Raw genomic sequence first — 56260 nt, 5'->3', positions numbered from 1 at the left:
CAAAGTTCGCAAAGCTATATGGATAAAGCTTTGCGAACTTTGCGTTTTTATATTAACAATACTTAGAAAAAACCTTGCGTGCTTTGCGATTAAAAAAAAATCCACTCCGCAAAACGGAATGGATTTTCTATATAAATTGATTTCTTATTTAATTAAGAAAGAGCAGCTTTAACTTGGTCAGCAGCTTCTTGGAATTGAACTGCAGACAAGATTGGCATACCAGAGTTGTCAATTAATTCTTTTGCAATTTCAGCATTTGTTCCTTGCAAACGAACGATAATTGGCACTTTAATAGCATCTCCCATGTTTTTGTAAGCATCAACAACACCTTGAGCAACACGGTCACAACGAACGATTCCTCCAAAGATGTTAATTAAGATAGCTTTTACGTTTGGATCTTTCAAGATAATTCTGAAAGCAGTTTCAACACGTTTAGCATCAGCAGTTCCACCAACGTCAAGGAAGTTAGCAGGCTCAAAACCAGCGTATTTAATTAAATCCATAGTTGCCATTGCAAGACCAGCTCCGTTTACCATACATCCTACAGTACCGTCAAGGTCAACATAGTTAAGACCAACTTCTTTAGCTTCAACTTCGATTGGATTCTCCTCACGGATATCTCTCATTTCAGCATATTTAGGTTGTCTGTATAAAGCGTTATCGTCGATGTTAACTTTAGCATCAACAGCTAAGATTTTGTTATCAGAAGTTTTAAGAACTGGGTTGATTTCGAACATAGAAGCATCAGAACCAATGTAAGCATTGTATAATGCATCGATGAATTTCACCATTTCTTTGAAAGCATTTCCAGAAAGTCCTAAATTGAAAGCAATTCTTCTAGCTTGGAAACCTTGTAAACCTACAGAAGGATCAACTTCTTCAGTAAAAATTAAGTGTGGCGTGTGCTCAGCAACTTCTTCGATATCCATTCCACCTTCAGTAGAATACATAATCATGTTACGTCCTGTACCTCTATTCAATAAAACAGAAACATAAAATTCAGAAGTTTCGCTTTCACCTGGATAGTAAACATCTTCTGCAACTAATATTTTGTTTACTTTTTTACCTTCAGGCGGAGTCTGAGGTGTAATCAATTGCATTCCGATGATTTGTTCTGCTAACTCTTCAACTTGCTGTAAGTTTTTTGCCAGCTTAACTCCACCACCTTTTCCACGACCACCTGCGTGAATTTGTGCTTTAATTACATGCCATCCTGTTCCGGTTTCGGCAGTTAATTGTTTTGCAGCAGCTACAGCTTCAACCGCATTATTAGCCACAATTCCGCGTTGTACGCGTACTCCGTAACTCGCTAAAATTTCTTTTCCTTGATATTCGTGTATGTTCATAATATAGAATTTGTCTGGTCCTGAATTTATTTCAGAATAAAAGTGCGACAAAAGTAACAAAATACAACTTAATAGTAAAATCTTTTTCAATTAAATAATATTGGCGATTAAGTATTAAACGTTGATTATTTCGCAACGCAAACAAATCGTTAACGGAATAATTTGTTAATGTTAACACAAAACCATTAAAACGTTTGATATTTAACAAATAATTCATAGGTTTTACTAGCGCTGCGACGATTTTTCTTAATATATTTTATTCTCAATTATGATTTTGATAATTCGCAATGGTTTATATAACAATATTATCATTTAAGAACCCTTTTTCTAATATTACTACAAAAATGAAAGTGAATTGATAATTTCACTACATTATGTTTAACGAAATCTTTATTTTTGTAGAAAAAATATCAAGAATGAGAGTTAAAGAACAAGGGCTTTATTTGCCTGAATTTGAACACGACAATTGTGGTGCAGGATTTATTTGTAATTTGAATGGTATTAAATCTAACGACATCATTCACAAAGCATTGGACATCTTAATAAAATTAGAACATCGTGGTGCCGTTAGTTCTGATGGAAGAACTGGTGACGGAGCCGGAATTTTATTTGATATCCCGCATGCCTTCTTTAAGAAAGTATGTGACTTTGAAATCCCAGAAACGCGTGAGTATGCAGTAGGAATGGTTTTTTTACCAAAAAGCAAAAACCAAGTCTCTTTCTGTATGAATGCTTTCGAATCAACAATCAAAGATCAGAATTTGAAGATTTTAGGTTGGAGAGATGTACCTGTTGACGTTGAAAATCTAGGGCAGATTGCCGCAGAAAAAGAACCAACAGTTAAACAAGTTTTCGTTTCTAAAAACGGTCAGGAATTAACTGAACAAGAGTTTAATGCAAAACTTTTTGCAGCTAGAAAAATTGCTGAACATGCTATAAGAGGCTCTAAAACCTCAGAAAGCCACATGTTTTATTTTACTAGTTTATCGACAACTACTATTATATATAAAGGTCTGTTGATGCCGGAAGACATCAGCCGCTATTATATTGACTTGAAAGATCCAGACTTGGTGACGCGTCTTGCGCTTGTTCACCAACGTTTCTCTACAAATACATTCCCATCTTGGGACTTAGCACAGCCGTTTAGATACATGTGTCATAATGGTGAGATCAATACACTTCGTGGAAACGTAAGCCGTATGCGTGCTCGTGAAGAGCTTATGCAGAGCAAAGTTTTTGGCGATGATATCAAAAAATTATTCCCAATTATCTTAGAAGGAAAATCAGATTCTGCTTCTATGGATATGGTGGTTGAACTTTTATTAATGACTGGACGTTCTCTTCCAGAGGCAATGATGATGGTAGTTCCTGAAGCTTGGGAAAAACACCAGACAATGTCTGAAGAGAAAAGAGCTTTCTACGAGTACAATGCTTGTATCATGGAACCTTGGGATGGTCCTGCTTCTATTCCGTTTACAGATGGTAACGTGATTGGAGCTTTACTAGACAGAAATGGTTTACGTCCGTCTCGTTATACATTAACACATAGTGGTTTTGTAATTATGTCGTCTGAAATTGGTGTTCTTGACATCGATCCAGAAGATGTAATTCAGCACGGTCGTTTGGAGCCAGGAAAAATGTTCTTAGTTGATATGAATGAAGGGCGTATCATCGAAGACGAAGAAGTTAAAAAAGCGATAGTTACAAAACGTCCTTATAAAGAATGGGTTGATGCTAATCTATTGCCTTTAGCTAAAGTTCCTTACACCAACAATCCTACTCCTGTTGAAAAATTAGATTTCTTAACAAGACAGCGTTTATTTGGCTACACGATTGAAGATTTAAAAACAATCATCAATCCAATGGGTAGTGACGGAGCTGAAGCAATCAGTTCTATGGGTAACGATACACCTTTGGCCGTTTTATCAGACCAGCCACAGTTGTTGTACAATTACTTTAAACAATTATTTGCTCAGGTGACTAACCCGCCTTTGGATGGTATTCGTGAAGAAATCATTACCGATATTAGTTTAGCAATTGGTGGAGATTTTAATATTTTCGAAATCGAATCTAAACAATGTAAAAAACTAAAAATCCAAAATCCAGTCGTTTCTAATGAGGATTTGGATAAAATTAGAAATATTGATCACGCAGATTTCAAATCGGCTACCATTTCTACTTTATATAAAATAGAAAAAGGAGTTAACGGTTTAGAGCGTGCTCTTGAAAAATGTGTTCAAGCAACTTTTAAAGCGGTTGAAGAAGGATGTAACATCATTATCTTATCGGATAGAGGTGTTAGCGAAGAATTGGCCCCAATCCCTATGTTATTGGCTTGTTCTTACATTCACCACTCTTTGAACATTTTACAGGTTCGTTCTAAATTCGGAATTATCATCGAATCTGCAGAACCTCGCGAACCGCATCACTTTGCTTTATTATTCGGATACGGTGCAAGTGCGATTAACCCTTACATGGTAAATGAAATCATTCACGATCAAGTTGCTCAAGGTTTCATTACAAAAGTAAAAGCTGATTACGCAGTTGTAAATTACAACAAAGCGATCGCGAAAGGAATCGTAAAAATCATGAATAAAATTGGTATCTCTACTTTACATTCGTACAGAGCTGCTCAGATTTTTGAGATTTTAGGATTAAACAAGACATTTACGTCTAAATATTTCCCTTACACACCTTCTAGAATTGAAGGAATTGGTTTAATGGAAGTGGAGAAAGAAGTGAAGAAACGTTTTCAAAAAGCTTTCCCAAATTCAAAAATTGCAAACTTGCTTTCTCTTGAAATTGGAGGTATTTACAGATGGAGACGCGGTGGCGAAAAACACATGTTTAACCCAACTACGATTTCTAAATTACAACAAGCTGTTCGTTTAAACAGCCCAGAAAGTTATAAAGAATACTCTAATGCCGTTAACGAGCAAAGCTCAAACTTAATGACGATTAGAGGTTTATTTGAATTCAACAATCTTGACCCAATTTCTATTGATGAAGTAGAACCTTGGACAGAAATTGTAAAGAAATTCAAAACTGGAGCCATGTCTTATGGATCGATTTCGAGAGAAGCGCATGAGAATTTGGCAATTGCAATGAACAGAATTGGTGGAAAAAGTAACTCTGGAGAAGGTGGAGAAGATCCAAAACGTTTCCAGAAAGAAATTAACGGAGATTCTAGAAACTCTGCAATTAAACAAGTTGCTTCAGGACGTTTTGGTGTTTCGATCAACTATTTGACAAACGCTAAAGAAATCCAAATCAAAATGGCTCAGGGTGCAAAACCTGGAGAAGGTGGACAATTACCTGGAGAAAAAGTAGTGCCGTGGATTGCAGAAACGAGAAACTCTACGCCTTATGTAGGTTTGATTTCACCTCCGCCTCACCACGATATTTATTCTATTGAGGATTTATCTCAGTTGATTTATGATTTAAAGAATGCAAACCGTGAAGCTCGTGTAAACGTAAAATTAGTTTCTGAAGTTGGAGTTGGAACCATCGCTGCTGGTGTTGCCAAAGCAAAAGCAGACGTGATTTTAATTTCTGGTTATGACGGAGGAACGGGTGCTGCACCATTAACTTCATTACAACACACAGGTATTCCTTGGGAGCTTGGTTTAGCAGAAGCTCAACAAACTTTGATTCTAAATGACTTAAGAAGCCGTGTAGTTCTTGAATGTGACGGACAGTTGAAAACAGGTCGTGACGTGGCGATAGCTGCTTTACTTGGAGCTGAAGAATTCGGTTTTGCAACTGCACCGTTAGTAGCTTCTGGATGTATCATGATGAGAGCTTGTCACTTAAATACTTGCCCGGTTGGTATTGCAACTCAGGATCCAGAATTGAGAAAAAATTTCAAAGGAACTCCAGAGCACGTAATCAACTTCATGTATTTTATTGCTGAGGAATTGAGAGAGATTATGGCTCAATTAGGTTTCAGAACATTAAAAGAGATGGTAGGTCAGTCACAAAAATTAAATGTGAACAAAGCTATCAAACACTATAAAGCAAATGGTTTAGACTTGTCTTCAATTCTATACAAACCGGAAAAAGCGAAACATGTTCCAAATCACAATACTACAACTCAAGATCACGAACTTGAAAATGTATTAGATTTTGATATCATTAAAGAAGCGATTCCGTCTATTTATAGAAAAGAAAAAACAAGAGTTACCTTTAAGATTAAAAATACAGACCGTTCTGTAGGTGCGATTTTGAGTAACGAAATCTCAAAAATATACGGCGCACAAGGTTTACCTGATGACACTATTTTAGTTGATTTTGAAGGTTCTGCCGGACAAAGTTTTGGCGCTTTTGCAACAAACGGATTGTCGTTTAAAATTCACGGAAACTGTAATGATTATTTAGGAAAAGGGCTTTCTGGAGGAAAATTGATTATCAAGGTACCTCCTACTGCAACTTTCAAACCTGAAGAAAACATCATTATTGGAAACGTTGCCCTTTACGGAGCTATTACCGGAGAGGCTTATATTAATGGAATGGCCGGAGAGCGTTTCTGTGTTAGAAATTCTGGAGCAACTGCGGTTGTTGAAGGAATTGGAGATCACGGCTGCGAGTACATGACCGGTGGTACAGTGGTGGTTTTAGGAAAAACAGGAAGAAACTTCGCGGCTGGTATGAGCGGTGGTGTAGCTTATGTTTACGATCCGAACAAGAAATTTGATGCTACAGTTTGTAATATGGAAATGGTTGCCTTTGACCCAATGGAAGAAGAAGACGTTACCAAACTAAGAAAACTGATCAAAAACCATTCATTGTACACCAGCAGTCCATTAGCAAAAAGAATTTTAGCAGACTGGGAAAATGAACAAAAGCACTTCGTAAAAGTAATGCCGACTGATTACAAAAAAGCATTACAAAGAATTGCAGAAGAGAAAAAAATAGAAGAATTAATAGCGGGATAAATGATTGTAGATTTTAGAGTTCAGATTTTAGATTAAAACTTAACCGCAAAGCTTTGCGAACTTAAAACACTCAAAAAAGCAAAAAAGACCTTGCGTTCTTTGCGGTTAAAAAATTAGAACTTTGAAATTTATCATTTACATTTAATTAAAATGTCATGGGTAAAATAGGCGGATTTAAAGAATATAGCAGAGCCGACGAAAGTAATTTGGCAGTTGCAGAACGTGTTTCGAACTACAACGAATTTACTATTCCGTTAGCTAAAGATAAAATAAAAGAACAAGGTTCAAGATGTATGGATTGTGGTATTCCTTTTTGCCACAGTAGTTGTCCGTTAGGAAATTTAATTCCTGACTTCAACGACATGGTACATCAGGAAGAATGGCAGAGTGCGTTAGAGATTTTACAGTCTACTAATAACTTTCCAGAATTTACAGGTCGTTTATGCCCTGCTCCATGTGAGAAATCATGTGTATTAGGAATCATCAAAGATCCTGTAGCGATTGAAAACATCGAGAAAAACATCGTTGAAAGAGGTTTCGCTGAAGGATGGATCAAACCACAAACACCAAAAGCTAGAACTGGAAAAACAGTTGCCGTTATTGGTTCGGGACCTGCGGGTCTTGCAGCAGCGCAGCAATTAAACAGAGCGGGTCACACAGTTACTGTTTTTGAAAGAGACAATGCTATTGGAGGTTTATTGCGTTACGGAATTCCGAATTTCAAATTAGAAAAAGGAATCATCGACCGTCGTGTAGCTATTTTGGAAGCAGAAGGAATCACTTTTAAGGTAAATGTAAATGTTGGCGTTAACTTTAGCGTAAGCGAATTAAATGCTTTCGATTCTATCGTTTTATGCGGTGGAGCTACAGAAAGAAGAGGTTTACCAACAACTAAAGGTTCTGATAGCAAAGGAGTTGTTCAAGCAATGGATTTCTTGACACAGCAAACTAAAGTTGTTTTTGGAGAATCTATTCCAGATCAAGTAAAAGCTACTGGTAAAGATGTAATCGTTATTGGTGGTGGTGATACTGGTTCTGACTGTATTGGAACTTCTAACAGACACGGTGCAAAATCGGTTACTAACTTTGAGATTTTACCAAAACCTCCAGTTGGAAGAAGCGAATCAACACCTTGGCCTTTCTGGCCGTTACAGTTGAAAACGTCTTCTTCTCACGAAGAAGGATGCGACAGAAACTGGTTGATCAATACTAAAGAATTCATCGCTAACGAAAAAGGTGAATTAACTGGATTAAAAACAGTTGAAGTTCAATGGAAAATGACTCCAGGACAAAGACCAGAATTAATCGAAAAAGAAGGTTCTGAGAAAATCTGGCCTTGCGACTTAGCATTATTAGCTCTTGGATTTACAGGTCCGGAGAAAACATTAAGCGAGCAATTAGGAATCGAAACTGATATGAGAAGCAATTACAAAGCGCATAACTATCAGACAAACGTTCCTCATATCTTCACAGCTGGAGATATGCGCCGTGGGCAATCATTAATCGTGTGGGCTATTTCAGAAGGTCGCGAAGCTGCAAGAGAAGTAGATTTATTCCTTATGGGATCTACCAACTTGCCTACTAAAGGAAAAGGAGATCTTCCTAGCCTATAAGAACTATAAAAAACACAACACATACTATCTGCAAACCCTTGAATTATTATTCAGGGGTTTTCTTTTTTTTGCCACAAATTACACAAATTTTCACAAATTTTAATTTAGATTATCCATATCAAATATAACCCGTGGTTGAAACCACGGGGACGCAATATATTATTATTAATCCGAAACGCCTCCCATCATTTCAACCACAGAAACGCAATATTATGATTACACGCAAATCCGTAATGTTTACCTCATTTCAACCACGAAACGCAATGTATATATTACGTGCAATCCGTAACGTTCCCCGTGGTTGAAACCACGGGCTATGTTTTAGCATTTTGACAAAAACCAAATTTGTGAAAATTTGTGTAATTTGTGGTGAAAAGAATTTCAACATCATTCATAATTAGTGAAATTCGAGAAATTTGTGGCGAAAAAAACTTTGTACCTTTGAACCTCTGTCCCTTTGTTACTCATAAAACAGTTACAAATTTTCAAAAACAAGAACTTTTTGTTTAAAATTAAACAATTTGTTACAATTTGTTATTTTTCTACATTTTATTTGCTGATACACAAAAGAGTAATAACTTTGCTCAAAATAATTTGAAAAATGCAAGCAAAAGATTTACTGCAGTTAGCAGACCAATTTGGAAGTCCATTGTATGTTTACGATGCCGAAAAAATCCAATCTCAGTACAACAGGTTAACTAAAGCTTTCTCTAAGGTAGAAAACTTAAGAGTTAATTATGCCATGAAGGCATTATCTAACGTTGCGATTCTTCAGTTATTAAAGAACATGGGGTCTGGCTTAGATACTGTATCAATTCAGGAAGTTCAGTTAGGACTTCACGCTGGCTATGATCCTGACAAAATTTTCTTTACACCAAACGGCGTTTCTCTTGAAGAAATCGAAGAAGTTGCTGCAATGGGTGTACAAATCAATATCGACAATTTATCTATTCTGGAGCAATTCGGAACAAAACATCCACATATTCCAGTTTGTATTCGTATCAATCCGCACGTAATGGCGGGTGGAAATGCTAATATTTCTGTGGGACATATCGATAGTAAATTCGGTATTTCTGTACATCAAATTCCGCATATTTTGCGAATTGTGGAAAACACAAAAATGAGCATCGTTGGAATTCACATGCACACAGGATCAGATATTTTAGATATCGAAGTATTTTTGTATGCTGCTGAAATCTTGTTTGATACGGCAAAACATTTCAAAGATTTACAATTCTTAGATTTCGGAAGCGGATTCAAAGTACCTTACAAAAAAGACGATATCGAAACAGATATTGAAGAATTAGGTAAAAAATTATCTAAAAGATTCAACGCTTTCTGTTCAGAATACGGAAGAGATTTAACGTTGATTTTCGAACCAGGAAAATTCTTGGTGAGCGAAGCAGGTCATTTCTTAGTAAAAGTAAACGTAGTAAAACAAACAACTTCTACTGTTTTTGCTGGAGTTGACAGTGGTTTCAACCACTTAATTCGTCCGATGTTGTACGGATCTTCACACCATATCGAAAACATCTCAAACCCAAAAGGAAAAGAGCGTTTTTATTCTGTTGTGGGATACATTTGCGAAACAGATACTTTTGCCAACAACCGCAGAATTCAGGAAATTACTGAAGGAGATATTTTATCTTTCAGAAACGCTGGAGCATACTGTTTCTCAATGTCTTCGAACTACAACTCAAGATACAAACCAGCCGAAGTTCTTTGGATGAACGGACAAGGAATCTTGATTCGCCAAGCCGAAACTTTCGAAGATTTACTTAAAAATCAAATTCCGTTGCCACAAGAAATTGCTGCAACTGTTTAAAAATAGAAAAAAAAGAGAATATCACTTTAGTCCCGTTTCTTAATTGAGGCGGGATTTTTTTTGTTTATTTAATATTAAAAGCAATCAGATTTAATCAAATTACTCACTTCGATAAAGCAAAAAGAAGAAATATATTAATAAAAGTGTTAATTTTAACTTTACCAAAATAAATATAGACCTATATGAAAAAACAAATTGAGAACATTGCAACTCTTTTACCTGATTTTATAAAAAATGCATTTGATTATGTAAAAAATAACTTTACTGAAAATGGTCAAGAATTATTTGAAAATGCAAACGGTTCTGCTGCTCTCGTGATTAAAATTTTAGCACAACCGTTAATTGATAAATATTTTGAAAACAAAACAGATAAAAAATTAGAGAATTTTGGATTAGCAACTTATATTAAAGCAAGTCTAGTTCAAGCAAATGATTCAATAAACATAATTAAAGAAAATATAAATGATGATTTTTCCCCTAAAATAGTTTTTGATATTATAAATAACGCAATCCAAGAAGATATTGATTCATTTGATCCAACCCAAATAATCTTGATTTTCCAACCTCTTTATCATCCTGCAATTATCCTTATCAAAAATAATTATAAACGAATTTTACAAGATTTAGAAGTAGATTCGGCAAGCATTGAAAATTTTATTAAACACTTTAATGAAAACATAGAAGAAACTATTGTTAAAGAATTTGGCAATGATTATGATGAACATCTGAAGAAAATCGAATCATATAGAATAAAAGACAATGAAGCACATATTTTATTTGATACAATTCAAAATGGGAAAATAGGATTTAAAGATTCAGAAAATTTAAAATATGAAACGACATATGCTTCTTGGAAAAATGTTCGAAACTTTCGTAATAGTACAGATTTATTAATTGATGATGAGGAATATGAAAAATATGAAAGTAAATTAAGACCTATAGAAGACTTAATATCTGAGTATTTTAATCGTAATCCACAAAATAATCTCGATGATATTTTATTTATTGTGGCTGATTTTGGAAAAGGAAAATCAGTTTTCATGAAGCATTATGCTTCAGAAATTGCAAAACAATATTTAGGAAAATCAGAAGGTTATTTCCCTATTTACTTTAATTTACGTAACTACTCTAAGTATTCTTCAGTGGATTCAAAATTGGGGGTAATTGCTGATTTTTTAGAAACTAATTATAGTATTAAAATTGATGATGATTATTTCAAGAAAAAAAAATACATCTTTTTAATTGATTCTTTAGATGAGAGTGGCGAATTGAATAAGAGATCCATTGATAAGGTAATAAATTCAGTTAAAAGTATTCAGGGAATAAATAAGTCACTATATAAAACTAATCGCATAATCATTACTTCTCGACCTTTTGATGAAGGTTTTAGCAATCATTTACTGGATCATAATCCTTTTAATATTAAAAATAACGAAAAAAGAGATGTTCCTCAATATCTCAACATACATGGTTTTAAAAAAACACAATTTAACAATTGGCTTTTTGAAACATTAGAAAACTATAAAGACATTTTAAATCTCAACACTACTGGTATAGCAGAACTAATTGTTAATGCCATAAAACGAGGAGATCGAGCAGATATATATGAAGAATTATTAAAAAACGAAACATTATCAAGAAGTGAATTGCGAAGACCCATATTTGCTTACATGATATATCAACTTATAATCAATAAAGTAGATTTTATAGAAGTTGGAAAACTAGGAGTCTATCTTTCCTTTTTAAATTTACTGACAAAAGAAGCAAAACACATTCATGATTCTCAATACCAAGTTAACCTTTCTGAAGAACTTGAATTTAGAAATATACTTCATGCGACTTCGACTTTATGGGTATATCAAAAGCAACGAGGAAAACAAGGAATGCTAAAAAAAGCTGATATATGTCGTGTCTTAGACGGAAAGATTATAAGCGAAATAGATAATGAAGTAATAGAGAAGTTCAAAGGACAGGGATTTACGGAAATACAATTTCTCTCACATTCTTACTTTGGTGAGAATAATAATATTCTTCATTTTCAACATCAATCCTTTGCAGAGATTCTTTTAGCCGAATATTATTTAAAAGTATTTATCAAATATTCTCTTGATGAAGATGCGGATATTGAGGAAGCACGTGCAAAACTTGTCATTGGAGAACCAACAGAGCAAACAATTTTATTTTTAAAAGAATTATTAGATCTGTTAAGGGAAACTTCAATAATGTCAAAAGATATAGTTGTAATTGAAAAAAGAAAATTGCTCTTCCCTTTAATGGCATCTTTATCAATAAGAAAACATAATAAACTATTTTCTAATCACTTACATTTTTCATGGTTCAACAAATATAATTTAGGAGAAAATCAAGTTGAATACCCCAAAGAAGCTTTGGAAGAGTGGTGTATTACTACCAAAGAAATTGAAAAAATTATAAATTATGCATCACTAATACTTAATTCTAAAACATTTTATCTTCCAATTCAAGGAAATGCAAAAACAGCTTTGTATAATTCCGAAGTTTTTGAAGTTACAAACTATAGTAAAAATAATATTATGCAAGGATTTGACAAATGGATTTCTCTAATAGTTGGAAATCATTTATTTAATTCTTTTGAAGATAGGGAAAACCCTTTATTATTTAATCACAAGTATAAAATTAATTTTTACCAATTGTTTGATATGATTAGAAGTTGGAATTATGCATATCAAGAACCTTGTCCATTTTGGGGAACAGAACTCTTTCAAGGCATCGATATGAGTGAAAATGATAATCAGTTAAACCTATCTCATGGTGATTTTGATGGTATAAACTTTTCTTATTCGATTTTCAAAAACATTAGATCTTGGGGAGCAAACTGGAGTAGAGCTAATTTAGACTACTGCAGTTTTTACGATACTCAATTAATCACTTGCTGGTTCTTGGGTACAAAAATTAGAGAAATTAGAGATCTAAAAAATTTACAAATGATGAACTGTCAAGCTACCACAAGTGGTTTTATACTTCTTGATGGCTTAAGAACTGAAAATTTAGAAACAAAAATGAGCTATGATGATTTAAGTAAAAATCGCTACAATCCGTATATTGAATATTTTGACATACAAGAAGATCCTGCATTTGATACATGCAGAGGGTTCATGATTTATGGCTTAAAAAACTCTTTCTTTACAATACTTGCTTTAAAGAAAATGTTTAAATTTGATAACGATCATAGTAAAAAAGTTTTTTTTCAGCAAATTGACACCCTCAAAAAATATGAAGTGAAAAAGCGTAATAAAAAATTGTCAAATGAAATTAAAACATCGTAATACAAACATAAAACTCCTCAACGTAATATAAAATCAAAAAAACACACATAATTTTCCAAACCCGATAGCGCGGATTTCTAATCCGTGCCCGCAACGATGAGCACATTCTTCTTCATTGATTTTCTTTGTGGGCACGGATTACAAATCCGCGCTAACGATCTCCTTTGTCAAAATAACAATATTGTGGACAATTTGAATTTAAAATTCAAATAATTTATATCTTTCCTCACACTCAGAAAGCTATAAAATGAACTTTGAAGCAATTAATATACGCAGAATAGACCCAACAACAGGAAACTTCAAATTACATGAGGATTACATACTTTCATACGACCATTACGATGGCTGGTCATGTAGATTGTTGAGATTAGGAATTTATATTGATATCATTCTAGAATGTAAAGTCAATTTACGTTTTCATGATAAAAAAATGGAAAAATTTGAAAAACAATTTGAATGCGAAATACCTTCTCAAATTAAAAACATAGTTTTAGAAATACAAAAACTTGATCTTTTAGAATTAAAGCATTATTATTCTGATATATTTATGGAGGACCAAGGCTCGGAAGATTATGTTATTAATCACTTAGGTAAATCGCACAACATCACAATAGGAAATTTGTTAAAAAAACCGCACCCTGAAAACCCATCCGAAGAATTATTTTTTGCTCTAATCGAACTTTTCGAAAAATGGAGAGAAGACATTTATCAAGAATGTTTAAAGGAAATAACAATATCCGATCAAGCCGAAGCTAACGATAAACATGATGTTCGTAAGAAAAGAAGAAAATAAAATTTCAATAACAAAAATCTAAACATCCCGATAGCGCGTATTCTTCTTCATTAATTTTATTTGTGTATACGGATTACAAATCCGCGCTAGCGATTCTAATAAAGTTAAACTTCGCACTTATTTAAATAAGAAAAATCATATTTTTGTTTCAGAAAAATTTAAATACCTTTGAAATATGAGCACAACAACAAAACCAAGACATATCGGTAGAAATATCAGTCGAATTAGAGAGCTTAAAGGTATGAAGCAGGAAGCGCTTGCGATTGCAATTGGCGTAAGCCAGCAATCTGTTTCTAATTGGGAAGCGAGCGAAACGATTGAACAAGAAAAACTTATACAAATTGCAAAAGCACTTGGAGTTACAATTGAAGCAATTGAAAATTTTTCAGAAGAGTCTGTTTTTAATTTCTTTAATAACTTTTACGATAATAGTGCAAATAACGGAGCTCAAGGAAGTGGAAATACGAACAATTCTTGTACTTTCAATCCACTTGATAAAGTTGTAGAACTTTACGAACGTTTGGTTCAGGCTGAAAAAGACAAAAACGAATACTTAGAAAAATTATTAAACGGAAAATAATTTCTCAATAAATATAAATTTTATGAAAGCACAATTCTTCTTCGGTTTTGTGCTTTTTTTGTAAAATGCTTAATCTAATAACACAAGATTTCTATGAAGAAACTATTACTTATTGCTTTATTTATCTTCTTTACTGCTTGTAATTCCAATTCAAATAACAAGCCTAGTTTTAGTAACAAAAAAGACAATACTGAAATTAAAAAAGAAAATCAGCAATTAGATTCAGATGTTTTCCTCACAGATACTTTAACCATTAATAAGCATTATTACATTCAAAAATCAAGAAATAAATCTTTTTATTGTCTTACATCTATTAAAGGTGATACGATCATAAAACCCACCGATTACTATTTTGATGCCGAATATTTAGATATTAATGAAGATGGATATGCTGATATTCGTGTTTATGCTATTAGCAATATTCCAAATCAATGTGATAATTACTTGTATAACAAAGAACTTCAAAAATTCATTCTTATTGAGGACTGTGACCTTAATATACAAAAAATTAAAGGAGCTCCGTTTTATTATTCATACAATAAAGCAGGTTGCTCTGACTTAAACTGGGAAAGTCATTTAAGCAAAATTGAAAACTTTAGGCTAATAAATTACGGTTACATTTTAGGACACGGCTGTGACTTTGAGGTCGAAAAAAATCCTCAATCAATATCTATTTATAAAATAACTAGCTCAAAAACGATGAAATTGATTCAAGAGCTTCCTTATCTCAAAAATATTCCTAAAAATGAAGACAAATGGAGTTTTATAGAAAGGTATTGGCAAAAGAATTATAGGACATTTGAGAAATAAAACCCTATTTTAGCATCCCAAATCAATCCTAAAACAAATGAAATTTACAATTACCCTATCAACTCTACTCCTACTATTTACAACCAATTTATTCAGCCAAACCATCGCTGATTTAAAACTAAAACCAAAAGAAATTCCGAAAGGCGGTTATATGGTAAGCGACGGTAATCTCTGCATTACACCTCAAGCCTGTACTTTTTATAATGACATCGAAACGTACAGTAATATTGTTGGAACTGTAAAAAGTAAAGCAATTCAAAGCTTTAAAAGCAAAGCAGATCGCGGTTCTATTATGTATTTTGAATTTGAACACGTTTTTAAAGGCGACCGATTTCTACAAGGTTTATTGTGGGGAAAAGCGGGCGAACCAACCGATGAACATCCAGAAGAATATTTTGTAAAAGGAAAATTCCTGATTATTTGGAGTTTAAAGGCTGACAGTCCTTTAAGAGAAAAATCGGAAGCTAAAATTGAAGCACTTTTGCCGTAAGTTACAATACTGCAGCTCTTAAAATAAAACAACCATATAGTACTGTCTTTTATGCTGAAAAAAATTCTATCCTTTATTTTATTGACTTTTGTTGTAATTTGTTCTGCTCAGAATTTTCCTGAAAAAGAAAAAAAATACGATCAAGATATATTATCATTTTTAATGGATATTACGCAGAAAGACTCTATATCATTAGAAACTTTTCTGATGTACAGTAAACCTTTTTCTAAATGGGATGTCAGACCATTAGAAAGAGAAAAAGTCTGGTGCTTAGACACCGTTCATGGAGTCAGCGAAGTTCCTAACTTTTTCTTCGGAATATTTTGTCATATGTACAATGTTTCTGAAGCAGCTTCAAGAAAAATGCCTAATGATTTTATTCAAAAAGGAATCGACAGTAAATCTCATTTACAAAATTACCTTAATGAAAATTTGAAAAAGTTTGATCAGCTTTCCAAACTTATTTCTGGAAGTAAAAATGTTGTTTTTGTTTCTTATAATGATATTCAAAAAGCAGATAATTTGTATCAAGATAAAGACACTTATTGGAAATATAAGATCCCAAAAGACTCCCCTTTTCCAATTTCTAGTATGGTAGAATCAAATCTAAAAGAGAAGTTTTCAAAAGAGCAAATCAGAATTTTGGAACTTATCAAAGAGTTAGAAATCTACGCTGCATATAAAACAACAAAAGGCATTTTCTATTTAGCCGATGGCTTAACAGATAATTCTTATGGTTTTTACTTTAATTCAAAAGGAAATATGGAAACTGATAATTTTCTTTTTAGAATTATGAAATCCGAAAAAATAAATGAAAATTACTTTTATTACACGGCTAATTAAAAACTGCATTAGAACGTATTAAATTAAAACGATGACAATCGGAAAAGCTTTAGCTGTAAATCCTAATCCAATCTTCATTTTTAATTCGTAATTTCGAAATTAAAAAACTTAAAAAATGAAACCACAAATACGAATTCTGATTTATTCTGTTCTGTTCTTTATATACCTTACCTCAACACAATATTTACTTTCGCTGGGCGAAACCTTAAAGACAGAACCTTATAGAACTTTGGGCTGTGGTTTTGCGGTTTTAAATCTTATTTATGCCTTTTTAGGCTTAAAATGGAAACCGATTTTAAATATCGTCTCCTCGATTGGCATTGCTGCTTTGGCATTATTTCTTGCGCTGCAATTTGCCAATTTACATTTACTTGTAAAATATGATCCGTATCTGGTTAAAACGGCGATATTTGCTAATGCGCTTTTCTCGATTATCTTATGGGAAATCGTATATCAGATAAAAAAGAAAATCACGTAAATTTTGAAATTTTAATAAAAGAAAAAAAGCAAAAATGACATTAAAAGCTAGAATCTTCATTTATTTGACAATGCTTGTAGTGTATTTTTTTGTTGCTTCCTTTTTATTTGAACTTTCTGATAGATTAAATAGTGATTTCTATATTACCGTAAGTTTTGGATATGTATTCTTAAATATTATTTATTCTTGTTTTGTTTTGAAATGGACATTATTATTAAATAGTATTTGTTCATTCCTAATCGCATTTTTAAGTGTATTTTTAGCTATAAAAGCAGGATCAATGCTTTTGTTTACAACATTTAGCGAAAATGTCCAAACTGCAATCTTTACAAATGCACTCTGCTCGATTATTCTGTGGGAAATTGTATATCAGATCAAAATCAGAAAATCATGAAAATAAAATTTTATTCGCTTATAGTGTTGTTTATGCTGTTTGCTTGTCAAAATAAAACAGAACAAAAAATCGTAGAAAAGTCAAATAAAGCACAAGAAACTGCGCCTCAAAAAGCAATTGCTTTAAACGAAAAAACTGCAGAATTTGATTTTGAAAAATTTAGAATTGAGAAAGCGAAAGTAGGTCCAATTAAAATCGGAATGACGATTCATGAAGCAGAAAATTTCTTAAAGAATCTCAATAAAAGTGAAGCAGAAGCTTACGATTTTGGATTTGACGGTGGCGGAAAAGCCTATTTGTATTCTTTTGAAGTGAATTCATTCTCGCACTTATTCCCAAAATGGATTCTGATGAAATTCTAGCAATTGCAGTTTTAAGCAAAAAATTAAAGACCGCTAACGGATTAAATCCGAAATCTTCTGTACAAGAAATCCAAAAAAAATATCCTGGCATTAAAGTCAACCTTAATTTGATGATGGACTGGGAAGATCTGCACGACAAAAAAAACAACTTTGACTTTGTTTTTATGACTAATGAAGACAACAGGATTGGTGAATATACTGAAACACAAATACCTGCCTCACCAAAAAGAACTACCGCGAAAGCAGACTGGATTACGATTAGATAATATTTTCCCAAAAAAATATACTATGAAAAAACTTTTACTTGTTATTCCTTTTTTGTTTCTATTTCAGCTGTCATATGGTGACGTGGTGCCAGCAAATACACACAGAGTTCCTGTTTGTGTTAAAATAACAAATACACGAGATTTTCCTGATTTTGCTATTTTCTCTTGTTTTAGAGAACGTTGGGTAGACAAAAAATTAATTTGTACCTATGTACATCCAGACGAATATATAGGAAGAGGAGGCATATTAGCTGTACGAGAAGACTATCTCGAATCGAAAGGCTCGATAGATTGGCTAAATGATAAAAATGTACTTTTTGCTTCCATTTATCCAGAGCGGGAGAAGCACATAACAGATAACTTAGCTATTTCATCAATTGATGCTTTTTATAAAATATTAGAAATTAATGACAAGGAAATAGTACTTTATAAATACAGGGAACTGATCCGATTTAGCGACGGAACTCCTTCGCAATTAAAGAAATATCCGCATGCACTGGTAAAAAAATACATAAGTTACAACGATGGAATTTATCCGTATGACGAAATAATAAATTTTCTAGAAGCGCTATTAATAACTATAGGTATTGAAACTCTTATTCTGTTTCTTTTTTTCAAAACAATATACCGAAATTTAAAAATTCGAAATATACTTTTACTGGTAACAGGAATTTCGGCATCACTTTTCACTTTACCCTACGTATGGTTTGTTTTTCCAGTTTTTATTCATCATCGAATTCCGTATCTTATAGTAAGCGAGAGCTTTGCGATTGTGATAGAATCTTTTCTTATTTATAAATTATTAAAAATAGATTACAAAAAAGCTTTTTTAGTTTCTTTAATCTGCAATGTGATTTCGTTTTCTATCGGATTATTGATCAATTATACAACTCATTCCGAATATACATTTTACTATTCCATTCTAAGATTATTCAAATAAAATGATTTTGAACTTTACATCTTTTTGAAAATTCGAAGCCGTGTTTTGAATTTTCAAAATTGAACGAAAACAAAAATCTTATGGGATAAATTGTACGTATTTTTTTATATTAGCATTCTGAATTATTCTATGCCTAATAATTAAATATGAAACTTAAAATTTTACTCCTCTTATCTTTACTAGCCGTTTCTTGCAAAAAAGAGACAAAAACCGAAATCGAAACGCCTAAAGTTCTAAAAGACAGCACTCCAATTTCTTTAAAACAAACTGAAATACAAGAAGAAGATACGATTGTAATTTCTAAAAAACACCAAACAAACAAAATTCTCTGCGACCTTGACGGCGACGGATTAAACGAGACCGTTGAAATTGTTCGAGGTATAAAAAGCAATAAAAGCGGTTTGCGAATTATTTTTGGAAACAAAAAAAGAACCGATTATCTCGGAATGGGAAAAGATATAGTCGGACAAGGTTTTGATGAAATCGATTGGGCAGGAATATTCGAAAAAGCGCCAAAAAATGAAATTTACTACAATAATGTGAACGAAGATGGCGAAATTATCGGCGAGGAAGAAGTTAAAGAAGAAGACAAAATTAAACTCTTAAACGACGGAATTTTTATTCACGCAGAAGAAAGTTGTGGCGGCGGTATTATTTACCTCAACAACGGAAAATACAATTGGATTCAGCAGGAATAAATCTCTGAATACCTAACTTTTAAATTATTTTGAATATGAAAAGTACTGTAGAAATTGCAAATCGTTTTAGAGAAATTATCCTTAACGGAACTTGGGTTGCCAATACCAATTACAAAGATCAACTCGAAAATATGGATTGGAAAACTGCCGTAAAACCTCTTCAAAATCTAAACACAATTGCAGTTCTTGCACAGCATATTCATTATTACATTAAAGGAATTAATCAAGTTTTTAAAGGCGGAACGCTTGACATAAAAGATACATTCAGTTTTGACTTTCCTCCTATTGAATCGCAGCAAGAATGGGACAGTTTTCTAAATAAATTTTGGAATGATTCTGAAGAATTTGCTTTTCAAATTGAACAAATGCCCAATGAAAAACTAGATCAAGGTTTTGTAGATGAAAAATACGGTTCTTACAGACGAAATATAGATGCTATGATCGAACATAGTTATTATCATTTAGGGCAAATTGTCCTGCTTAAAAAATTACTAAATCATTAAACAAATTAAAAATATGAAATCAAAATTTGTACTATTTCTAATTACCATTTCTCTATTAAGCTGCAAGGAATCTAACAAGATTGAAAGAGAAAATCAGCCGACAATTTATTCTCTAACCAACGAAGATAAGGACATGAATGCGGCAATTGAAAAAGCCAATCAAACTTTGGCAGATTTCAACAAAGGATTATCGAATCCAAAAGCTGAAGCTCAGGCATTAAAGGTTAAATTCCCGTATTCAGACGGAAATGAACATATGTGGGTTGGAAATATCGAATTTAAAGACGGAAAATATTCTGGAATTTTGAACAACGATCCTGAATACGTTACAGAATATAAATCGGGAGATAAAGTAGTTATTGATCCTTCTAAAATTAGCGATTGGATGTATCTGGAAAACGGAAAATTGTTTGGAGGCTACACCATCCGAGTTTTGAGAGACCAAATGAGCGAAGAAGAAAGAAAACAATTTGATGAAGAAAGCGGTATGCAAATCGATTAATCCAAATTAATTTTTAATAAAAAAATAAATAAAAGCATTCAACCTAAATTCTCTTTCTTTTAAAATGAAGAAACTAATTTTATTATTTCCCCTGTTAGTATTGTTTTTGAGCTGTAAGAAAGACATCGATTCTCAGAAAAAAGAAAATAAAACCGATGTAGATACCACCAATATTACTTTTAAAAATGATAGTATCGCCTTAGTAGAATTAACAAAAAAGCTTTTACAATGGGCAGAAAAAGATTCAGAAGGCGATTTTAATCCTTTGGAAAATAAGAGTACAGAAAGTGCTTATTCGGAAATTGATATGGCTCTTCATAAAAAAAGGTTGAAAGAACTGAAAAACACCAATTTATTTTCAAAGGATTTTATTGCAAACTACGATAAAATTGCTTTAAAAATTGATAGCGAATTTAAAAACGGAACTTTGAAATGGAATGTCGGCGAGCTTCCTCCATTTGGTTTTGGAGCAAGTCCGTGGTGCAACTGCCAAGATTTTCCAAATGATTTTTTGACTAAAACAAAAATTAAAGATCTTGAGATTAATAACAATAAAGCTAGTTATGATTGGGGATTTGGCCCTGATGATGTGTATAGTATAAAAGCTGTGAAAGAAAATGATGTTTGGAAAATATCCTACATGCAAGGTTTTGACTATAATGGTTACGTGAGTAGTTTTCAGCAAAGTAATGATTTTACAGGAAAATGGCAAAACGGCATGGTTTCTCTTAATATTGGTGATACTTCTTTGGCTTTTGAATATCACGGCCAATGCGTTTATTTTTATCCCATCCGTAAAATAAGTGATACTGAATTTGAAATGATTTGGTCTAATGAAATGGATTGTAAATTTGACAATGGGACTAGTGAAACTTTTGGTTTAAAAGAGGTTCCACAAATTGGCAAACCATTTTCAAAAATCACGCTTCGCAATAACGTTTTGCACGTTCAATATTATTATAAAGATTGGGTAGCCAAATACAGCGATCAGATAACAGATGTTTTTACTTCAGAATATTCTAAGGTAGAAGAAGATTTAGAATAGCGAGGAAAAGAACATCAACAAACTATTGAATATCCAAACTAAACCCCCCAAACATAAAATGAAGAAAAAATACCAATTATCTAAAATTATCATTTTACTCCTTTTAATATTTATAACGACAAGCTGTGAAACGATATCTGACTGCATTGATAGAATTAGACCAGAATTGATTTCTAAAGAACTAAGAACTGGTGTTTATGATGTACCATATGAAGATAATGTGAATTTTGAAATGATTCGCGGAAACACAAATGACTATTATATTTCTTCTATTTCAATCGAAGGCAAGCTGCCTCCAGGTTTTAATTACAGTGTTGTCAACAATAATACAATAAATTTTAAAGGAACTCCTATCAGAGACGGTACTTACGAATTTACTATTTCAATAAGCGTTAGTCCACACACCTACAATGAAGATGGAACTGGCGATTTGTGCGGAAACACAACATCTAAAAAATATACAATTAAAATAATTGATTATCGATAAAATTAAAAAAGATATATTCATTATAAATACCACAAAAAATAAATTACAAAATGAAGAATTTTAAAGAAGTTAGTTTAGACGATGCTGTCTTATTGATAAACGAAAACAATTCAATTTTTAAAGAAGAAATTGTTGACGAATTAAGCGCTTTCTATGAAGTAGCAGGAAAAATTGTATTGTATTCAGGAGAAACTAATTTAGATAATCTGGCAGTCGGTAATGACATTGTTATTGTAAACGGAAATCTAAATGTTACTGACGTAATCGAAGATTGTGAAAAGGTAGATTCGTCGCTGCTTATAGTTTTAGGAAATGTAAACTGCAAAAATTTAATTACGTTATCGAGCATGTACATAACAGGCGATCTAAATGCCAAAAATGTAATTTTAGGAGATTCTCTTTGTGACTATGTTTTAAATGTTGGCGGTAATATCGTAACTAAAACAATTTTAGATTATGGCCATTGTATTGCATCTGAGAAAGAAATTACCGTGACAGATGTTTTTTCATTTAATTCCGTTTCAGATAAAAATGGAGGTATCGAACAAAATATGGAAAGAGACGAATTAGTTGATGAAATTACCGAAATGGATGACGATGAGAAAATGGAAAATCTCGGCAAAACAATAGACTATATAAAAAATGGCGGAGAAGTATTTAAAGTATCTTAAATAGGTCAAAGTCGAATTATTAAAATGATTTGAGCACAAACAAAGCAATTTGTCAAACAATTAGTTTAAACCAATATTTCTAATAAAACGAAACATATCTTCAAATCCCGATGACAATCGAGAGAAGAGATAAAACGAGACTAAAAGTTGTTTGAAAATGGATGTTTGTGCTCCTTAAATAAATTGAAAAAAGGCATAGTTGTTGAAAGTTAAAAAAGATATATTTACACCTTCAAAAAGAATACTATGCAAAAAATTACTTTATTCTTCTCTATACTTTTTCTAGCCGTTTCCTGCGGTGTAAAAACCACTCAGTCATTATTAAGCGACGGCGATTATGATGGTGCTATAAACCGCGCTGTAGAAGGACTTAAAACCAAAAAAGATTCTAAAGGAAAACAAGATTATGTGTACTTGCTTGAAGAAGCTTTTGCAAAAGCTAAAGACCGCGATTTAAGGAATCTTGAATTATTAGAAAAAGAAAAAAATCCGGTTAATTATGAGCGTATTTATAATACTTATATACAGCTGAATAATCGTCAGGAAAAAATCAGGCCATTATTACCGCTTCCGTTGTTGAAGCTGGGTAAAAATGCTTCTTTCCCATTTGATAATTATACAGATCGTATAATTAGCAGTAAAAATGATTTGTCCAAATATTTATACGATAATGCTCAGGTTCTTTTAAAATCAAAAAATAAACTTGATTTTAGAAAAGCTTATGATGATTTGGCTTATTTGGAAAGCATTAATCCAAATTATAAGAATGCTAAAAAACTGATGGACGATGCGCTGTTTAAAGGAACTGATTTTGTAAACGTGTATGCAACAAACGAAACACAAATGATTATTCCGAAACAACTGCAGAATGATTTACTCGACATCAGCACTTACGGATTGGATGATAAATGGACGGTTTACCACAGCTTGAAGCAAAAAAATGTAGTTTATGATTATGGTTTGGTAATCAATTTTAGAGACATTGCCATTTCTCCAGAACAAATTAAGGAGAAAGAGTTTATAAAAGAAAAACAAGTTAAAGACGGAGAAAAAACGCTTCTGGACAGCAAAGGAAAACCTGTAAAAGACAGTGCAGGTAATGTGATAAAAGTGGATAATCTTATAACCATCCGCGCTAATATTTATGAATTCAGACAATTTAAATCTTGCTTGGTTACTGCAAAAGTGGATTATATTGATCTAAAAAGCAATCAGTTAATGCAGACATTTCCAGTAAGCAGCGAATATGTTTTTGAAAATATTTACTCTACTTACAGGGGTGACAAAAATGCCTGCGATCAAAGTTATTGGAATTATTTTGGCAAACGTGCCGTAGCTTTTCCTAACAATGAGCAAATGGTTTATGATACAGGTGAAGACTTAAAAGCTAAATTGAAAAATATTATTGTTAGAAATAGGTTTAGGTAAATTATTTATTTTATGATAAAACTTTTTAGGTATAGTTTTATAGTTTATCGATTCCTATTGATTTTGGCAATACCACTTTTTTTTATTGCTAAATTCATGGCTGGATTTGCAGGCCACAATACTCCTTTTGAAATTACCGATTATATTTTTATAGGATATAATATTGTAACCGCTTTTTTATTGACGTTGTTTCTACAAAATCAAATCAGTATTGTTCGGCTTTTTTTGTTGATTTTAGTAACAATCATGTTGCTGCTTTCATTTTATGGATTGTACGATTTAATATTTCCATTCCAAAATTTCACTCAGGGTGATTTCATTTCTGTCTTTATCTTAATTTTATTTATTGGATTAATTTCTACAGTTTGGATGGGTTTGTTTAAAAGCAAAACAGAATAATTTTATAATTAAAATAGATTCAGATAATGTAGTATCTTTAAGACCATAATACTAATTTCTAATACATTAGACAAATGAAAAGAGAAAATTCAGTTGATATAGTAAGAGGAATTGTAATGATTATTATGGCTTTAGATCACGTTCGGGATTTAATGCATGTCGATTCTATAAACTTAAATCCGACAGATTTAACGACTACAACTCCAGCAGTATTTCTTACGAGATGGATTACGCATTTGTGTGCGCCTATTTTCGTTTTTCTAGCCGGAACTTCTGTTTATCTCTCTCTTCAACGAAAAAATAATACAGCCCAAACCCAATCTTATTTAGTTAAAAGAGGTTTTTGGTTAATCTTTTTAGAATTTACCGTTGTCAATTTTGGATTATTCTTTGATATTGGTTTTCACACTTTGCTTTTTGAGGTTATTGCTGCCATTGGTTTCGGGTTTATTCTCTTAGCCCTACTTTTAAAATTGAAAGCAAAACAACTCGGTGTTATCGGTCTGCTAATTATTTTCTGCCATAATCTCACACCGCTTATTCCGTTTCAAGAAGGATCTGTTCTCAAAACTATCCTGACTCCGCTCTTTAATCCGACCGCAATACCACTTTTCGCAGGAAAAGTTTTTGTTATGGGCTACCCGCCTATTCCATGGTTCGGAATCATGCTCGTTGGGTTTTCGTTCGGCCGTTATTTTCAGTTATCTAAAGAAGAAAGAAACCAACTTTTTATTCGATTAGGAGTAGGATCCTTGCTGTTGTTTTCAGTTGTAAGATTCGTGAATATTTACGGAGATTCCGCTTTATGGTCAACGCAAAAAGAGGCGCTTTTTACGCTTATGTCTTTTATAAATGTTACTAAATATCCGCCATCACTTCTATTTTGTCTGGTAACGTTAGGAATTATGTTTTTACTTCTTGCGTTTGCAGATCGATTCAGTCAAAAAATACAAAACCACATAATGGTTTATGGCAGAACACCTCTTTTTTATTTTATTGTTCATTTTTATGTAATACATACGATTACATTATTTATGCTGTTTTTACAAGGATTTGATGCGCAACAGTTCGAATTTGCTTCTGGAACTTTCGGAAGACCAAAAGGAGTCGAAAGCGGTTTACCACTTTGGACTATTTACATTCTTTGGATTTCTGTGGTACTACTTCTTTACAAACCTTGCCAATGGTTTGGAGCCTATAAAACAAAAAATCAAAAGTGGTGGATTCGGTATTTATAATTACGTAATTAACTCATTTTCAAATTTATATAAATTAAACTTCTTGCAAATCAAAAAATATTTTTATATTTGCAACTAATTGGTTGCGTATTTAATTAATTTAAAATGAAACGAGATATTTTTCAGGCCATTGCCGACCCGACCCGAAGAGCAATTCTTGTGTTGATTTCGTCAAGCGCATTGACACCAAATGCAATTGCCGAAAAATTTGACACTACAAGACAAGCGGTTTCTAAACACATTAAAATTTTGAGTGAATGTGATTTACTGGAAGAAAAAAAAATGGGAAGGGAAATTTACTACCAATTAAAAATTGATAAAATGAAAGAAATAGATCATTGGCTGGAACAATTTAAACAAATTTGGGAAAAGCGTTTTGACCAACTCGATCAGGTATTACTAAACTTAAAATCTAAAGAAAATGGAAAGTAATCTTTTAATGAATTTTTCGGTTGATAAGGAAAATAAAACCGTACACATTAAACGCGAATTTGACGCCTCATTATCTCTTGTTTGGTCTGCTTGGACAGAAGCTGAAATTCTGGATCAATGGTGGGCGCCGGCTCCGTTTAAATCTGAAACCAAAATAATGGAATTTAAAGAAGGCGGTAAAAGACTTTATGCAATGGTTGGCCCTGACGATCAAAAACGCTGGAGTATTTTTAATTATAGTTCGATTTCACCAAAAACAAACTTCAAATATTCGGCAACATTTTCTGATGCTGATGGAAATCCGAACTCAGAATTTGGGAGTTCCTATTGGGATCTCCACTTTTCGGAACAAGGAGATTTAACCGTTGTTGATATTAGTATAAAACGCGACAGCCTTGAAGAATTAGAAAAAATAATCGAGATGGGCTTCAAAGAAGGAATTACAGCCACTATGAAAAGTTTGGATAAAATTTTTGAAGATCAAAATAAATAAAATTTACTAACGAATTTAAAACTCAAGAATATGAAAAATAATCTTTTAATGGATTTTACCGTAAACAAAGAAACGAGTACGGTACATGTTAAGCGAGAATTTAATGCTGCTCTTTCGGCAGTCTGGTCAGCTTGGACAGAACCTGAAATTTTAGATTTATGGTGGGCGCCTGCTCCTTGGAAATCTAAAACAAAAAGTATGGATTTTAAAGAAGGCGGACGCAGATTGTATGCCATGCTTGGTCCAGAAGGCGAAGAACATTGGGCAATTGCCGATTTTAAATCGATTACGCCTAAAACCAATTTTAAGTATCTGGATGCTTTCAGTGACAGCGAAGGAAATCTCAATACCGAATTTCCGCGTTCGGATTGGAATGTAAATTTTACTGAGGAAAACGGAAATACATTTGTTGATATTCAAATCAAACACGAGAAATTATCTGATTTGGAAATGATTATTCAAATGGGATTCAAAGAAGGATTCACTATTGCGATGGAAGGTTTGGATAAAATTTTTGAAGAAAAAGCACAATAATTATTTCACTAAAAAAAGGTCAGCGCAAAAAAAGTGAACTTGTATTAAATTCGTATTTTCGTTTCTAGAAATCAATTTTACTACAATTACATGAATAAATTTTTTGCTCTGGCTTTTTTATTATTTACTTCGACTTTATTATTCAGTCAAAAGAACAAAACGAAATCTACTGAAACTTCTAAACCTTTTGTACTAGGCGTTATAGAAGAAATTCAATCAAAAGAATTAGGAGAAAACAGAATTCTAAACATTTATCTTCCTGAAGGTTATAACCCAGCAGAAAGTACCAAATATCCTGTTATTTATTTATTGGATGGTTCTGCCGACGAAGATTTTATTCATATCACGGGTTTGGTTCAGTTTAATAGTTTTGAATGGATTAATCAAGTTCCAAAATCGATCGTTGTGGGAATTGCTACAGTTGACAGAAAGCGGGATTTTACTTTTCCAACAACGATTGAAAAGGATAAAAGTCGTTTTCCGACTACAGGACATTCCGATAAATTTATTGCTTTTATTGAAAAAGAATTACAACCTTTTATAGATAAAAAATACAAAACATCTGAATCTAAAACCATTATCGGACAATCTTTAGGAGGATTGTTAGAAACGGAAATCTTACTTAAAAAACCTTCACTTTTTAATAAATATGTTATTGTAAGTCCAAGTATTTGGTGGGATAACGGCTCTATACTTCATTTAGATTCTGAAATTTTGAAAGAGAATTTCAACCAAAAAACAGAGATTTACATCGCTGTTGGAAAAGAAGGATTAACCCCAACTGAAATTCCGCGTGTAATGGAAGTTGACGCGAATTTATTAGCCGAAAAAATACAGTTTTCAAAAAGTAAAAACATAAAAGTTTATTTCTATTACTTTCCTGAAGAAAACCACGGATCTATTTTGCATACTGCTGTAGCCAATTCTTTTAAATTCTTTTATCCAATAAATAAAAAATAGAACAATTGACCTATCTTCATTTCAATTTTAGACTTTAAATCTATTATTCAAAATAATTTAATATGCTCAAAAAACTACTTCCCTTCGAAGAATTATTGTACCATTCCAAATTGAATAAAGAAGAACTTCTTCAGCATCTTAAAAACGAAATTGAAGCTGAAAAATCTTTTGGTTTGGGTGCCCACAGACATTCTTATTCAAAACCTTATATTGGAAAAGTTTTTAATAATCAATTTGAGATCAAACGGGCTATTAATTATAGAAATTCATTTCTTCCAATAATTAATGGTGAAATTCATGATGCTGTAAACGGATCGAAAATAAAAATTAAATTGAAGCTGACAGATATTGTCAAAGTTTTTATGATTGTTTGGTTAAGCGGCGTTTTTTTGGCTTGCATAGCAGCGGGAGTCAATTTTGCCATTAATGGTTTTGATCCTGAAACAGAAGCTACAATCTTTATCCCTTTTGGAATGTTATTATTTGGAATTTTAATGGTAACAATTAGTTTTAAAGCGGAAAGCACAAAAAGTAAAAAAGATTTAGAAGAAATTCTTCAAGCAAGAATAATTGAAAATTAAAAGAAAGTCCTGATTAATAATTTAATCAGGACTTTAATAAATTTAACCTAGCCAGCCTTCGCGATCCAAACTTCTATATTGGATAGCTTCTGCAATGTGTGATGAAATAATATTTGGAGCATTATCTAAATCGGCAATCGTTCTGGAAACTTTAATTATTCTTTTTAACATATAGTTCATTCTATTTTTTTTATTATTGCACCAAAAAAAATCACATCACATGCTGAAAGCAGTCGCATATCTTAGAGTTAGCACACAAGAACAATCTTTAGAACGACAACAAGAAGATATTCAAGAATTCGCAATTAAAAAGAATTTCACTTTAGTAAAAATTTTTGAAGATAAGATTAGCGGTTCAAAAACAAAATCCGATGAAAGAATTGGATTTAATCAAATGAAAAGATATCTTGAAACAAATGAAGATGTTAGAGATATTTTAGTCTTAGAACTCTCTAGACTCGGAAGAAAAAATAATGACATTCAAAATGTTGTAGAAGATTACATACAAAAAGGAGTCAATATTCATATAAAAGACTTGAACATAACAACTCTTGATGATAACAGACAACGCTCTGTAGCATCCGAAATGATGATCTCCATGCTAGGCGTTATATCAAGCAGTGAAACAAGGTTATTAGGCACAAGAATAAGCTCAGGCAAAATGTCACGAGCTAGAAAGAATTTGGCATTCGGAGCAAAAATTATAGGATATAAAAAGGCTGAAGATGGAACTCCAATGATTGACGAGAATGAAGCCCCAATGATTTTAAGAATATTTGAGCTTGCATCAAAAGACCTTGGTATGCGTAATATTTCAGCACTGATTGAATCAGAATTTGGAAAAAAAATTGCGATAGGAACACTTAGTGGAATAATTAGAAATCCCTTTCACAAAGGAGAAAGAAAGTACAAAGATTTAGAGTTAGCTGTTCCTGCGATTGTTCCAAAAGTTTTATGGGAAGAGGCAAATAATTCTATTAATAACAGAAGTAAATTTGGGAGTAGAACTAATGTAAACACCAATATTATACAAGGGAAAATCAATTGTGTATGTGGAGCAGTAATGCATCAGAAAGTTATTCCTCAAGGACGAATCGATTCTTTTGTATGTAAGGATGATAATTGTAAAAATTCCATAAATAGACCTTGGCTATTTAGAATGATACGTAGGATTGTTGACAGACATGCGCAGGAAACAAAAGATGAGAAAGCTCGTGAAAACTTTAAATTACAAATACAGTCCTTTAGAGCTCAAATTGAAGCAAATGCAAAAGAAATTGAAAAAATTGAGAAAAGAAGAAAAAGATTAAGAGATCTCTATCTAGATTCACAATACACCAAGGATGAACACAATGATATTAGAACCGAAATAGACAAAGAACTACAAGAATACCACGTCAAAAACAATAAACTTAATGAAGTGATTAGAACGTCTGAAAATGCATTGGAAACAGAAATCAATCATTTTAGCGAGGACTTGGAATTATTTAAAAATGAGATTAAAGATATTATAACTGAAGTCATTATCGATAAGGATTACGTTTCAATTAATATTTGGAATTGGTCAACATATTATCTCGACAAACCCAATCCAATTAAACTTGGCTGGGAAGCTAGAAAACCCAAAAATGAGAGATATCTCAATGAGAAGCTACCATCGAGGCATCCGATTCCACATGATGAACTGGAAATGATGATTGATGATTATTTAAGAAACTTATCTGAGTAGCTAAAATTAAGTCTAAATTTATAAATTAAATTCATAGAGTACCTTCAAATCTATCCCAAGTGCTAAAGAAATTTTAACTGATGTAGTGAGAGTTATGTTAGTACGTCCATTCTCAATTCTAGAAATAGTTGTCTTATCTATTAATGGATCAGTACTTAATTCATTCATTGCGGTTGCCAAATCCAGCTGGGTCATGTTTTTTGATTCTCGAATCTTCTTCAAGTTGATTCCGAATTGTTTAACGTAAAGATTGATATTTACTGAGCCTTTTGACATAATTGTCAATAATAGTTTATATATTTATCCCTCAGGTAAACATATATGTCAACATTTCTCTAGATCAAATATCAATCCTATAAAATCCTAATATAAATAATTAATAATCAACAAAATGAAAAAATTATTACTACTATTAATCACACTTTTATCTTCTTCATTGATTAATGCACAAATCATTGATAATAAAACTTTACAACCAAAAATGACAACAAAAGCATCAATTATGGGCGCTACTCTAATTGAAGCCAATTGGTATGACAGCTTCACTTCTTTTACATTTCAAGATGCGAAATATAAAATTTTAGATGTTCAAGCTCGATTTATATTGACACCTGAAGAGATTGATTCTTTTTATGGCGAAGTTAAAAATCGCTTTAGCAAAAACGAATATGAAGAGAAGGAAGGATTTATTTTTCAGACCAAAGAGGGAACAGCGATACATGCTAATTTTAAAAAATCGATGGGGACTAAATCGTTATATATCGCAATTTCAAAAAATAACGTTGTATCACTAGGAATGTATCTTACAGAAAAACAAACCAAGAAACTTTTTAACGATCAATCAAAGTAATATTTCTAACAAAATCATTTGCGAAAAAAAAGCCACTCTACAAAGAGTGGCTTTATTGTATATATACATCACTTTATGAAGTATGAAATAATTAGTTTATTCAATTTTCTAAACTTGGCTCATTACCTTTCTGATCTTAACAATTGTGTTATTTGATAGATTAGTAATCAATGCAAGTTTTCTAATTGAATAGTTTTTGTCTTTAATCAATTCTAAATGTGAATGATTGTATTTAGACAAAAATTGCTGAGGTGTTTCAATAGTGTTTAATTGTCGTCCTTTATAAACCCCTTTCGATTTTGCAATGACAATACCTTCTTTTTGTCTTTCTAATAGTGATGCTCTTTCCATTTCAGCAACATTACTTAAAACATCTGTTATCATTTTGAAGATAGAATTAGATTTACCATCGATCATCGAATTCAAACCAATATTTTCAACGAAAACATTTATCCTAAGGTTACTTAATGTATTTAATGTTGTTTGAATATCAAAGGCATTTCTACCTAATCTGTCAATTGAATGAACTACTAATCTCTCGACTTTTGCATTTGATATATCGGCTATCAATTTTTTTGCGCTTGGGCGTTCGTTAAAAGGAATTGAACCACTGCATTTATCAATGTATTCTTTATGATTGGAGTTTGATTGCCTATCAATATTTTGTTCGATAGTACTTACTCTTATATATTTTGCTGTTTTCATTATATCTTTAATTTTAAGTAAAGGTAAATAATTTTATTAATAATGTATCATTTTTAGAGTAGTTGTTTTTAATACAACATAAACTCAATAAAAAGGTTCTAAATTCTATTAAAATCGTATCAGCATTAACCTATAGTGTAATGTTGATACAATTACTTGCAATGTCTTTATTTATCAGAAAGATAATTATAACAAAATAAAATTTATTAAATTTCATCTTTCTATTACATATCATATATTTAAAATGTAATTTTGTTTGTTTTTCTTTTATACGGATTTTAAGTTATTAAATTATGAAAATAGTATCATTCTTTGCAGGAGCAGGTGGTCTTGATTTGGGGTTTCAAAAGGCTGGCTTTGATGTAGTTTGGGCAAATGAATACGACAAGGATATTTGGGAAACTTATGAAAAAAATCATACTCATACTAAACTAGATAGACGAAGTATTGTTGACATCCCATCTAATGAAGTCCCTGATTGTGATGGTATCATTGGCGGTCCACCTTGTCAAAGTTGGTCAGAAGCTGGCTCAAAAAGAGGTATCACAGATAAAAGAGGGCAACTTTTCTATGAATTTATGAGAATAATTGCAGACAAAAAACCAAAATTTTTTCTTGCGGAAAATGTTTCAGGTATGCTGATTTCTACTCATAAAGAAGCACTGAGTAACATCAAACAGATGTTTGAAGACATAGGATATGATTTATCTTTTCAAATGCTAAATGTTGCAGATTTTGGTGTACCACAAGATAGAAAAAGAGTTTTTTTTATTGGTTATAGAAAAGATTTAGGGTTGAAATTTGAATTTCCCAAACCAACAACACCTGAGAAAAAAATTACTTTGGACAAAGTGATTCTTGATTTAAAAGATAATGTTCTACCTGCAAAAGAAAAAAATTATACAAACGGTGACGATTGTAAATTGAAAAATCATGAGTATATGATTGGTGGTTTTTCTTCAATGTTTATGTCACGAAATAGAGTTCGCTCTTGGAATGAGGTTTCATTTACAATTCAAGCAGGAGGAAGACAAGCGCCAATTCATCCACAAGCACCAAAAATGAATTTAATTGAGCAAAATGTTCGTGAATTTGTTAAGGGCAAGGAACACTTATACAGAAGATTAAGCGTGCGTGAATGTGCACGAATTCAAACTTTTCCTGATGATTTTGTTTTTTATTACAATAAAGTTGATGCTGGCTATAAAATGATCGGTAATGCTGTTCCAGTTGAAATGGCAAAAGAATTAGGAAAAAAAATATTTAAAGATTTGGATAAAAAGAAAAATAAAACAAACAAATCATTTGAAAATATTGCCAAAGTAAATAGCGGTGAACTAGTTCGTGAGAAAATGAATGAACTTATAAATAATCTTTCAGCATAATGACAAAACAATCAACGCAAACAATAAATGGTAAAGCCTTTGAATTTGCATTATTAAATGAGTTTTTAGTAAGACTTCAAAATTCTGCAAAAGTTTCAGTTCTTGAAAACGAACCATTTAAAACTGCTAAAAAATGTTTTTTAAGCTTTGATGACAAAGACCAAGGTCAATATAGTTTGGTTGCAAGTTTTGCCGTTAATTTCTTAATAGATATTGAACCACGATTATCCAATGGAATTGACAATAATGACATTCTTCAACTTGAAATAGTTTCTGACAAAATGGGACAAAGTGGAGATGTTCGTGATGTTTTAGCTATTAGATCTTTACAGAAATGGGAAATTGGAATTTCAGCAAAAAATAACCATAGAGCAGTAAAACATCCTCGTTTATCAAACAAAATTGATTTTGGCAAAGAATGGTTAGGTGTTTCTTGTTCTGCTGACTATTTTAATCAAATAAATCCAATTTTTAGTAATTTAGCTAAATTACGAACTGCAAGTAAAGCAACACAAAAATGGGAAACATTGGGAGATTACCACACATCTGTTTATGTCCCAATTTTGGATGCTTTTAAAAATGAATTGTTACGTCTAGATAGAGAAAATCAAGGCATAATTGCTCAACGCTTACTTGAATATTTGATTGGAAGACAAGATTTTTACAAAGTTATTAAAGGAAATAAAAAAGTTGAAATTCAAGCATATAACCTGCACGGAACATTGAATTTACCATTTCAAAAAATAAAGCCAAAATATACAATTCAAAAATTAAAATTACCAAGCAGAATAATTGAATTTGTTTATCAAGATAATTCTAAAACAACACTACTACTTACTTTAAATGAAGGATGGCAAATTTCTTTCAGAATTCATAATGCGAGTTCTCGAATAGAGCCTTCTCTAAAATTTGACATTAATTTAGTTTCAGCTCCACATTCCCTTTTTTCAAATCAATTATTAATTGGTTAAATTGAAATACTTTACAATATGACAGATTGATTAAGCAAAGCTCAAACTTTACTAATTATTATTTTACGCACAAAGTCAGCTTAAAACTAAACCAAATTTCTTTTCATATTTTTAAACGGATGTTATACTCAAATATTAATACTAAATGAAAAAACTACTTTTACTGAGATATAACTTAAAACACGGACTTGTCAAATAGTATTCTAACTTGGACTATTTTGGAATGAATTAAAAAATCATATAATACACTAAAAAACAACACTTTAACTAGGCTTAAATTCTTGTCCCGCTTTGTACAATCCGTAGTATTCAAATTGTCTCTCGATAGGATTTCCATATTTTAAATTGTTATTCTCAATACGCACTTTCCTTTTTATCTCCTGACCAGTTAAAATCTGTCTGATACCTCTTCCTTTTCTTTCATCATGAATATTATACGATATAATATTATATTCCTTCTCTTCATTTAGTTTATTTGCCTTTGCAAGATCGATCACAGTACCAATATTAAAAATATCTTTTAAACCTCTCTCCATCTTTATAAACCCCAGTTGATGAAGCCTCTCAAAATTCAAATAATAATAAAGATTGCAATGTTTTCTTTGTGCTTTTTCAACTAATTTCTTTTTACCATCTACCTCAACTTTAATAAAGATCAGATTTAGCGATTCTAGCTTATCACGTTCTTTTCTAAATGTGGGATTAGAAACGTTTAAGACGGCACATAATTCATCGCTCAATGTAAAAGAGTAATGTCTTTTATTGAACTTTATATGATTAGAGAGCAACACTAGCAAAAGCATTTTCTGATTGGAATTATTTAAAATATCTGATGATAAAATGTTCGGCAGATTAATTTCAAAATCTTGTTTGGGATTAATTAATTTCATTTTTTTTTAATTTTAAAGGGTTATTTTTCTATTTACTTGTATTGAAATTTTTTTTCAATACTTAATTTCAAATATTCGTTGGCAAGCCTTACTAAATAAGACTTAACCAACTTCTATTGAAAAAAATTTTTAATTATATAAGTATTTCTATGAAATACTTTTAGCGAGAATTAAACTGTTATTCTTTGGCATCTCTTTTTTAAATATCGACATGCATAAAAAAACCGCTTTTCCTTCACCTGAGTGGAGTAAAGGATAAACTACTGGAAATAAAGAATATATAATTTTTTAAAAAAGTAAAGAAAAATATCAATTAAGAAAGCCCCTTACTTCATGAAAGATAATCAGTGTGTGATTTGCTAAAAAAGATATTTTAAAGCACTTTTAAAGCTTAAAACAACCACGAAGACATCGTAAGATGTTTAGGTAATAAAAAACGCTTTAAATGCGCTTATTTTAACAAAACAATTAAAAGAAAGTTAATTGAATTTTAGATCATATCATGAGTTTTATTAAATTCATCAATCGTCATAAAGTTTAAGAATGTATGCCTTCTACTTGTGTTATAATAATTCTCAATATATTCAAAAACATCTAATCTTATTTGTTTTCTAGGAAGGAGACTGTTGCCTTTTATCAACTCAGCTTTAAACGAATTAAAAAAACTCTCTGAAACTGCATTGTCATTATGATTTTGTCTACGACTCATACTACGCTTAATACATTTGTAAGAATCTAATGTATTGACGAATATTTTATTAGCATATTGAACGCCTCTATCAGAATGAAAGATCAAACCTTTAGTTACTCTTCTATTGGCAACTGCCATTGCCCATGCTTTTAAAGTTGTTTGCTTAGTGCTCATCGTATCGCTTAAACTCCAGCCTATGATTTTCCTGTCAAATAAATCCATAATAATAGTAAGATACATAAAACCTCTTTTTGCCTGTATATAAGTAATATCCGAAACCCATACTTTAGATGGCTCTTTAACATTAAACTCTCTATTCAATACATTAGGAGATATAAAATGATTGTGAAATGAATCAGTAGTAGTCTTAAATTTCCTTTTGGATTTGCTACGTAAACCAAGCATTTTCATATAATTTGTAACCTGCCCTACTGATATCTTAACTCCTCTTCTTTCAAGTTCCTTAGCAATTTTAGTGCTTCCACATACCTTTTTAAACTCAAAAAATATAGATACTACCTGTTCTTTCAAGAAAATCATTCTAGACTCAGTCTTCGAAAGCTCTTGCTTTTTCCTTCTATAGTAAGTAGTCCTAGACACCTCCAATGCTTGACACATTTTTAAAATTGAATATTTATGTTTATTATTCTCTATAAATTCCTTAGTCTCCACTTTTCCTTGGGCGACATGCTTATTCCCTCTTTTCAAAATTTCCAAAGTAAGTTCTGAATTTTTAACTTTTTTTTCAAGGTCAGTAATCACACGTTGTTTAGTAGTTAATTTTAAATAGCCCGTTCCACAAAAGCTTCCTTCTCCAAATTTTTCAAAGTCTTGTCGCCAGCGATTCAAACAAGATGGAGTTATTCCTAACTCTCTTTCAATTTTTAAAATTTGCCCCTCGCCTCTCTCATAACTTAATTTTACTGCATTTTCTTTGAAAGCACGTTCATATTTTTTCATCGTATTACGTTTAATAATTTACAATTTTGCACTCCTATTAATGTCTACTTTCGATATATCTTATTAATTGTTTCTCTATTTGATCTTTGGTTAAACTCACATTAAGATTGGATAATTCAGATTTAAGTGAAGTAAAAAAACTTTTAACCAAAGAATTATCTAAGCGATTCCCTGTTCGGCTCATACTTTGTCTAACATTTTTATAAGAATTTATTTTTCTAGTGAACGAATTATTAGCGTACTGAGGCGATCGATTAGAATGAAATATTAATCCCTTCTTAGTTTTTCTAGTATGAACCGCCATTTCCCACGAAGCCAATGAAGTTTCTTTTGTTGTCAATCCTTCACTGAGACTCCACCCAATAATTTTTCTATCAAATACATCTATTACAATTGTTAGAAATAAAAGCTTTTCATTTGTTTCTAAACTCGCTATGCCTGAAGCCCAAACCTGAGATATTTTTTCAACTTTAAGACCAGAATTTAGAAGATTTGGAAAAACACAAGGATTATAAGGAATAAATGGAGAAGAAGATTTAATTTTGTACTGTACGCTACGCTTACTTATAAGACCTATTTTTCTCATATAATAACCAACTTGAGAAATTGACAACTTAATCCCTCTACTATTTAATTCTGCTGAGATTCTTGCATTACCATACATTTCTTTATACTGATAAAATATTGAAGTTATTTCCTGTTTTATAAAACTTTTTCGCATTTGGCTTGGGGACAATAATTTGTCTCTCCATTTATAATATGCAAGCTGAGATGTACCTAGAACATTACACATTCTATAGAGCCGGTATTTATCTAAATTCTCGTGAATAAAATAAAAAATCCTCGGTTTCCCTTCAAGTACATAACTCCTTGCTTTTTTAAAAATCTCAAGTTCAAGTTCTGTATCTTTAAGCTTTTGCTTAAGAATTCTTGTATGTTGAGAAAAACTCTTTTCTTCGATGTTTTTGAAGCATCCACCTCCACAGAAACTGTCATCTCCATATTTTTGAAACTCATAACTCCATTTATAGATGTTACAAATAGCTATACCAAGCTCTTTGGCAACTCTAAAACGTTTTTTTTCTTGTGCCAATTTAAGTGCATACAGCTTAAAGTCCCGATCATAAATTATAAGTTTTCCCATCCCTTTAAATTCAAATATATCAATAACGTGAATTTAAAAAATATAAGTCACATAATCAATTAACTCATTGATAATCTGCACAGAAAGCATTTTCTAATTAAACAAAGACACCAAAAATAAAAGAAACTTTGAAAGATAAATAATGAACTATATACAAATGAGTTTATTAGTATTGATTAAAACTAAAAACAACATTTTAACAAGATTAATTATTGTTAATTTTTATTATTGAAATGATTAAATGAAATATATTTACCTTAACTAATTATAAAAATATCAATATGTTCGAAGTAAATTTTTACGATGATGCAGGGAGAATTTTTCTGAATCTATCTAACACATTAGAAATCCAAGAAATCTTTGGAAAACTAGACACTTCCAATCCTTCAACGCTTTTAATGGATTTAATGACAAATCACTTAACAAAAACATTGCAAGGTGTAGATTACTATCTCAAAGAGAGCAAAAATAATAATTTACATACAAATAACCCATCATTTATTGTTAACTACAAACCTAGGGTTTAAGCAAAAAGCTAGTTAGTTTATTTTTTACAAGGTGTGTATTTATGTACACATCTTTCTTTTTTCAATACACCATCAATTCTTTATTAATATAAATTTAAAAAACTCAATATCAATTAATTAATAAATACATATCTGCTATATACAAAAAAGTTTATTATTCAAAATTCTATCGTAAGCTCTTGCAGAAAGATTTAATCGTTCCATTGCGGTTTTTAATAATTCTTTTGAAGGTTCGTCCAGAACACAAAACTCACGAATTAATTTACTGCTCATCTGTGCATTGTAATGCACATTTTCTGTATTTTCAAATCTTTTGGTTTGAATTTCACGCGCAGCCGTAACACGTTTACGGATTTCGACGCTGCTTTCTGCTTTTCTTTCGTCAGCTAATTTTTCAAACGGAACCGGCGTCACTTCAATATGAATATCAATTCGATCCAAAAGCGGGCCAGAGATTTTACTCATATAACGCTGCATTTCGTGAGGAGACGACGTATTGGGAGCGCTTGGATCATTAAAAAATCCACTCGGACTTGGGTTCATACTTGCCACCAACATAAAAGAGGACGGATAAGTAATCGTAAATTTGGCACGCGAAATGGTCACTTCACGATCTTCTAAGGGCTGACGCATTACTTCTAAAACATCTCTTTTAAATTCTGGCAATTCATCCAAAAACAAAACACCATTATGCGCCATCGAGATTTCTCCTGGCTGCGGATAACTGCCGCCGCCAACCAAAGCAACATTCGAAATGGTATGATGCGGACTTCTAAACGGCCTTTGATTCATCAAACCAACTTCTTTTAGTTTTCCGGCTACGCTGTGAATTTTAGTGGTTTCCAAAGCTTCGCGCAAAGTCATGGGAGGCAGAATACTAGGAACTCTTTTGGCAAGCATTGTTTTTCCTGCTCCCGGCGGACCGATTAAAATTATGTTATGACCGCCCGCAGCTGCGATTTCCATACAACGTTTTATACTTTCCTGACCACGAACATCAGAAAAATCAAATTCAGGGAAATCTAGGGTTTTATAGAATTCTGCTCGTGTATCAATTACGGTTGGAGTAAGTGTGCCTTTTCCAGCAAAAAAATCAATAACTTCTTTAAGATTCGTAACACCGTAAACATCCAAGCCTGCCACTATGGCTGCCTCTTTTGCAAATGTAAACTTGTTGGAATACATTTGTCATTATAAACCCTAAAAAATTATGGAAAGAGTTTGCTTATATGCTAGAGTATCAACCCTTGAACATCAACAATTTGACCGTCAAATTAGTGACTTAGAAGCAGTAATAATTGCACAAGGTTACAACCTTGACCAAATAGACTACTACGCTGAAAACATATCAGGCTTTAAAAAAACTTCGGACCGACCACAGTTGACTAAACTACTAAATAAAATTGAAAGCGAACCACATTTATACAAGTGCCTTTATGTTCAGGAAATTTCCAGAATTGGAAGAGACCCACAAAGTACTAGATTATTTATCGATAGAGTCTCCGAATTAGGTGTACCAATTTACATTCAATCCATAAATCAGAAAACAATTGACGAAAATGGACAAAGAAATTACATAGTAAATATAGTCTTGCAGGTCCTTATGGAATTCTCAGGTCAGGAAGTACTTCAAATGAAATCCAGAATGAAATCTGGAAAACTTCAAAAAGTAACCAAGGAAGGTCAAGTTTCAGGCGCAAATCAAGCATATGGCTACATGAACGTTGATAAAATGTTCGTTATTAACCCAGATGAGGCTGTAGTAGTAGAAAACATTTTCCAGCTTTATAAACAAGGCAATGGAACGCAGGCAATTGCTCATACACTTAACCAAATGGGGATAAAAACGAGACTTGCCAAAACACATAGTAATAAAAATATATCATTCAAAAATACCAATAGTAAGAAATTAGGAGCAAGTGTCAAGTGGAGTGATGCAACAATAAGACAGATTTTAAAAAACACAACCTACAAAGGCAAACGTATATACAAAGAAGTAACGTTTGATTGTCCAGCAATAGTATCTGAACAACTGTTCGATGAATGCACCGCAATCAGGCTCGGCAAAACACATAGAAATTTTCTAACAACATATGAATACCTTTTACGTGATATGATGTACTGCGGTTGTTGTGGTAAAAAATATATGGGAGTTTATTCAACAAGAGTTCGAGATAGCAAAATATATAAATGCACCTCAACTTTAACAAGAGGTGGCGCTTGTGGGAATCTAGGGATTAACATTAGTCTTATAGAAAGTGTTATCTATAACCAGCTGATAAGGTCCGAAAGTTTATTAAAACTACTGGAGAATCCAAATGATTTACTTAAAGATATTGAAACTGATATTGTCAGACTTGAACAATTGTTGTTAAATGAAAAGGAAGCACAAGAAATAAAACAAAAAGAAATTGAAAGACTTGTTCAAATATATACAAGTAATAATAGTTTTTTAATTGAGGTATACGAAAAGCAACAGGATGAAAAGCTTCAGGAGTTAGAATCAATCAAAAACAAAATTAATCTAACTGAACGTGAATTATTTTCTAAAAAATTGATTCTTACTAATCACGATAAGAAAACCGCAACAATAGAAATGTTGGTTAAAGCTAAATCAAATCGAACTGAATTAAGAGCCATATTTAAACAATTCATAGGTAAACTTATAATCAACACCCTTGATAAGAAATACACTCTTATAACGATGTTTATCAAGTTAAAAGGTGTAACCTTAATCAGCACCGTTAAAACGATTATTAACGTTGGAGGTATCAAAGCAGTTCGGTTTAAAGAAAATCGAAAGTATCAATATATGCAAATTGTCAAGATGGAAAACGACCCCGTTTATGTTGATAATATTTTGAAGGTAGAAAAAGAAGATATTCTAAATGAATACCTTCGCAAGGTTAACCAATACCAACAAGAACTGGAACTTTATAATTCAGCTGGATTTACATTAACCGACACACCTGCACTTATTGATGTGCCAAGAGAGAATTTAATTCTAATTGAAGATACTTACCCACTAATAGAATAAGTAGTTTAAAGATATCTCTACCTAAAAATACCTAAAAACAGAATGGTCCGTGTGTGTGTTGTGATTCTTTTTATATAAACAAAAGTTTGTAAAAAAAATCTTTAGAATAAATTTGTTTCATCAAAATAATTAAATGTTATAATTACAAAACGGGACCAACTTATCGCAAGTTAAAAAGGAATTCAAAACCTTTGGTTTTTTAAACAATGCTGACTTATCTTTACCAGCTATTCAGTGATGAAATTATCAAACTCAGAAATGAAGTTGAAGAACTAAAAAAGGTTTGAATAAATTTAACTATATTAAAAAAACAAAATGGGAGATAACAAAATTGATATAACCTCAACTGCAATTGAAAAGGGAATTGATTTAATTGGTGGATTTATTGAAAAGCTAGCTGGTTCAACACTTGAAGAAGCTGGTTTAATGTTTGGTGATAAAATGAGGGTTCGAAGATTAAAGAACCAAATAAAGATATTCTCAGATGTACAGAAAATGGCTGAAGAGAATAATATATCTATAAAGCAAATCAACTTAAAAGCACTTGTACCTCTGTTAGAATACTCATCACTTGAAGAAGATGAAACTCTTCAACAAAAATGGTCAAATCTAATATTGAATTTTAGTGATGCATCTCAAGTCTATGAATCTTCAATATATCCTTTCATATTAAGTCAATTAGCGAAAGATGATATTGTTGCCCTCCAGCACCTTTATAATAATGGAGACAACAGCTATATTCCTCTTTACGATGGTCCTGCAATTACAAAAGCTAATCTATTAAGGTTGGGAGTAATTGAGATTGCAGACAGAACGAAATATCAAAAAGAAATTAGTCTTTCTAATTCAAGTAAAGAAATATACCATATCTCTGAACTTGGTAAAGATTTCTATAAATGTTGCACAATTGTAACAGCATCTAAAAACGACTAATAAAATTATGAATAAGTATTTGACTTTAAAAACATTAACTTTCATAATTTAGCAAAAACCGATTAAAAACTATAAATTATGAAATCAAAATTACTATTAATCATTTTTATTTTATCAGTTATTTGAAATGCTCAAACCAATCCTAGAGTTTCATTTGTAGGTAAAACTAATATAATGGGATATGCAGGAAAGTATGAAGCTATCATCATACCAAATTAAATTAGATGGTCCCTAACTGTATAATTAAAAAAATCCTTCATCTTTTCTAATTATACAGTTTTTAATAAATTCACCTTTAATCCCTAAAGTCTTTGCTAATATCTGCTTCTATTTCTCCAATTAAAAAGACAAAAGCATTTTGAATTATTTCCGTTGTTGTAAATTTTAATGTATCACATTTCCAAACAACATTTTTTGAATAATCTAAGTCAAATTTGTATTCATTATTTTTAAGCACTGCGGGTTTAGTATTAGTAGCTACAAAATTATAATTATGCAATTTAACAATACCCTCTAATCTTTTTTCATCTAAGAATGCTTGCTTAGCACTGTTTGAATATTCAACACTCAACTCAAAAAACACACTAAACTTTTCACATCTTATAACTGCGTTACTTAAATCATTAGTTTCATAGGCAAAATTTAAACCTGTGGATTTCTTATACAAATTTGCCTTTTCATTTAGTTGTTTATGAAAAGTTTCCATTTCATTTTTTAAGATAACAGCTCCATTAAATGAATCAATAATTGCATTTAACTCTTGATTAATTTTTTTCTCATTAATCAATGCTTTTGCTTTATCAATAATTGGGTCAATGGATGGTTCGTTGAAATCTGGAATAGAACCCAATTCTGGTTTTACATGTACTGGATGGTCATAAATTAGTTTTGCCAGCTTTAATAATTCATCAAAATATTTCCTGTCATCTACCATATTGTGATAGATTTTTGATTTTAGAAATTTAGGTGAACTAGTTTCTGATGTGCCAATTCTTAAAATTGGTAGAAATTTAATTTTGGTTATATCAGATTCAAATATCTCTTGAGTTATCATTGTACTTTCATAACCTACTCCTTTTTTACGTTCCTCTGCTCGAGCTTTATAATTTGGAGTAAGGATTATTAAAACTTTATCAGCTTTCTCAATAGACTGTTCCATAAAATATGGCAAATCTGAACCTGTGTGAAGCTGGTACTGGTCTAGTAATACAATGATACCATATTTCTCTGTTAAATCTTTGGCAAGATTTAAAACCCAATCTTGATGTTCAGGATTATCCCAAGAATAAGATATAAATACTGTTTTTCTACTTTCTGCCATTTTTTCTATTACCTCTATTTTTTTTATCTTGTAAGCTAAAGTAAAAATAATTTTGTAATCATTTTAACAACAGTTTTTTAATATCTAAAAAAAGCTGTGTTTTTCCTTTTTTGTTAACAGGCAATATTATTATAATTTCACCTGCTAAAACTAGAAATTTTGATTGGCTATTGTGAAATTTACTGTATTTCTACTCGTTATTGTAAGGTGATTTTCCTTCTTTACATGGTACATAATGTACCTAGCCAGAAAATCATCTATTTCTTTGGATATTCCTTTCATTAACCAATTAACATTTTGATTGCTCATTCTCTTCGGAATTGTTACTATGCATTGTCCTTCTGTTGATAGAATCTCTTCAATGTATATGATTTTCGAAATGAACCATGGTATATCATTTACACCTATACTGTACCATTTAGTTTTATCTGTAAAATCAATTAATGTTTGTTCTTTCATTTTAAGTAATTTTAGATTTATATAAGCAAAATTATTGGCAATATTTGGATAATACAAATGTTTTAAAATGGTTGTCAACGAACCTCATGTATCCCTTGTATCTGCTAGGTTTTGTAATTTAATATATATTTTATAATCTACTCCTTTACATATGTGATTTCATTTTTACTATTGTTTTTGACTATATCTCAATAATGAAAAGAAATTAAGAAAAAGATTGTTATTTCGTAATTTTGCTGTCTAATTTTAAAACTATAAAAATGAGTAACCAGCTTGCCAACATTGGAGCATTAAAAGATTTTTTAGAAGCCAACAACATTAGCATTAGCAAAGCACAAAAAGGATTTGAATGCAATTTCAAAGTTGTAACACCAAATAATAATGTAGAGATTTATACCGATACAAGAATCACATTTACAGGAAATGGAGTAAGGGAAGGTGAGGTAATAATACTTGAGGATTTACCTGCTGAAAAATACCCAACAAATTTTATTGCTGGTTTTGGAAAAATGGACCTAGTTGGCGATGACCTTATTATCGAAGGGATTCATAAAACAATTGGTGCTTATAAAGCAACATTATTTTTCTAATTAAGAAGTTGAATCCTATCAGTGAATGTTATTGATAGGGTTCAATGTCCTGGCTAATTTTAGTTCTTTACACCAACTTATAATTTGAAACCTTTTTCCTTAGCAAAGTAAGCTATTGTTGCTAAAGATATTGTTTTCTTTAAGTTAACTTGTCTTCTATTGTAACAATATTTAAGAAGATTAGTCGATTTTACAGCATCATATTTATCGTTATCAAGACTACATAATTGAGTGAAATATTTTTCACCGACATCGTAACTAAATGTATATGATATTCCAAGTGCAACTTTTACCCAACTATCGTAGTTCTCGGTAATTGACAAATTCTTTTTAGTTAAATATTTTATTATTTTTTTTATTAGAATCCTGTCTTCAGATTTATTTAAGCCTTCAGTTGCGTAGGCACTTTTAGAAAGAGATAGATTTTTTTCTTTAATTGGTCGACTTTCTTCTCTCATCTTTGTTGTAATGTCTATTTCAAGAAAATCCTTATATATTTCTGAATTACTGTTGTAAAATATGTTTTCATCCCATGAAGAGAAACAAAGTCTTGAAACATCACTTCCACTTTTATCTAATTCGATTTGATAATTATCTAAAAAATATACTCTTAAAGAATTAAAAAAATCTTTATGATTCTCTGGAGTACTCTCAGTTTTTATTAACCCTTTTAGTCCTCTTCCTGAAGGAGAATCCCATAGCGCCAAAATGTACTTGTCTAAAATTAAGGTACTTTTAATATTTAAAATATCTTCAGGTAAAAGACCATCTATATCTATAACTATCAAATTATTGTAAATTACTAAATCAGAGGCTTTGTGCCCATTTTTAAACTCTCCACAGAAAGTAACAGCTGGTAATTGACTTTTTAAAAATGTGTAAATGTCTTTGTCTCCCAAGTCATAAGCTTCCCTACATTTTAAAACTAAATCTTTATACTTTCCAGATTTTATGTTTCGTAATTCTTCAAACATTAAAATTGTTGAGCATTCTTTAGATTTAATTGTGTTAAATTTTGTTACAGTAATTTCTGAAAGTTTTTTCATAGTCATTACGAAAATAATATATATTTGTTCCAAGCGTAGCTAAGGGTGTCTGCATTTACTGCTTACATCACATTTCTCAGGGTGACATTTGTCTAGGGAGTTTTCCCGAAAAATCCACGAGCCTTAATGGTCCTGAGTTTTTTGGCTTGAATGTGTATTTTGCTTATGTGTACACATATCTGTATCTCAATGTATTTTATTCGGCTACGCTTTTTAAATCTTTTTTAATGAATTTTGATTTATTTTTTTCCGAAGAAAACCTCGTTAAAATGCTTTGTAAATATAGAGCAAATACGGCAAATAAAAGACATGCGAAACATATGTTAAGAAATGTCAGTTTGCATGACAGCACTAATAAAATAGGTGTAACTGAAACTCAATTTGATTTTATTTTTTTACAAAGTATTTTTCCATCTAGAAGGAATTGGGCAAAATTAAACGAAGAAGAAAGAAAAACTTGTAAAGATAGCCTTAAGGTAAATCAAAAAAGATTGTTTAAATCTTATTTGAATACTAAAAAAACTGTTCAACAAGGCTCTAGTCTTCCTGAATGGTATAATAATTTAATTGATTTTGTTGAAAGCTTAAGAGATGATGTTCTTAACGTTGAGATATCAAATTATAAAATTGAAAAGCCTGTAATTAAGGGGATAAAGAAAGAAGAAAAAAATGGAGTTGTAATTTATAGACCAATAGCACTTTACGGCATCAAAGATAAAATGATATCTTCTATCACGGCTAAGTATCTAACCAGTTATTTTGAAAGAGTATTTTTAGATTGTTCTTTTGCTTTTCGAGGTAGGAATGCTAAAAACGAAATTCCAAATCATCATGATTGTATTGAGAAAATTTTAAATATTAGAAAAAAACACCCTAAATTATGGGTTGCTGAGTGTGATATTCAAAAATTTTTTGATACTGTTCAACAAGAACATATTTTAAGTGTTTTAAATGAATTAGCTCAAAAAGTAGAAGATAATTTTGGAACTGCGCTTGATAATAAAGCACTAAAAATTTTCGAATTATTTTTGTCCTCGTTTTCTTTTCAAGAAAATATTTTACCAAAAAACTTAGATATTGAATGGTTCAAATCCAATAAACTTCCAATTGGACGGTTTGGTTGGGTTGAAAATGAATTAGTAGAAGCTTATGGAAAAGATTATATCGATAAACATAGAATTGGTGTTCCACAAGGGAATGCAATATCGTGTTTTATAGCTAATCTAATACTACATAGTGTTGACGAGGAGATTTTAAAGCATGATAAGGATGTATTTTATATAAGATATTGTGATGATATGATTCTTATGCATACTCAAGAAGAAGGCTGTAAAAAATCTCTTGATATTTATATGGAAGGCATCAAAAAGAATTACCTACTTTTTCATAAGCCTAAAAAAATTATCAATTATAAAAGTACTGAAGAAAGCAAAAAATTTTGGAAACTAAAATCTAAGTTGCCCTTTTTTTGGGGAGATAAAAACATTAATGAAGTTAATATTCCATGGGTGTCTTTTGTGGGTTATCAAATAAATTATAATGGAAATATTCGGGTAAGAAAATCGACTATTGAAAAAGAGGTCAAAAAACAGATAAATGAATCTCAAAAAGTATTAAAAGCTCTTGGAAAATTTAATCATTATAATGTTGTAAAGGATGCAAACTCAAGAGTTTCAAAGACGCAAATATTATTTAGATTACAAAATAGATTAATCTCAATGTCTGTCGGCAGGATAAAGATATATAACCATAAAAATCCTACTGAACAAGGATTGTGTTGGACTAACGGATTTAAGAAATTATCTCAAAATAAAATAACTAGAAAGCAATTACGATTTCTAGACAAAAGGAGAAATATACAGTTAAATAGGGTCCGTCGTGAAATTCATGAAATTGAGAAGGAAACAACTAGCAATGAATTTCCTAATGAATTAAAATCTATATATTTTGGTTCTGCTTTTAGTTATTATAATTATCTAAAGCATAAATAAATTTATTTGCTTTAAGAAAAAGTATTATATTCAATTACTATCTGAAAATATATCGCTAAAATCACAATTGTCATTCGATGCAGTTTTTTTGATTATTAAACTGATTCCGAACTGTAATTCAAGATTGATGGAATAAGTCTGACAATAAGTGCCGAAACAAAATGGCTTTTAATAATGGTAACGCCGAAGCAAAAAAAAGCTACTTCAATGGAGTAGCTTTTTGTTTAATCTTTTTTAAAAGAATCTCATTCTTTCGGAATAGCTGTAAATGTACCTTTGGTGATGATGAAAAATTTTTCTTTTATCTGAGCACCGTTGCAGAATCCAATATTGGAATATCCGTTGCTATTGCTTAGGTTACTAATTGTAAATTCCCCTTTCAGAGTTTCGCCATCAAAGCTGGTTATTTTAACTTTTCCTACTGTTTCATCACGAACAAATAAGCTGGCAGTTGTATAACATACAGTTGGGTCTTTTGCCAAAGGTAAACCCAAAACTAAAGCTACTTCAATATCAATATCGTATATCTTATTTACCTGCAATGTCTTATCAGAAGTTATAATGTTAAAATCAGTATAGTGATAGTATTCGTCTGCTTCTCCTTTTATTGAAACGCTTGAGCTAATAGTGTATTTGCTATCAGCAGTGTTTGTAACCTGTTTCTTTTCCCAAGTAGTTGGAAAAATATCATAATCATTTATTTTTTCATCATGAATTGATGTGTATTCCGTTTTATTATCTAATGTAAAACTGAATGAAGATTTAGTAGAGCTTTCAGAGTTCTCTTGTGATTCATCAGAAGAGCAGTTAACAGTTAAAATTCCGATTAATATTAAAAGTATATTTTTTTTCATTGTTTATAGTATGATTAAGATTAAATTTATTGGTGTTTTATAGAATTGAATTATTAATATTCCCAACCCTTGTCCAGTTTGCCAGTATGAAATCCTTCGCTAGCATTGATTTCTTTAAAAATTAGAGCATTCCCTAACTTTTCGTTATGCTCAAACGTATATGTTCCGTAACTGCAATTTCCAAGTGACCTGATTTTTTTCGCATAAGAACTTGAACTTTCCGCTTCTTCCTGAACACTGCCAATAGATAAAGTAACAGGAGGCTGTTCAGTCCAATCACTGGTTATGTTATCTGATGAACGCCCTGTATTTGATAATATCATATTTGATTTCCAGCATCTTATTTGAGTATCTGTTATTTCGAATCTGTAATATGTTATCAGACCGCCTCTGCTGACAATTTCATCGTGCCATTTTCCCTTGATAAAATTTTCAACACTTTCGATAGAATCAATGTTGCCTCCTTTCTTATAGCTTTTTAGTCCAAAAGCAAAAACTAGGAAAAGGATAGAAAAAATAAAGAATGTAGTTGGGGTAAAGATTTTTTTCATTTTTTAAAGTTTTAGATTATAGGTACAAACATATAAAAAAAATCTCCAAATAAAGAGGTATTTAATATGGAGTTACATAGTTTGTAGACATTCTATTGATTTGCTTTATAAAAAGAGCAAAAAATGACTTCAAAAAAAAATGACGAAATCAAGAAAGAAACAAAAAAAGAAGAATTAATCTACTTAAAAAAAGTGGGCGAGAGATTAAAGTTTTTTAGAAAAAAGGCTGGCTATACTAATTCTGAGTATTTTGCATACGAAAATAATTTAAGCAGACCGCAATACGGAAAGTATGAAGCTGGTGCAAATATTCAATTAAATACGCTTATAAGAATTCTAAAATTGATGAATGTTACATTAGAAGAATTCTTCACAGGTTTTAATGAATATTAAAAATAATAAAAGGCAAATGATTAAGTCTTCTTTGAATAAAAATATTCGCATATCCTGCGGAGCAGGATTTACGAATATTTGGTTATTAAGATTTTATTAAATTCTTTAATTTAGAAATCATTGAAGTTGTTATCGGCACTCCATCATAGTCGTTGTACTTTTGTTGTGAAGTCTGTATAGTAAAATAATCCACGAGTTCAGCTATTTCAACAATGGAACGGTCAATACCAGAAATGATTTTCAAAGTATCTTCAACGTCAAATGATAATTGAGGCAATACATCGTAAAGATTTATCATTTCATCCAGAGCATATTTTGGCAACGGTTCAAATGTCGATTCGATTAAATCACTGCTATTTACTTTGACTCTGGTTTTCACACCATGCTCCAAAATGATACGATTCATTGTTTCAGCTACAAGTTCTCTGTCTTTTTCTTCACACATAAGCGCATCATACACGTACAGGACATAAACGTCTTTAGCGTTCAAATCTCTGATAACTGCGCTCATGATATCGACTTCAAGCTTAAACATTTTCTGAGAGGTAATCTTGTGACTATGCTCGTTTTTGTCGTGATAAATCCTTGCCAGCAAGTCAGGTTCATTTGCCGAATAGTAGCCAAACAATGGAGACCTGCGCATATCATTCCATTTCATATTGAAAAAGCTTAAGTGAAGTTTTTTAACTTTTTTAAGCTCAATTCCTGTGCGTTCTGCCACTGATTCGTGTGTGAGGTAATTTGTTGAACCATCGTACAGCTTCATGGCAATATTCGGGTGCAGAGCAACGTAGTCGCATTCAGTCAGCTTCTTTCCGTCAACGGTAATCTGCTCCCGAATCCAAGCTGGCATAAGCGTGAAGCTGTCCACAACACGACCACCGCTTGATTCATCGCCAGCACTTGGAATCATAAACCCACGACTCGTCAGGAATTCAAAGAGCTTGATATTATCCTCAACAAAGCTCCTGTTATCGACATCGACCCAATAGTGATTTAGGTGTTTGTTACGCATGGTCAGGATTTTGTTTTTTTTGGTAGTATGTCCTTCTTTGACCAACTTCCTGCCGATAGCCAGCAATTCTTCGCTGGTCGGTAAATCAATCTTCTGATACATCATAATGAGATTGTAACAGATTGGATTTGTTATGGCTTTGCTTAACTGCTGATAGTACAGCTTATTTCGTGTACTGATAATTCCTGCATCTTTGATGCTATACTCAATCAGTCCAGCTTTAAGATACGTATCGGTCAATCGGAACTTTTTGGACTCAAAACCCACCTGATAGCTCTTGTCAACTTCGATAAATGCACCTGTGCTTGTTCCAGTGGTCAGCACTTCGATAATCTTGGTGTAGATAAAGGTATTGTCTGTATTTTTGCTCTGCTGGTGCAGAAGCATTGCGTTAAGCGGTTTCCATTTGGATTCGGTATAGTAAGTACTCGCTAAGTTGGACAGGAACACCAGACACTTTTCAACGGCAATGTCGAGATTATCGTCGACGTTTTTGAGCATGCTCTTGCAGTATCTTCGCAGGTTATGCTGGGCTTTCTTTGGTATTAGGATAGAATTTACGTTCGGGAAACGCAGTGCTGATTCTGACAGCTTGTAATCGTTTAGGAGCACGTCTAAGTCTCCTGTATCGCCAGTAAAGGCGAAGTCTTCATTTTTAGAGTTCATTTTGATATTCTCTTATTCTCGTTCCATCAAGCAGATGGATTATTGTTTCTTAGATTGGCTTGGTAAGAGAAGCTGACAGAAGCTACCTGTCAGCAACCAAGGTTTTAATGAGTTTTCTCTCGGTTTATTATCAAGTATACTTCTAAATCATAGAATAGTCAATAGTTTTGGAACACTATTTTGATAAATATTTGAAGTTATTTTTTAGACCAACATTTTTTAGTAGCGCAAACTGCGCATAAAGCCAAGGTTGAAAAACGTCTGAATCCCTTGCTATTGTTGGTGTTGTTGCGTAATAGTAATAAGTAACATATATGATAGAAGAGAGATAGAGAGAAATAATTTCCCGCTCGAAACCTTTAGAACAATAGCGCAGACTGCGCATAACACACTCTGATGCAATATGCTCTTAAGCCTTGATATCACAGGTGTTATGCTCATAAAATACTATAAGATGTTAAGTAACATATATGATAGAGAGATAAAGAAAGAAAATAGTTAAACCTTATTGGCTGTTTAATGTACCTTAAGCACCAAATCCTGTTCCAATAGAATTGTAAATGCTCCTGCTTGCGCTATACTAGTAAAAATGAGAAAACCCACCTCAATTGATTAATTCACAACAATGAAGACTCCGCCTGCCCTGTGAAAACTGGCAATGCAGAGCCAAGTTACCTCCTTCAGGTATCGGGAAGTGTACGTTTACCCACCCGTAGCGACAGATATGTCCGTTTACTGCGCTGGCAAAATCGACAGAAAAATTTCTGGAAAAAAAATCGAGATTTAATTTATTAGACCATATTTATAGTGAAAAGAGAATATGAAAATAGTAATAAGCTTATCCCAACTAAAACAGATACTTAAGACCCAAGCTGTCAGATATCCGCTTTCATTCAAAGCAGGAAATTTCACAGAGCAAGAACTTGAAGAATTTACAATATTGATACAATCCAGAGAACGAGGCTAACAACCTCGTTTTTTTGTGGTCTGAAACGACCCAAAAATCCGTGAGCCCAGGAAATCCAGGATTTTTCTAGGATAGTTTAAAAAAAACCTGGACTATTGCAGTGTAATAATTCATAAACGGTCGTTTAAGGTTTATTACACTAAAAATTGAAGTTATGAAAAAATTTGTGTCTTATTACCGTGTTAGCCGAAAAGAGCAAAGTCTAAGTGGATTAGGATTATCTGCTCAGAAAAGTTCAGTGGTAAAATATGTTGAATCGCAAAATGGTATCATCATACAAGAATTTACCGAGATTGAAACTGGAACTAATAAAAGGGAACGTATTGAAATTCATAAAGCAATTCAGTTGGCAAAAAATGAAGATGCGGTCCTAGTTATTGCGAAACTAGACAGATTAGCAAGAAACGTAAGTTTCGTAAGTTCATTAATGGATGCAGGCATTGATTTTTTGGCTGTAGACATGCCGTCAGCTAATAATTTCACTATTCATATTTTTAGCGCTCTAGCGGAACAAGAGGCTAAGTTAATAAGTTCACGAACTAGAGTTGCACTTGCCGAACTTAAGAAAAAAGGAACAATTTTAGGAAACCCAAATAACCTGAATGATAATGCCAGAGCTAAAGGAATAGCTAAAATAAAAGAAAACGCAATTAGTAATGATAGAAACAGGCAGGCGCAATCCGTTATTTTAAGCTGTAGAGAAAAAGGTATGAGCTATAGAAAAATAGCTCAGTACCTCAACAAATTAAATTTTAAGACCAGACATGGTAATCAATTTTTCCCTACGTCGGTCCTTCAACTATATAATAGAATACCGTAACTTAAATTACGGATTAACCATCGCCTAATTGTAAATAATTTTCCAGTGGATTAAAATTAAGATATTTTAATTGCAATACTTATCATCTATTACCCAAAATGTTATTTTTCTATTACAATTAAACCACTTAACATTTTAATTTTTTCAAAATAACTATCCCAATCTTTTTTTGATTGATTTTTTCTGCTTGGCACACTACCATCATCATAAAGAAAAACTCTGTAAATTTTTCCTTCTGAATCATAATTTACCATATTAACAGAACCCGCAATTTCTAATAATTTTTTTTCAGTTAGTTTACTGTACTTAGTATAAATTGGTTTATCTGTTCCACTCTCAGTAATACCCGTAGTATCAATAATATTTGTTTCATTCCATCCTAGAGGCATATATTCTCGATTGAAAGCACTCCACTCGTTATTTGAATTTCTATGAATGCCGTAAGGTAAATTAATTCTAAAAAAATCTGATAAAGCCATAATTGCTAGTTTTTAAAGTTCGCCCCAATGTAAGATATTTTTTAAGAATATTTTACCCATAGACACCATTAATAACACTATTTTTCAACAAAATAATATATATTTGAATCAATATTTAAGTAAAAAAATGGATACATATACTATCGCTAAAATTATTTTCGGATTTATTGGTACAATTTCGGTTTCTGGAACAGTATTATGGTTTTTTACAAATAAAGCATCCGAAATATTAGCAAAACGATATGAGCAAAAAGTCAGTCATAATTTTGAAAAGAAACTTGAAGCTTACAAAATTGAACTAGATGTATTAAAGGCAACTACTTTGAAATATAATGACAAACAATTTGAGTTATATATTGACCTGTGGAAAAGATTACAGGAATTAAAATTCGCCTGTAATGATTTATGGCAAGAAGCGTCAAAGTTTAACTTAAATAAGTTTGCAATGGCACTTTCCAGTACACATCAACAAATTGAAATCAGTTCCATTTTAATTGAAGACATTCACTATTCTGAATTAATATCAATTATTACTACATTTCAAGAATATGATTCAGGAAAAGGTAGACTTATAAAAGCTTATAAAAGCATCAATAATAACAGAAGAAATACAATATTAAGTAATCATCTAGAACGAGACATAAATGATTCACAAATCAATGATATGATTGAATATAATAGAGTTAGAAAAGATAGATGTATTGCAATTATTGAAGAAATGAAATCCAGTATAAAAGAATTAATAAAAGGAAAAAAAGAAATATAAATAATAAATTAAATTAGAAATGACTTTAGTATATATTTTTCTTACAGTAATTACAATATTTGTAATTATGTCTTTTGTTAGCCTAATAAAAATTAAAAAGCAAAACAATCAAAATAATACAAACGGTATTAGTGATGACAGATATTACGAATTAAAATATAAATTACAATATGTATCATCGGTTGGTGTAATAGTTATTGCGGTGGCGGGATTTTTTGGTTTAGATAAATATGAGAATTTTGTTGCTCAATTTAAAGGAAAGACCGACTCGCTCGATTTAAAACTTAAAGAATATGACAAAAAATTATCTTTATTGGATTCTAGCATTTTAATGTACGACTCAAAAATCAGTTCATACGACAAATCTTTGGCAAAATTAGATTTAGGTAAGGTTAAATTCTCTAAAGCAATGATTGCATCAAACAAAGGACTTTTACAATTAAAAGATACAATTGATGTAATTAAAAAAAGAAATATTTTAGACAAGAGTTTTTATGTTATAAATAATTTACAAGTTAATAATCCCATTCTTCCCGATAATGGCAAACTCATATCAAGATATTATTTTAAAGATTTGTATACTATAATTGGTGATAAATTACCCGAATTTGAAAAACCCCCTGTTATATTTGTAGTTCCTCAATCGCTTTCGAATGTTGTAATTGTGTCATTAACTAAAGAATACGCTGAATTTTCTTCCTACAATTATGCTGGCAATAATGGTAATGAAGAACCGAAAACTTTTGTTTTTGGTCTTCTTATTGCGAGAAAATTAAAATAATTAAAATCAGCTAGTTCTTTTTACTTCAGACAAATAAAGAAATGCAAAATCTTTTACATTTTGTATCGGAAGAAAAAATCCTTTGTAACCTTCTTCTTTTGCTTTGATTGCTATCGGAAGCGCACCGCGAATAGGCTGTAAACTTCCGTCTAAAGAAAGTTCACCCATTATAATATACTGCTCAATTTCTGGTGCTTTAATTTGATCAGAACCTACTAAAATTCCCATTGTAAGGGTTAAATCATACGAAGAACCTTCTTTTCTGAGGTCGGCTGGCGCCATATTAATCGTAATTCTTTTTCCAGGAAGATTATAACCGTTATTTTTAAGTGCGGCAGCGATTCTAAAACTGCTTTCTTTTATTGCACTGTCAGGAAGGCCAACTAAATGATAACCAATTCCTTTATCCATATGAACTTCTACTGTAATTGTTGTGGCTTCGACTCCAAAAACAGCACTTCCGTAAACTTTTGTAAGCATAAATAAATTCTTATAAAAGCGGTAAAAGTATTTAATTAAATACAAGTAAAAAATATTATTTGTAAATATTTTACTACTTTATACTTTAGGTCTATTTATAAGCTATTTTCTTTATCCAACCATTTTCCATCATCTAAATCCTTTTCATATTCAGATGTTCCTTCAAACCCATATTCTTCAAGTTTTTTTAAATACGGACTGTAACTTAAATATTTAAAATGGTAATCTAATCTGTGTTTTAACCTCCTCCACGATTCTACTCAAATCCAAACAATTTTGGTGCGACCAAAGTTTACTTTCAATTTGATT

At 31.6% G+C, this 56260-nt stretch carries 55 protein-coding genes and 3 pseudogenes (1 of these 58 cut by a window edge); 41 read left to right on the top strand and 17 right to left on the bottom strand.

All coding sequences use genetic code 11. From position 1 onward, the window contains the following. Positions 1-152: 152 nt before the first annotated feature. A complete protein-coding gene (sucC, locus tag ACFSC2_RS09895; protein WP_179006863.1) occupies positions 153-1346 on the bottom strand; it encodes an ADP-forming succinate--CoA ligase subunit beta in 1194 nt (397 codons plus the stop codon). Positions 1347-1762: 416 nt separating this feature from the next. On the opposite strand from sucC, the gene gltB reads away from it, so the two are divergent. The 28 genes from gltB (at position 1763) to ACFSC2_RS09755 (ending at position 28950) form a co-directional block, all read left to right on the top strand. After that, positions 1763-6280, top strand: coding sequence for a glutamate synthase large subunit (gene gltB / locus ACFSC2_RS09890; protein ID WP_379814150.1), 4518 nt, complete (start codon positions 1763-1765; stop codon positions 6278-6280). 155 nt (positions 6281-6435) lie between these two features. Further along, positions 6436-7893: a glutamate synthase subunit beta gene (locus tag ACFSC2_RS09885; RefSeq protein WP_379814151.1), complete on the top strand. Its 1458-nt coding sequence runs from the start codon at positions 6436-6438 to the stop codon at positions 7891-7893. Between the two features lie 601 nt (positions 7894-8494). Continuing rightward, positions 8495-9718: a diaminopimelate decarboxylase gene (gene lysA, locus ACFSC2_RS09880; protein WP_379814152.1), complete on the top strand. Its 1224-nt coding sequence runs from the start codon at positions 8495-8497 to the stop codon at positions 9716-9718. 182 nt (positions 9719-9900) lie between these two features. Then, a complete protein-coding gene (locus ACFSC2_RS09875; protein WP_379814153.1) occupies positions 9901-13023 on the top strand; it encodes an NACHT domain-containing protein in 3123 nt (1040 codons plus the stop codon). 247 nt (positions 13024-13270) lie between these two features. Beyond that, positions 13271-13816 carry a hypothetical protein gene (locus ACFSC2_RS09870; RefSeq protein ID WP_379814154.1) on the top strand — a complete coding sequence of 182 codons (546 nt, stop codon included), beginning with the start codon at positions 13271-13273 and terminating at the stop codon, positions 13814-13816. Positions 13817-13991: 175 nt separating this feature from the next. Beyond that, the gene (locus tag ACFSC2_RS09865; protein ID WP_379814155.1) at positions 13992-14396 is read left to right on the top strand and encodes a helix-turn-helix transcriptional regulator; all 405 of its coding nucleotides are present in this window, start codon (positions 13992-13994) and stop codon (positions 14394-14396) included. A 93-nt stretch (positions 14397-14489) separates the two neighbouring features. After that, positions 14490-15206, top strand: a complete 717-nt coding sequence (locus ACFSC2_RS09860) for a hypothetical protein (RefSeq protein ID WP_379814156.1) — start codon at positions 14490-14492, stop codon at positions 15204-15206. Between the two features lie 37 nt (positions 15207-15243). Beyond that, entirely contained in the window at positions 15244-15696 is a 453-nt protein-coding gene (locus tag ACFSC2_RS09855; protein WP_379814157.1) for a hypothetical protein, read from the top strand. 51 nt (positions 15697-15747) lie between these two features. Beyond that, positions 15748-16539, top strand: a complete 792-nt coding sequence (locus tag ACFSC2_RS09850) for a hypothetical protein (RefSeq protein WP_379814158.1) — start codon at positions 15748-15750, stop codon at positions 16537-16539. 115 nt (positions 16540-16654) lie between these two features. Continuing rightward, complete coding sequence (locus ACFSC2_RS09845) at positions 16655-17017, top strand: hypothetical protein (RefSeq protein ID WP_379814159.1); 363 nt, start codon at positions 16655-16657, stop codon at positions 17015-17017. Positions 17018-17051: 34 nt separating this feature from the next. Next, entirely contained in the window at positions 17052-17411 is a 360-nt protein-coding gene (locus ACFSC2_RS09840) for a hypothetical protein (RefSeq protein WP_379814160.1), read from the top strand. Then, complete coding sequence (locus ACFSC2_RS09835) at positions 17408-17773, top strand: hypothetical protein (RefSeq protein WP_379814161.1); 366 nt, start codon at positions 17408-17410, stop codon at positions 17771-17773. Before ACFSC2_RS09840 ends, ACFSC2_RS09835 begins: the two co-directional genes overlap by 4 nt. Next, positions 17752-18039 carry a hypothetical protein gene (locus ACFSC2_RS09830; protein ID WP_379814162.1) on the top strand — a complete coding sequence of 96 codons (288 nt, stop codon included), beginning with the start codon at positions 17752-17754 and terminating at the stop codon, positions 18037-18039. Before ACFSC2_RS09835 ends, ACFSC2_RS09830 begins: the two co-directional genes overlap by 22 nt. A 22-nt stretch (positions 18040-18061) precedes the next feature. Continuing rightward, positions 18062-18979 carry a hypothetical protein gene (locus ACFSC2_RS09825; protein ID WP_379814163.1) on the top strand — a complete coding sequence of 306 codons (918 nt, stop codon included), beginning with the start codon at positions 18062-18064 and terminating at the stop codon, positions 18977-18979. A 146-nt stretch (positions 18980-19125) separates the two neighbouring features. Then, positions 19126-19677, top strand: coding sequence for a hypothetical protein (locus tag ACFSC2_RS09820; RefSeq protein ID WP_379814164.1), 552 nt, complete (start codon positions 19126-19128; stop codon positions 19675-19677). A gap of 35 nt (positions 19678-19712) precedes the next feature. Continuing rightward, positions 19713-20180, top strand: a complete 468-nt coding sequence (locus tag ACFSC2_RS09815) for a DUF1572 domain-containing protein (protein WP_379814165.1) — start codon at positions 19713-19715, stop codon at positions 20178-20180. 13 nt (positions 20181-20193) lie between these two features. Beyond that, the gene (locus ACFSC2_RS09810) at positions 20194-20682 is read left to right on the top strand and encodes a YegJ family protein (protein ID WP_379814166.1); all 489 of its coding nucleotides are present in this window, start codon (positions 20194-20196) and stop codon (positions 20680-20682) included. A gap of 64 nt (positions 20683-20746) precedes the next feature. After that, a complete protein-coding gene (locus tag ACFSC2_RS09805) occupies positions 20747-21727 on the top strand; it encodes a hypothetical protein (protein ID WP_379814167.1) in 981 nt (326 codons plus the stop codon). A gap of 58 nt (positions 21728-21785) precedes the next feature. Continuing rightward, entirely contained in the window at positions 21786-22214 is a 429-nt protein-coding gene (locus tag ACFSC2_RS09800) for a hypothetical protein (RefSeq protein WP_379814168.1), read from the top strand. Between the two features lie 50 nt (positions 22215-22264). Further along, on the top strand, positions 22265-22885 hold the full coding sequence (locus ACFSC2_RS09795; protein ID WP_379814169.1) for a hypothetical protein: 621 nt from the start codon (positions 22265-22267) through the stop codon (positions 22883-22885). A 246-nt stretch (positions 22886-23131) separates the two neighbouring features. Next, the gene (locus tag ACFSC2_RS09790) at positions 23132-24313 is read left to right on the top strand and encodes a hypothetical protein (RefSeq protein ID WP_379814170.1); all 1182 of its coding nucleotides are present in this window, start codon (positions 23132-23134) and stop codon (positions 24311-24313) included. Positions 24314-24409: 96 nt separating this feature from the next. Further along, positions 24410-24712, top strand: coding sequence for a hypothetical protein (locus ACFSC2_RS09785; protein WP_379814171.1), 303 nt, complete (start codon positions 24410-24412; stop codon positions 24710-24712). 74 nt (positions 24713-24786) lie between these two features. Next, on the top strand, positions 24787-25950 hold the full coding sequence (locus ACFSC2_RS09780; protein WP_379814172.1) for an acetyltransferase domain-containing protein: 1164 nt from the start codon (positions 24787-24789) through the stop codon (positions 25948-25950). Positions 25951-26055: 105 nt separating this feature from the next. Next, positions 26056-26382 (top strand): ArsR/SmtB family transcription factor, encoded by a 327-nt coding sequence (locus tag ACFSC2_RS09775; RefSeq protein WP_193844603.1) that lies wholly within the window; start codon positions 26056-26058, stop codon positions 26380-26382. Beyond that, positions 26372-26875 (top strand): SRPBCC family protein, encoded by a 504-nt coding sequence (locus ACFSC2_RS09770; RefSeq protein ID WP_379814173.1) that lies wholly within the window; start codon positions 26372-26374, stop codon positions 26873-26875. The genes ACFSC2_RS09775 and ACFSC2_RS09770 overlap by 11 nt, the downstream gene beginning before the upstream one ends. Before the next feature lie 30 nt (positions 26876-26905). After that, a complete protein-coding gene (locus ACFSC2_RS09765; RefSeq protein ID WP_379814174.1) occupies positions 26906-27409 on the top strand; it encodes an SRPBCC family protein in 504 nt (167 codons plus the stop codon). Between the two features lie 90 nt (positions 27410-27499). Next, positions 27500-28369 carry an alpha/beta hydrolase gene (locus ACFSC2_RS09760; RefSeq protein WP_379814175.1) on the top strand — a complete coding sequence of 290 codons (870 nt, stop codon included), beginning with the start codon at positions 27500-27502 and terminating at the stop codon, positions 28367-28369. Between the two features lie 62 nt (positions 28370-28431). Then, on the top strand, positions 28432-28950 hold the full coding sequence (locus ACFSC2_RS09755; protein ID WP_379814177.1) for a hypothetical protein: 519 nt from the start codon (positions 28432-28434) through the stop codon (positions 28948-28950). A 42-nt stretch (positions 28951-28992) separates the two neighbouring features. On the opposite strand, the pseudogene ACFSC2_RS09750 reads toward ACFSC2_RS09755, so the two are convergent. Then, positions 28993-29112 (bottom strand): annotated as a pseudogene (locus tag ACFSC2_RS09750) (magnesium chelatase subunit ChlI family protein); the annotation flags it as partial. Between the two features lie 58 nt (positions 29113-29170). Between ACFSC2_RS09750 and ACFSC2_RS09745 the strand changes: the two are divergent. Then, a complete protein-coding gene (locus ACFSC2_RS09745; RefSeq protein ID WP_379814178.1) occupies positions 29171-30679 on the top strand; it encodes a recombinase family protein in 1509 nt (502 codons plus the stop codon). Between the two features lie 18 nt (positions 30680-30697). Here the strand turns inward: ACFSC2_RS09745 and ACFSC2_RS09740 are convergent, their stop codons facing one another. After that, the gene (locus ACFSC2_RS09740; protein ID WP_379814179.1) at positions 30698-30955 is read right to left on the bottom strand and encodes a helix-turn-helix domain-containing protein; all 258 of its coding nucleotides are present in this window, start codon (positions 30953-30955) and stop codon (positions 30698-30700) included. A gap of 115 nt (positions 30956-31070) precedes the next feature. On the opposite strand from ACFSC2_RS09740, the gene ACFSC2_RS09735 reads away from it, so the two are divergent. After that, positions 31071-31529, top strand: coding sequence for a hypothetical protein (locus ACFSC2_RS09735; protein WP_379814180.1), 459 nt, complete (start codon positions 31071-31073; stop codon positions 31527-31529). Positions 31530-31637: 108 nt separating this feature from the next. Here ACFSC2_RS09735 and ACFSC2_RS09730 read toward each other — a convergent pair whose 3' ends face one another. Continuing rightward, positions 31638-32234: a recombinase family protein gene (locus ACFSC2_RS09730; RefSeq protein ID WP_379814181.1), complete on the bottom strand. Its 597-nt coding sequence runs from the start codon at positions 32232-32234 to the stop codon at positions 31638-31640. A 293-nt stretch (positions 32235-32527) separates the two neighbouring features. On the opposite strand from ACFSC2_RS09730, the gene ACFSC2_RS09725 reads away from it, so the two are divergent. After that, positions 32528-33619, top strand: a complete 1092-nt coding sequence (locus tag ACFSC2_RS09725; protein WP_379814182.1) for a DNA cytosine methyltransferase — start codon at positions 32528-32530, stop codon at positions 33617-33619. Beyond that, positions 33619-34590 carry a HaeIII family restriction endonuclease gene (locus tag ACFSC2_RS09720; protein ID WP_379814183.1) on the top strand — a complete coding sequence of 324 codons (972 nt, stop codon included), beginning with the start codon at positions 33619-33621 and terminating at the stop codon, positions 34588-34590. Before ACFSC2_RS09725 ends, ACFSC2_RS09720 begins: the two co-directional genes overlap by 1 nt. 263 nt (positions 34591-34853) lie before the next feature. On the opposite strand, the gene ACFSC2_RS09715 is transcribed toward ACFSC2_RS09720, so the two are convergent. The 3 genes from ACFSC2_RS09715 to ACFSC2_RS09705 form a co-directional block, all read right to left on the bottom strand. Then, positions 34854-35480: a hypothetical protein gene (locus tag ACFSC2_RS09715; protein ID WP_379814184.1), complete on the bottom strand. Its 627-nt coding sequence runs from the start codon at positions 35478-35480 to the stop codon at positions 34854-34856. Positions 35481-35970: 490 nt separating this feature from the next. Beyond that, positions 35971-37131, bottom strand: a complete 1161-nt coding sequence (locus ACFSC2_RS09710) for an IS3 family transposase (RefSeq protein WP_379814185.1) — start codon at positions 37129-37131, stop codon at positions 35971-35973. A gap of 37 nt (positions 37132-37168) precedes the next feature. After that, positions 37169-38275, bottom strand: a complete 1107-nt coding sequence (locus ACFSC2_RS09705; RefSeq protein ID WP_379814186.1) for an IS3 family transposase — start codon at positions 38273-38275, stop codon at positions 37169-37171. Between the two features lie 281 nt (positions 38276-38556). Between ACFSC2_RS09705 and ACFSC2_RS09700 the strand changes: the two genes are divergently transcribed. After that, complete coding sequence (locus ACFSC2_RS09700; protein ID WP_379814187.1) at positions 38557-38802, top strand: hypothetical protein; 246 nt, start codon at positions 38557-38559, stop codon at positions 38800-38802. 159 nt (positions 38803-38961) lie between these two features. Here the strand turns inward: ACFSC2_RS09700 and ACFSC2_RS09695 are convergent. Continuing rightward, positions 38962-39960: pseudogene (locus ACFSC2_RS09695) on the bottom strand (YifB family Mg chelatase-like AAA ATPase); the annotation flags it as partial. 52 nt (positions 39961-40012) lie between these two features. Between ACFSC2_RS09695 and ACFSC2_RS09690 the strand changes: the two are divergent. Together ACFSC2_RS09690 and ACFSC2_RS09685 are read left to right on the top strand one after the other, a co-directional pair. Next, a complete protein-coding gene (locus tag ACFSC2_RS09690) occupies positions 40013-41839 on the top strand; it encodes a recombinase family protein (protein WP_379814189.1) in 1827 nt (608 codons plus the stop codon). A 315-nt stretch (positions 41840-42154) separates the two neighbouring features. Continuing rightward, positions 42155-42772, top strand: a complete 618-nt coding sequence (locus tag ACFSC2_RS09685) for an Abi-alpha family protein (RefSeq protein WP_379814190.1) — start codon at positions 42155-42157, stop codon at positions 42770-42772. 295 nt (positions 42773-43067) lie between these two features. Here the strand turns inward: ACFSC2_RS09685 and ACFSC2_RS09680 are convergent, their stop codons facing one another. Continuing rightward, positions 43068-44093: a toll/interleukin-1 receptor domain-containing protein gene (locus tag ACFSC2_RS09680; RefSeq protein ID WP_379814191.1), complete on the bottom strand. Its 1026-nt coding sequence runs from the start codon at positions 44091-44093 to the stop codon at positions 43068-43070. 150 nt (positions 44094-44243) lie between these two features. Next, complete coding sequence (locus ACFSC2_RS09675; protein ID WP_379814192.1) at positions 44244-44552, bottom strand: hypothetical protein; 309 nt, start codon at positions 44550-44552, stop codon at positions 44244-44246. A gap of 260 nt (positions 44553-44812) precedes the next feature. On the opposite strand from ACFSC2_RS09675, the gene ACFSC2_RS09670 reads away from it, so the two are divergent. After that, positions 44813-45142, top strand: coding sequence for a hypothetical protein (locus ACFSC2_RS09670; RefSeq protein ID WP_379814193.1), 330 nt, complete (start codon positions 44813-44815; stop codon positions 45140-45142). A 77-nt stretch (positions 45143-45219) separates the two neighbouring features. Here ACFSC2_RS09670 and ACFSC2_RS09665 read toward each other — a convergent pair whose 3' ends face one another. Beyond that, positions 45220-46188, bottom strand: coding sequence for a BT4734/BF3469 family protein (locus ACFSC2_RS09665; RefSeq protein WP_379814194.1), 969 nt, complete (start codon positions 46186-46188; stop codon positions 45220-45222). 227 nt (positions 46189-46415) lie between these two features. On the opposite strand from ACFSC2_RS09665, the gene ACFSC2_RS09660 reads away from it, so the two are divergent. Continuing rightward, positions 46416-48179, top strand: a complete 1764-nt coding sequence (locus tag ACFSC2_RS09660; protein ID WP_379814195.1) for a reverse transcriptase domain-containing protein — start codon at positions 46416-46418, stop codon at positions 48177-48179. A gap of 245 nt (positions 48180-48424) precedes the next feature. Here ACFSC2_RS09660 and ACFSC2_RS09655 read toward each other — a convergent pair whose 3' ends face one another. Together ACFSC2_RS09655 and ACFSC2_RS09650 are read right to left on the bottom strand one after the other, a co-directional pair. Continuing rightward, the gene (locus ACFSC2_RS09655; protein ID WP_379814196.1) at positions 48425-49033 is read right to left on the bottom strand and encodes a hypothetical protein; all 609 of its coding nucleotides are present in this window, start codon (positions 49031-49033) and stop codon (positions 48425-48427) included. A gap of 53 nt (positions 49034-49086) precedes the next feature. Then, positions 49087-49584 carry a hypothetical protein gene (locus ACFSC2_RS09650; protein WP_379814197.1) on the bottom strand — a complete coding sequence of 166 codons (498 nt, stop codon included), beginning with the start codon at positions 49582-49584 and terminating at the stop codon, positions 49087-49089. Between the two features lie 123 nt (positions 49585-49707). Between ACFSC2_RS09650 and ACFSC2_RS09645 the strand changes: the two genes are divergently transcribed. Continuing rightward, positions 49708-49977, top strand: a complete 270-nt coding sequence (locus ACFSC2_RS09645; RefSeq protein WP_379814198.1) for a helix-turn-helix domain-containing protein — start codon at positions 49708-49710, stop codon at positions 49975-49977. Between the two features lie 85 nt (positions 49978-50062). Here ACFSC2_RS09645 and ACFSC2_RS09640 read toward each other — a convergent pair whose 3' ends face one another. Then, a complete protein-coding gene (locus tag ACFSC2_RS09640) occupies positions 50063-51658 on the bottom strand; it encodes a hypothetical protein (protein WP_379814199.1) in 1596 nt (531 codons plus the stop codon). 1121 nt (positions 51659-52779) lie between these two features. Here ACFSC2_RS09640 and ACFSC2_RS09635 point away from each other — a divergent pair. After that, positions 52780-53445, top strand: a complete 666-nt coding sequence (locus ACFSC2_RS09635) for a recombinase family protein (RefSeq protein WP_379814200.1) — start codon at positions 52780-52782, stop codon at positions 53443-53445. Positions 53446-53546: 101 nt separating this feature from the next. Here the strand turns inward: ACFSC2_RS09635 and ACFSC2_RS09630 are convergent, their stop codons facing one another. Further along, a complete protein-coding gene (locus ACFSC2_RS09630; RefSeq protein WP_379814201.1) occupies positions 53547-53924 on the bottom strand; it encodes a hypothetical protein in 378 nt (125 codons plus the stop codon). Between the two features lie 127 nt (positions 53925-54051). Between ACFSC2_RS09630 and ACFSC2_RS09625 the strand changes: the two genes are divergently transcribed. Then, complete coding sequence (locus ACFSC2_RS09625) at positions 54052-54690, top strand: hypothetical protein (protein ID WP_379814202.1); 639 nt, start codon at positions 54052-54054, stop codon at positions 54688-54690. A 19-nt stretch (positions 54691-54709) separates the two neighbouring features. Then, complete coding sequence (locus tag ACFSC2_RS09620) at positions 54710-55471, top strand: hypothetical protein (RefSeq protein ID WP_379814203.1); 762 nt, start codon at positions 54710-54712, stop codon at positions 55469-55471. A gap of 36 nt (positions 55472-55507) precedes the next feature. Here the strand turns inward: ACFSC2_RS09620 and ACFSC2_RS09615 are convergent. After that, positions 55508-55951, bottom strand: a pseudogene (locus ACFSC2_RS09615) (magnesium chelatase domain-containing protein); the annotation flags it as partial. A gap of 213 nt (positions 55952-56164) precedes the next feature. After that, on the bottom strand, positions 56165-56260 hold the 3' end of the coding sequence (locus ACFSC2_RS09610) for a Gfo/Idh/MocA family protein (RefSeq protein WP_379814204.1). Its footprint extends 876 nt past the window's final position; 96 of the gene's 972 nt are visible here — the last part of the coding sequence; its start codon lies beyond the right edge, outside the window; its stop codon occupies positions 56165-56167.

It is taken from the genome of Flavobacterium artemisiae (genome assembly GCF_042678225.1).
Classification (GTDB): Bacteria; Bacteroidota; Bacteroidia; order Flavobacteriales; family Flavobacteriaceae; genus Flavobacterium; species Flavobacterium artemisiae.
Note: the sequence above shows the minus strand (reverse complement) of the source record. Positions and strands in the feature narration are given on the sequence as shown.

Bases quoted from the DNA above. Each gene is read 5' to 3' on its own strand.
- sucC (WP_179006863.1), bottom strand. From the start codon at position 1,346: ATGAACATACACGAATATCAAGGAAAAGAAATTTTAGCGAGTTACGGA.
- gltB (WP_379814150.1), top strand. From the start codon at position 1,763: ATGAGAGTTAAAGAACAAGGGCTTTATTTGCCTGAATTTGAACACGAC.
- ACFSC2_RS09885 (WP_379814151.1), top strand. From the start codon at position 6,436: ATGGGTAAAATAGGCGGATTTAAAGAATATAGCAGAGCCGACGAAAGT.
- lysA (WP_379814152.1), top strand. From the start codon at position 8,495: ATGCAAGCAAAAGATTTACTGCAGTTAGCAGACCAATTTGGAAGTCCA.
- ACFSC2_RS09875 (WP_379814153.1), top strand. From the start codon at position 9,901: ATGAAAAAACAAATTGAGAACATTGCAACTCTTTTACCTGATTTTATA.
- ACFSC2_RS09870 (WP_379814154.1), top strand. From the start codon at position 13,271: ATGAACTTTGAAGCAATTAATATACGCAGAATAGACCCAACAACAGGA.
- ACFSC2_RS09865 (WP_379814155.1), top strand. From the start codon at position 13,992: ATGAGCACAACAACAAAACCAAGACATATCGGTAGAAATATCAGTCGA.
- ACFSC2_RS09860 (WP_379814156.1), top strand. From the start codon at position 14,490: ATGAAGAAACTATTACTTATTGCTTTATTTATCTTCTTTACTGCTTGT.
- ACFSC2_RS09855 (WP_379814157.1), top strand. From the start codon at position 15,244: ATGAAATTTACAATTACCCTATCAACTCTACTCCTACTATTTACAACC.
- ACFSC2_RS09850 (WP_379814158.1), top strand. From the start codon at position 15,748: ATGCTGAAAAAAATTCTATCCTTTATTTTATTGACTTTTGTTGTAATT.
- ACFSC2_RS09845 (WP_379814159.1), top strand. From the start codon at position 16,655: ATGAAACCACAAATACGAATTCTGATTTATTCTGTTCTGTTCTTTATA.
- ACFSC2_RS09840 (WP_379814160.1), top strand. From the start codon at position 17,052: ATGACATTAAAAGCTAGAATCTTCATTTATTTGACAATGCTTGTAGTG.
- ACFSC2_RS09835 (WP_379814161.1), top strand. From the start codon at position 17,408: ATGAAAATAAAATTTTATTCGCTTATAGTGTTGTTTATGCTGTTTGCT.
- ACFSC2_RS09830 (WP_379814162.1), top strand. From the start codon at position 17,752: ATGGATTCTGATGAAATTCTAGCAATTGCAGTTTTAAGCAAAAAATTA.
- ACFSC2_RS09825 (WP_379814163.1), top strand. From the start codon at position 18,062: ATGAAAAAACTTTTACTTGTTATTCCTTTTTTGTTTCTATTTCAGCTG.
- ACFSC2_RS09820 (WP_379814164.1), top strand. From the start codon at position 19,126: ATGAAACTTAAAATTTTACTCCTCTTATCTTTACTAGCCGTTTCTTGC.
- ACFSC2_RS09815 (WP_379814165.1), top strand. From the start codon at position 19,713: ATGAAAAGTACTGTAGAAATTGCAAATCGTTTTAGAGAAATTATCCTT.
- ACFSC2_RS09810 (WP_379814166.1), top strand. From the start codon at position 20,194: ATGAAATCAAAATTTGTACTATTTCTAATTACCATTTCTCTATTAAGC.
- ACFSC2_RS09805 (WP_379814167.1), top strand. From the start codon at position 20,747: ATGAAGAAACTAATTTTATTATTTCCCCTGTTAGTATTGTTTTTGAGC.
- ACFSC2_RS09800 (WP_379814168.1), top strand. From the start codon at position 21,786: ATGAAGAAAAAATACCAATTATCTAAAATTATCATTTTACTCCTTTTA.
- ACFSC2_RS09795 (WP_379814169.1), top strand. From the start codon at position 22,265: ATGAAGAATTTTAAAGAAGTTAGTTTAGACGATGCTGTCTTATTGATA.
- ACFSC2_RS09790 (WP_379814170.1), top strand. From the start codon at position 23,132: ATGCAAAAAATTACTTTATTCTTCTCTATACTTTTTCTAGCCGTTTCC.
- ACFSC2_RS09785 (WP_379814171.1), top strand. From the start codon at position 24,410: ATGGCTGGATTTGCAGGCCACAATACTCCTTTTGAAATTACCGATTAT.
- ACFSC2_RS09780 (WP_379814172.1), top strand. From the start codon at position 24,787: ATGAAAAGAGAAAATTCAGTTGATATAGTAAGAGGAATTGTAATGATT.
- ACFSC2_RS09775 (WP_193844603.1), top strand. From the start codon at position 26,056: ATGAAACGAGATATTTTTCAGGCCATTGCCGACCCGACCCGAAGAGCA.
- ACFSC2_RS09770 (WP_379814173.1), top strand. From the start codon at position 26,372: ATGGAAAGTAATCTTTTAATGAATTTTTCGGTTGATAAGGAAAATAAA.
- ACFSC2_RS09765 (WP_379814174.1), top strand. From the start codon at position 26,906: ATGAAAAATAATCTTTTAATGGATTTTACCGTAAACAAAGAAACGAGT.
- ACFSC2_RS09760 (WP_379814175.1), top strand. From the start codon at position 27,500: ATGAATAAATTTTTTGCTCTGGCTTTTTTATTATTTACTTCGACTTTA.
- ACFSC2_RS09755 (WP_379814177.1), top strand. From the start codon at position 28,432: ATGCTCAAAAAACTACTTCCCTTCGAAGAATTATTGTACCATTCCAAA.
- ACFSC2_RS09745 (WP_379814178.1), top strand. From the start codon at position 29,171: ATGCTGAAAGCAGTCGCATATCTTAGAGTTAGCACACAAGAACAATCT.
- ACFSC2_RS09740 (WP_379814179.1), bottom strand. From the start codon at position 30,955: ATGTCAAAAGGCTCAGTAAATATCAATCTTTACGTTAAACAATTCGGA.
- ACFSC2_RS09735 (WP_379814180.1), top strand. From the start codon at position 31,071: ATGAAAAAATTATTACTACTATTAATCACACTTTTATCTTCTTCATTG.
- ACFSC2_RS09730 (WP_379814181.1), bottom strand. From the start codon at position 32,234: ATGAAAACAGCAAAATATATAAGAGTAAGTACTATCGAACAAAATATT.
- ACFSC2_RS09725 (WP_379814182.1), top strand. From the start codon at position 32,528: ATGAAAATAGTATCATTCTTTGCAGGAGCAGGTGGTCTTGATTTGGGG.
- ACFSC2_RS09720 (WP_379814183.1), top strand. From the start codon at position 33,619: ATGACAAAACAATCAACGCAAACAATAAATGGTAAAGCCTTTGAATTT.
- ACFSC2_RS09715 (WP_379814184.1), bottom strand. From the start codon at position 35,480: ATGAAATTAATTAATCCCAAACAAGATTTTGAAATTAATCTGCCGAAC.
- ACFSC2_RS09710 (WP_379814185.1), bottom strand. From the start codon at position 37,131: ATGAAAAAATATGAACGTGCTTTCAAAGAAAATGCAGTAAAATTAAGT.
- ACFSC2_RS09705 (WP_379814186.1), bottom strand. From the start codon at position 38,275: ATGGGAAAACTTATAATTTATGATCGGGACTTTAAGCTGTATGCACTT.
- ACFSC2_RS09700 (WP_379814187.1), top strand. From the start codon at position 38,557: ATGTTCGAAGTAAATTTTTACGATGATGCAGGGAGAATTTTTCTGAAT.
- ACFSC2_RS09690 (WP_379814189.1), top strand. From the start codon at position 40,013: ATGGAAAGAGTTTGCTTATATGCTAGAGTATCAACCCTTGAACATCAA.
- ACFSC2_RS09685 (WP_379814190.1), top strand. From the start codon at position 42,155: ATGGGAGATAACAAAATTGATATAACCTCAACTGCAATTGAAAAGGGA.
- ACFSC2_RS09680 (WP_379814191.1), bottom strand. From the start codon at position 44,093: ATGGCAGAAAGTAGAAAAACAGTATTTATATCTTATTCTTGGGATAAT.
- ACFSC2_RS09675 (WP_379814192.1), bottom strand. From the start codon at position 44,552: ATGAAAGAACAAACATTAATTGATTTTACAGATAAAACTAAATGGTAC.
- ACFSC2_RS09670 (WP_379814193.1), top strand. From the start codon at position 44,813: ATGAGTAACCAGCTTGCCAACATTGGAGCATTAAAAGATTTTTTAGAA.
- ACFSC2_RS09665 (WP_379814194.1), bottom strand. From the start codon at position 46,188: ATGAAAAAACTTTCAGAAATTACTGTAACAAAATTTAACACAATTAAA.
- ACFSC2_RS09660 (WP_379814195.1), top strand. From the start codon at position 46,416: ATGAATTTTGATTTATTTTTTTCCGAAGAAAACCTCGTTAAAATGCTT.
- ACFSC2_RS09655 (WP_379814196.1), bottom strand. From the start codon at position 49,033: ATGAAAAAAAATATACTTTTAATATTAATCGGAATTTTAACTGTTAAC.
- ACFSC2_RS09650 (WP_379814197.1), bottom strand. From the start codon at position 49,584: ATGAAAAAAATCTTTACCCCAACTACATTCTTTATTTTTTCTATCCTT.
- ACFSC2_RS09645 (WP_379814198.1), top strand. From the start codon at position 49,708: ATGACTTCAAAAAAAAATGACGAAATCAAGAAAGAAACAAAAAAAGAA.
- ACFSC2_RS09640 (WP_379814199.1), bottom strand. From the start codon at position 51,658: ATGAACTCTAAAAATGAAGACTTCGCCTTTACTGGCGATACAGGAGAC.
- ACFSC2_RS09635 (WP_379814200.1), top strand. From the start codon at position 52,780: ATGAAAAAATTTGTGTCTTATTACCGTGTTAGCCGAAAAGAGCAAAGT.
- ACFSC2_RS09630 (WP_379814201.1), bottom strand. From the start codon at position 53,924: ATGGCTTTATCAGATTTTTTTAGAATTAATTTACCTTACGGCATTCAT.
- ACFSC2_RS09625 (WP_379814202.1), top strand. From the start codon at position 54,052: ATGGATACATATACTATCGCTAAAATTATTTTCGGATTTATTGGTACA.
- ACFSC2_RS09620 (WP_379814203.1), top strand. From the start codon at position 54,710: ATGACTTTAGTATATATTTTTCTTACAGTAATTACAATATTTGTAATT.